This window comes from Shewanella gelidimarina, assembly GCF_023283945.1.
Lineage (GTDB): Bacteria > Pseudomonadota > Gammaproteobacteria > Enterobacterales > Shewanellaceae > Shewanella > Shewanella gelidimarina.
In genome coordinates, this window is the sequence record NZ_JAKIKW010000004.1 from 115,344 (window position 1) to 173,014 (window position 57,671).

Below are 57,671 nucleotides of genomic sequence, written 5' to 3' on the forward strand. Positions count from 1 at the left end.
ATGACCAATAGCACTGTGGATTATGGATATGAGTAGACTTCGCACCTTTCGTAGCCGAATTTTATCGCAAATAGCTTTACCGTTAATTGCGATAATGGCCGTCGTATTCAGTATTAACGGTTGGTTTAATTACCAAGCTGAAGAGAAATACATTTATGATGACCTAGAAAAAAAGGCTGAAAATATTGCCCGCAGGATCCAATTTTTCCTACTTTCTGCTCAAAATGATACCCGCTCGATTGCAGATCTATTGGGTGAAGGGAATACCACATCACTCTTCAACAATGAAGATAAACTCAAACTGTTATTAACCCGTCGATTGGATAGGCATCCTGATTTTTATGGCAGTGCTATTGCTTTTCAAAAGGGATCGATTGGTGAGAGAGAGCTGTTCGCCCCTTATGCTTACCGAGAGAAGGGGAAGATCAATATCATTGATATTGGCATTGATGGTTATGACTACACTGACGGCTCGTGGGAGTGGTGGAGTAAAGCGATAAATAACGTCAATGGCTATTGGTCTAGTCCTTATCTTGACGAAGGTGCCGGTAATGCATTGATGATCAGTTACTCGCAGCCTTTTGGTCCGTCACAACCCTTCGCTGGGGTTATTACCGTCGATCTGGCGTTGAATGCTATTCCACAAATGGTGAATGTGGCAGCAGAACGAATCGTGGTGCTTGACGACCAAGGCCAGCTTATCTATCACGCGAATCAATCGTTGTTGTTGCAAAGAGGAGCAGATAAATGGTTAGCACAATCTACCGATAACGGACCTTTTATTGAATTAATAGAGAGTGGCCTTGCTGGTTATAGCCAGGTGCAAGATAGCTCAGGTGGCACCTTCTTGGCGAGTGTTGGCGTTGTCCCCGCCCTAAATTGGCGGGTTATTATAATGACCCAACAACAACATCTACATAATAATTTTTTACTTGGCTTCTCTTCATTAGCATTAAATCTGCTGCTTATTTCAACGGTGTTATTGCTCACCGGCTACCTGACGGCCAGAAGATTAACGCGTCCAATAGAAGAACTTGAAGCGGGAATCGTTGCTTTTGGCGCTGGAAAAACCAAACGGCTGGATCAACCGAAGGGGGCAGCGAGCGAACTTATTACCTTAACGGATAAGTTCAATGATATGGCGCAGGTGCTAGAGGAACGCGAGCAAGCTTTGCTTGATTCTCGTGGGAACCGCTTTGCCAAATTAATTGATGGTATGAGCGATAAATCTTTTTATTGCTCGATTGAACCTGATGGTCAAATAGCCCAAGTAAGCGCAGGCGTTGAGAAGGTGCTTGGCGTCAGCCCAGAGTTATTCAGGCGTAAGTACCAGAGAATGTTCTCCGATAACCCGATTAATGATCAGAACTGGCATTATATGGATGAGGCATTACAGGGTAAGAATGTGCCGCCTCACCAAATTGAAATGCTTGATACTGAGGGAAAATTACGCCGTTTAGATGTCTTTATGCAGCCGTTACTGTCTGACAGTCAAGAGCTGCTTTCTGTTGAAATGCTATTTAATGATGTGACAGAGACGTTTTCTGCGGCGGCGTGGTCCAATGCGGTACTTGAATCTGCACCAGAAGCGATGCTGATTGTTGATGAGTCCGGGAAGTTGGTGTTTACCAACAGTCGTTGCCAGCTACTATTTGACTATGATGAAGCGCAAATGCTGACGATGTCGGTTGATCAGCTGGTACCAGATTCGATTCGCCCCCATCACGCCGATTTGCGAGCCAAGTTTGTTGCAGAAGGTAGAGATCGAAAAATGGGCCTAGGTATGGGATCAGACTTGATGGCACGGAAAGCTGATGGTAGCGAATTCCCGGTGGAGATCAGCCTTGGTTTGTTGCCTGTCGATGCCGAGGGGCAGCGTCAAGTCGCCGCCACCGTGCGCGATATAACTGAAGAGTTAGAGATTGCTAAACGTATAAAAGATAGCGAAAACCGTTTCCGCGGTTTAGTGACCAATATTCCCGGTGCCGTTTATCGTACTCGTGTCGCAGACATTTGGGTGATGGAATATATTAGCGACAATATTGGCGATATCAGTGGTTATCCAGCCTCTGACTTTATTGAGAACAATAAGCGCAGCTTTACGAGTCTGATTGTTGAGGAGGATCTCGTCACGGCAAATCATGCCATTGAAACAGCCTTAGCCGAGCAAAAAAGCTTTGAAGTGCAATATAGGATCAAACACCGTGATTCAAGTATTCATTGGGTCCATGAAAAGGGTAAAGCGATCTATGACGCTGAGGGGATTGCTCTTTGGTTTGATGGCAGTATTAATGACATCACCAACAGTAAGGTCGCGCAAGAGAAAATAGCGCAATCTCAACAACAGCTAGAAACAATAACCGAATCGATCCCGAGTACCGTTTATCAGCTGCATTGGCGATCGAACAGTGATCGCGAGTTCACCTTTTTATCAAGTGCCTGTATTACTACTTTAGGCTTCCATCGAGATCAAGTGATCGACAATTTCGATTTGGTTGCCGATTGTATTATCACCGATGAACGTTCGCATATTATTGAAGCGTTATCTGGTGCTAGCTTGTCAGGCTTAAACTGGACAGAAGAGTTTCGTTATCGCCATCCGATGGGGGATATTCGTTGGTTACAAGCGGGAGCGCACGGTAATCAATTAGCCGATGGCAGCATCGTCTGGAACGGCTACTTGATGGATATTACTGATCGAAAACAGATAGATAAAGAGTTGGCAAAGCGCGAAGCCCACTTTAGAGCGTTATTTGATAACGCCGGTATCGGTATTGTGAATGTGGATGATCGCGGTGCGATCTTAGATTGTAACGAGCAATTCAGCCATTATATGCAACTGTCATCAGCCGATCTTAAAGGCACCTCGTTCTTTGATTATCATCATAATGACGATCGCGATGCGGCCAAGTCGATGTTTATTGAGTTGATGAAAAATGGCGGCAGTAGCATGACTTCGGAGATCCGTCTGCTGAGCCAATCTGGCAATGTGATGTGGATGGATGTGACATTTACCGGCTTGCAAGATAAACACGGTAAGCTCAACTCTGCCGTGCTGTCGATGTCTGATATCACGTCACTAAAACAGATCTCGGATGAGTTAACACAGGCAAAAGATTCAGCCGATGCCGCTAGCAAAGCCAAGAGTGACTTCTTAGCTAATATGTCTCATGAAATTCGCACCCCAATGAATGCCATTATCGGCATGTCTCAATTGTGTCTGCAAACAGAGTTAGACAATAAGCAGCAAAATTATGTACAGAAAATTGATCGAGCCTCAAAGTCGTTGCTGGGGATCATTAATGACATCTTAGATTTCTCAAAAATTGAGGCGGGTAAGCTTGATATAGAATCAGTGCCATTCCAGCTCGATACCATGCTCGAAGATTTAAGTGACATGTTTTCGGTTAAAGCTGCGGATAAGCAACTGGAGCTCTTGTTTGCTGTTGCGCCTAATATTCCAAGACAGCTCGAAGGTGATCCATTGCGTCTGTCGCAAGTGCTGATCAACTTGATGAATAATGCGGTTAAGTTTACTGAGCAAGGTGAAGTGCTGCTTTCTATTAGCCAGCTAGAGCAGATTGACGACTCGATTACACTGCGGTTTAGCGTACGAGATAATGGCATCGGCCTCACGGAAGAGCAGCGCAATAAGTTGTTTAAATCCTTTAGTCAGGCTGATGCATCGACGACGCGTAAATACGGTGGTACTGGTCTTGGTCTGGCGATCTGTAAACAGCTGGTGGAGCTGATGGGGGGGGAAATCGGCGTCGAAAGTCAGTTCGGTAATGGCAGTACCTTTTTCTTCACCGTTAAGTTTAAAGTGGCTGACAGTAAGCTATTAAAAGTGGGCCAAGAGTTAGAGGGAATGCGTATTTTAGTGGCAGACGATAATGCCACTGCCCGCGATATTTTGCGTACCACGCTTGAAAGTATGGGCTTTGAAGTGGATACCGTAAAGAGTGGTGCTCAAGCTATAGAACGATGCAAGACTACGCAATATCCAGTCGCCCTTATTGATTGGTTAATGCCTGAAATGAACGGCTTAGAAACATCGGCTGCCATCATCGATGGCAGCGATACTCCGCCTAAAATACTTATCGTATCAGCCCACGCCAATACAGAATTTACAGATAATATTAGTAACAGTGGTATCGCTGGCTACATCACTAAACCTATCAGCGCCTCGCGCTTACTTGATGGGATCATGTCATCACTGGGTAAAAATGGTGTCATGCCTGTACGGCGTAAGGGCACCGACATTAGCCAAGTGCTACTGGCACAGCTCAAAGGCAAGCGCATTTTACTCGTTGAAGATAATGACATGAACCAAGAGGTCGCGACTGAATTTCTCGAGCAGGTAGGGATTATCTTATCGATTGCAGATAATGGCCAAATCGCGTTAGAAAAGCTAGCGACGCAGTCATTTGATCTCGTCTTAATGGATTGCCAAATGCCCGTCATGGATGGCTATCAGGCCACGCAGGCATTACGTAAAATTCCTGAACTTGCAGAACTGCCGGTGCTGGCGATGACAGCCAATGCAATGGCGGGTGATAAAGAGATGTGCTTACGCGCAGGAATGAATGCGCATATTGCTAAGCCGATAGAGGTGTCGCTGCTCTATACCACATTGTTGGAGTATTTAGGAGATGGTCAGCAGGAGATATTGGTCAGCGATTTTGATAAAGCGGAAGCAGACGAACAAGTGCTTTTTTGGCCACAACATGCAGAGCTTGATGTTGATAAAGGCTTGCAGCTGGTACAAAACTCCATTCGCCTTTATAGACGTATATTTGAGCGTTTTTATACCGGGCAGATGCATACTGCTGAACAGATTGAATTAGCAATAAGCCAAGGTAAAACTGAGGATGCCATTCGCTATGCACACACTTTAAAAGGGGTGTCGGGTAACTTATGTGCCCCTAGATTAGTTGAAGTGGCTAGAGTCATTGAAAGCAAGTTAATCGCTTCAAGTGAAGCGGATGTTGCTGCTGAATTAGTCGAACTCGAAAAACTGGTCGCCGTTATTTGTGATGCGATATCTGAGTGGATGTCGCAGCTCCCCAATCATGATGCGTTAATTGAGCAGAGCACACCAAGTCAGACCTTATCCGACGTTGAGTTGGCAGCTGCGGCAGCAGTATTACTGAACATGTTGGAAGATGCTGACTCTGATGCCGTTGACAAAATGGACGAAATAAAAGGTCAGGTGACCGCTGATATGTGGCATAAAATCAGCCCCGCACGAGCGATGATCCATAGCTACCAATTTGATGATGCCGCCGAGCTGATTAAGTCATTATTTGACTTGTAGAGCATTAAATTTAGCTTTTTGGTAATCAAATACAGCGCTTTGAAACGCGTGTGGTTTTAAAGCTGACTATACTTGATTCATCGTTTGGGTCTAATAAGGAGAGTAGGTTTAATGGATAAAGCCACCATTTTAGTTGTGGACGACACCCCCGGTAATATCGATATTTTGGTGGGGATCTTAAGTAATGACTACAAGATTAAAGTGGCTATCGACGGCCCTAAAGCACTCGCATTAGCGCAAAAAAATGCCCCTGATCTTATTTTACTCGATGTGATGATGCCAGGGATGAATGGATACGAGGTGTGTGAGCGTTTAAAGACTGACCCGCTGACTTGCCATATACCGGTTATTTTTGTTACCGCTCTGGCTGAAACTGCTGATGAGACCCAAGGGTTTGCGCTGGGCGCAGTTGATTACATCACTAAGCCAGTGAGTGCTCCTGTGGTACAAGCGCGGGTAAAAACCCATCTTGCGCTTTATGATCAAAAACGCCTGCTTGAGCAGGAAGTGAAAGCACGGACAAAAGAGCTAGAAGAGACACGGTTTGAGATTATTAGACGTCTTGGGCGCGCAGCTGAATATAAAGACAATGAAACCGGACTACATGTTATTAGGATGAGCCATTATGCTCGCTTGTTGGCGATACAGTCTGGGTTGCCAGACAAGTACTGCGAGCTTATTTACAATGCCGCTCCAATGCATGATATTGGTAAAATCGGCACCCCTGACTCGATATTGAAAAAGCCGGAAAAACTAGATGAACGTGAGTGGAAAGAGATGCAGTGCCATGCAGAAATTGGCGCTGAAATTATTGGTGAACATAAAGACCCATTGCTTAAAATGGCCAAACGTATCGCCTTGAGTCACCACGAGAAGTGGGATGGCAGTGGCTACCCAAATGGCATCGCAGGGACGGATATTCCCATTGAAGGTCGCATAGTGGCAATTGCCGATGTGTTTGATGCATTAACCTCGATTAGGCCCTACAAAAAGGCTTGGACCGTTGCTGATACAATGGCACTTATCGAGAGTGAGTCTGGCAAACATTTTGACCCTGAGCTGGTCGAGCATTTTAAACAGATTTTGGCAGAGGTCACACAAATTCGCGATGAGCATCATGAAACGTAACGACTTTCTACCATCCATAAAAAAGGCGCCCTAGGCGCCTTTTTTATTACAGTACTCGTTAGTCACTCTCTTCCAAAGAGTATGGCAGGGCGATGACACTGAGTTTTGATGCATCATCACCAGCGATTCTCAACGTGGCGTCCATTGGTGTGTCATTGGCTAACACCGCCGTAAACAATACCTGCTGATCTCGTTGAACACTTTCAATAATGGTACCAGCGCGGCGAAATCCAGCATCCTCTTCTAAGGCTATCTCTAATTGGCTGTCAGCGGTTAATTCAGCTGATATCGTACCTGAGACAATATAGAGTGCGCGTTTGTTGCCACCGCGGTATTTCATTCGAGCGATTGTTTCTTGGCCCATGTAGCAGCCTTTGTTGAAGCTAATACCATTGATCGCTTGCAGGTTGCACATTTGCGGTACAAATTTAGCATTATGCACAGCGCTAATATTCGGGTAGCCGGCTAATATTTCTAGCTCTTGCCATGCCGTCGCATCAAAAGTCACTGCTTCAGTCAGTGTATTGAAGCGCTCTAGACTCGATTGCTCGATTGCAATAATAAAACGGCCAGCATCTTGGATTATCATGCCATTGTCGATAAGCGTTAGTTCATCGTTTAATGCCCCAAATTGCTCGGTTAACCAAGTTGATGCTTGCTCGCCAGCAACGCCTAAAAGTAGCCAGTCTTCGCTCACATCAGTGAGCTCAGCCTTGCTAAATACGGCATACTTTTGCAATTGAGATAGATCTAATGCCAAAGTCTGTTTTGGCATCATCATAAATAGGGTGTCGTCTTTCGCAAAGGTTCTAAAGGTGGCAAGCATTTTCCCTTTAGGATCGCAATGTGCGCCCCAGCGCCATTGATTGTCTTCAAGTGAGCTGATGTCGGTAGTGACTTGACCATGTATAAAGCTGCGGCCTTGTTCGCCCGTTACCGACATTAAACCTAAATGAGATAACTGGGACACAATAAGGGAAGGCTGTTGTCCGTTTAAAGGCCAGTTAGGCTGAGAAGTTGACAGGGTCATGAGCAAGTCCAAGAGTTAAACGAGAAGAGTGATGATTGTAACGCTAATCATAGGCTGCGAAAAGTTGCATACCGCAAGTTTATTAAAACTATAAGGCCGTACAATATCGAATTATACGGCCTTAGATGATCTGCTGAAATTTATTTCAGCTAAATAGGACTGACTTAGTGAAGTAGTCGAGTTCTAATTGTGCCTTCAATCGCTTGCATTTCGATGAGTGCCTCATCAGCTTTATCTGAATCAACCTCCATCACCACGTATCCTATTTCAGCTGTTGTTTGTAGATATTGGGCAGCGATGTTGATGCCTTTCTCTGCAAATGCCAAGTTGATCTGGATAAGGATCCCGGGTCTGTTACGGTGAATATGTAACAACCGCGAGGTACCAGAGTGTGGCGCTAATGAAACTTCAGGGAAGTTGACAGCGGTCATGGTCGAGCCATTATCAGAGTATTTAACCAGTTTTCCAGCGACTTCTATACCGATGTTTTCTTGTGCTTCAGCCGTGCTACCACCCACATGAGGAGTTAATATCACATTATCAAGCCCACGTAATGGGCTGACAAACTCATCATTATTCGACTTTGGCTCGACCGGGAATACATCAATAGCTGCCCCCGAAAGGTGTTCTTCTTTGAGCGCGGCCGCTAACGCATTAATATCAACAACGGTGCCGCGTGAAGCGTTAATCAAGATGCTGCCTTTGCGCATACAAGCCAGTTCAGCGTGAGCGATCATCTCTTTGGTATGCGGTGTCTCTGGTACATGTAAACTGACCACATCGGCAAGTGACAGCAGCTGTTCCATTGAATGTACCTGCTGCGCGTTGCCTAAAGGTAGCTTGTCTTCAATGTCATAAAAGATAACCCGCATGCCCAACGTTTCAGCAAGAATACCTAGCTGGGTACCGATATGGCCATAGCCAATAACACCCAGTGTTTTTCCGCGTGCTTCATAACTGCCTGCAGCACTTTTTAGCCAACCGCCTCGATGAGCCATAGCGTTGCGCTGAGGGATCCCACGCAGCAACATGATGATCTCGCCCAGCACTAATTCAGCTACACTTCGAGTATTAGAGAAGGGTGCATTGAAGACGGGGACCCCCAGTTTTTCAGCAGCAGCCAAGCTTACTTGGTTGGTACCGATACAGAAACAACCAATACCGACCAGTTTATCAGCGTGACTTAATACCGCTTCAGTCAGTTGGGTACGGGAACGAAGACCCACAAAATGTGCATCTTGAATTGAAGAGAGTAGATCCTCTTCGCTCAGTGCTGCTTTGTGGTATTCAACATTGGTATAACCCGCTCGTTCGAATACATCTACCGCAGATTGGTGGACGCCTTCCAACAGCAGGATTTTTATCTTATCCTTGTCCAGCGAGTGTTTCGCCATGATTTATGTACCCTTTTGGTTTATTTGTATTATGTATACTTAAGCTCACCGCTGAGACGACTAAATTCAACCGCTAGGGTGGTTTAGGTATAAACTGTCAAGCTATAAACAAAGTAGCACTTTTTTAACTCTGTGTAGAGGGCTGGATGGCTAAAGTGTTTATTCTAAATTTAGAACAATATCTTATACGGGAGAGATATTTTGAATAAAAGCATTGCATGGCTAGTTATCTTTTTTTTGGTTCTACTGTGGTCTGCAATTGAGCCGAAAGATCAGTTCACTTGGTTGTTAGAAGTTTTACCGGCATTAATTGCACTGCCAATCCTCGCTTTTACGCGTAATAGCTTTCCCCTAACGAGCTTGGCTTATGTTTTGATCCTTATTCATTGTGTGATTTTAATGGTCGGTGGCCACTACACCTATGCCGAAGTCCCTTTGTTTGACTGGATTGCACAATGGACGGGGACTACACGTAATAACTACGATAAAGTCGGCCATCTTGCGCAAGGATTTATTCCCGTTATTTTAGCTAGAGAAGTGTTTATCCGCTTAGGTGTCGTTAAGCTTGGCGCTTGGTGTAACTTTTTGGCTATTTGTTTTGCCTTAGCATTCTCAGCACTTTACGAGCTTATTGAATGGTGGGTCGCTGCGCTTACAGGCGAAGATGCTGAAGCATTTCTCGGTACACAAGGCTATGTTTGGGATACGCAATCTGACATGGCAATGGCATTAGTAGGGGCGATTGCTGCGATAATATTGTTGAGTCAGTACCATAACAAATTGATCGCGATTAAGATGAAACCACAGCTTTAAGGATCCGTTAAGTTCCCTGAATTGTATGTCTACTTTAGTCCTTACACTGTTTCTGATAAATGATTTTCAGCCAGCATACTTTATTACTAGGCCAACTCTATGTAGACTGACTTAGTCTGCTTTGTATTATTTTTTTTGGTTAAAGGTAATTATTACAAAGCATTGAATGGACTAAGTGAAATATCTCAGGGAGAGAAGTGATGAATAATATTGATGAAGTGGTGTTTCTTCATCAGGTGGCTGCACCTTGCCACCTGGCTATGCTTGCAGAATCAATTGGATTGAAGACGCGAGTGATTTCAGACATTGAGCAGCTTGAACCTAGCGCTGATAGCTGTAGTTTCTACCTTATCTCTCAACAAGGTGCTGCGATTGACTGTAATGGCATCCCTTTGGTTGCTTCACTACTGGTTAAGCATGTGCCTGTGGCACTTTATAATGTGAGCAAGGATTCTTTAGATGAAGAGTCTGCGCTGTTATTGGGCATTAGAGGTCTACTGTTTACAGATCAACGAATGGACTTACAGCTCACGGGCTTACGAAAAGTCCTAGCAGATGAGCTATGGTATGACAAAATTTTGATCAGCCGTGTGTTCCGTCAATTAGTGAGTCAAATAGATACCCCACGAGCGTTATCAACCGAAGGTTCTGAATCATTCCAACAATTAACCCGCCGAGAAAAAACCATTATTCAACAGGTTTCCAGCGGTGCCCGCAATAAAGAAATTGCGACAGGATTGTGTATCAGTGAGCACACCGTTAAGGCACATATTTCATCCATTTTTAGAAAAACACATGCACGTAACCGTGTTGAGTTATTACGTTGGGCTGAGCCTTACCAAAACCAATTGAAGTTGCATGCCGTTGGCTAGGGTTGAATCCAGTAAAAATTAACGACCTACGGGTCGTTTTTTTGTGACTGTGGCTGGCTAAATTCAACCAAACTAGTGTTTTTATATGAAATTTATTGGCTAAGTGGAGTTTATGACTAAAATATTGAAATTATTTAGTGAAAATTTAACGATTCATCAGAGCTGGTTTTACATCCTACTGTTTCTTGTTAACTAGTTGATTTAAGTGCTTGTTTAGCAATGAATGTGAGCACTGTTCGTTTTGGTGGTTGGTTTGTCGTTACATTACAGTTAGTTAACTGGTTTAAATGTGACTAAGGCATCTTCTTTTTGTCACTTTTCTCTGTAAGAATCCCCCGTGCACGTTAATAAAAATTAGCGGCAATATTATAAAAATGGGGTTGAATAAATGGATAATGTTAAAAAATTGTCAGTATTAGCACTGTCAATCGCTGCTGCTCTGCCTATGATGGCGAGCGCAGATGTGATTATTAGTGAATATGTAGAAGGCAGTGGTGGTAACAAGAAAGCGATTGAGCTTTATAACGCTGGAGATACGGCGGTAGATTTATCTGGCTACACTTTGATTAGACATGGTAATGGTGCCGCCACGGCTTCGTTAATGGCTACCTTAAGCGGTACATTAGCTGCTAATGGAACCAAAGTAATTGTTCATAACCTTACAGATATTCCTTTAGATGCTGGCATTGATCAGCTTATCAGTACTGGAATGACATTTAATGGTAATGACGCTGTTGATTTAATGAATGGCGCGACTGTAATCGATAGAGTCGGCATTCTTTCTTCTGATGATTTCGCTAAAGATGTCACCCTTCAACGTAGTGATGCTGTTACAGCACCTCAAGCCGTCTGGGTTGAAAGTGAGTGGATTGATAAAGGAACAAACTATTTAGCTGGGCTGGGAGCTCGCAGTGGTGACTTCGATGGTGCAACAGGTCCTGAACCTGAAGTGCCAGCATTCAGTTGTACAGGTGCCACGTTCACTCCTATCTATGATATCCAAGGTACAGGCTTCAAGAGCCCGCTAATTGCCGATGGTAAGTACAAGACTGATGCCGATTACACGGTTGTCGGTGTCGTGACTGCCCGAGCTGATAGCCAAAAAGGTTTCTACCTGCAGGAAATAGATGGCGATGGTTCTCTATTCACTTCTGATGGAATATTTGTTAACACCAATGGATCTGCAGATGAAGCGATTCAACCGGGTGTTAAAGTTTGTGTTCAGGGTAAGATTGAAGAAAGTTATGGTCTGACACGTATCACCGATGTCGGAGATAATTTTGCTACTGACGGAAACGCCGACGTCCCTGCGGCTGAGCCGCTTTATATTGTAGAAGGTGAAAGACTTTCTAATACCCTTGAGCGTTTAGAGGGAATGAAAGTTAAGCTCGATCTTGCTACGGATATGAAGGTCACCAGTATGTATGGCCGCAGTGGCGATCCACTGGGTCTTGTTCTGTCTCATAAAGCACCGTTGATGAAGGCGACCCAAGTTGAAGCCCCTGGTTCTGATGCCGCAGCCGCTATTCAATCGAAAAATAAAGCCAATCAACTGCAAATTCTTCCCAGCATAAAAGCGCCTTCAGGTACCGTTCCGTATCTTGCAGATTTTAATGCTGAGACCGGATATATTCGCATCGGCGACACCATTACCAATCTTGAAGGTATGATCGGTTATGGCTATGGCAAATATCATCTTGTTGCGACAAATCAGATTGCTACAAGTGACATTTTACGCAGTGATACTGATAGATCGGCAACACCTGATATTGCCACTATGGGCGATATCCGCGTTGCCAGCTTCAACGTTCTGAATCTGTTCACCAGTGACAGCGATGTTGGTGGTGCATTGAATGCCACTTGTAAAGATCAGGCCGATGCCGATAAAGCTAAAAAGAGTTGTGGTCGTGGTGCGCATACATTAGAAGATTATCTAAAGCAGCGCACAAAGATTGTTAGTGCGCTAAAAGAGATGAACGCTGATGTAGTTGGTCTGATGGAAATTGAGAATAATGGTTTCGGTGAAACTAGCTCGATTCAGTATCTGGTCAATGCCTTGAACGCTGAGTTACCTGCTATCGATGCTTATAAGTTTATCGAAGCAAACGAAGCTGATAAGTACAAAGGTAAGTTCATTGGTAGCGACGCAATTACTGTCGGGCTGCTGTATCGCCCAAGTAAGGTTAAGCCTGCCGGTGATGCGTTTGTTATCGAGACTCCAGAGCAACATGCTCCTGCTGGAGTTATGAGCCGCGGTGAAGGTAATGATGCTGAAACTAGCCCTAGTTATAACAAGTATCAACGTCACAGCTTAGCTCAGACTTTCCAGATCAATGATGAGAAGTTAACTGTTGTAGTGAACCACTTGAAATCTAAAGGCTCAAGCTGCTTAGAAGATTGGAGTGAATTTGCTGAGAAAAATGATCCAGCCGATCTACAAGGCCACTGTAATGAGTTCCGTGTCTCTGCGGCCAAGGTTATCGGTGAGTCTTTGAAAGACATCGAGGGTGATATCTTGGTGCTAGGTGATATGAATGCTTACGGTATGGAAGATCCTATCGCTGTCTTGACAGATTACGATGCTGCAACTGCCGAACGTGAGATAGTTTCTGCTTCATGGACGACGCTTGAAGGTAAAGTGTATGAGCAAACGGGTAGTAAGATTGACAAAGGTTACGGCTTCATTAACCTTAATACTCAGGCTCATGGTGTTAGTACCTACTCATACAGCTACAGTGGTGAATTGGGTAACTTAGATCATGCGTTAGCTAATGCAAGTGCTGCGGCGAGACTGGTCGACATTCAAGATTGGCATATCAACTCGGTTGAATCTATCTTGTTCCAGTATTCTGCGTATAACCAAGGTGATATCGACATTTCTGATAATGCCTTCCGCTCTTCAGACCATGATCCAGTTATCATCGCCCTGAGCTATCCAGCGCCAGTAGATCCTGTTGTACCCGTTGTGCCACCAAAGAAAGACGATGGTGGTTCATTGGGTTATCTAAGCCTACTAATGCTATCACTATTTGGCTTACGTCGCCGTAAGCACTAATGGCAAACTAACCACGGGTTAGCCTGCTGGTATTAGAAGAACTGATAAGCCACCTTTAATTGAGAAGGTGGCTTTTTTTGCTTAATTAATCAACCGATAGTAGTGGTATTACTCATCTTGAACTACAAATTGATACAAATAGCAGTCTAATGCACTAATTGCTCGTTAACCTGTAAAAAAAGTAGTTTAAAACTTTCTCTTTAGTAGTGTTTTGATCACAACTAGGCCATGGAAAGGATTACTTACCTCTCATTAATCACTATTGTAGTATGTCGCTATTGTTACTATATCTATGTAAATAAGTAGTTTACGTTTCTATTTTGTGCGTATTCAGTTCGTGCGCGAGTGCCTTTGTTGGCTTTATTGTTGTAATCAATGTTTTTATGCCTTAGTAGGGCAAAAATATAACTTTTATGTGCTAAATCGGCGTAATTTGCTTGCAGCAAAATTGTTGCTGTATACACTGCATCCATAGCAAGGTTTTGTTAGTTGAAAATGTATGGAAGTTTTCATCATTTTTGGCTATGCAGCTGTTGTTAATTAGAGTTAGTATTCTCGAAATAGCCAAGCAGTTAACTTAATGGCTGTATAGAGAGGTCGGTATTGCAGTTAACCAATGCTGCTAATGCACAGCCAATCATATTGATGACAAAATATTTACAGTGCGCTAAAGCGAACACTGCCATTAAATGAAAATATTTAGCTGACACTGGATGTCAGATTGACAATCGACTTTAACACTTAGTTAAGCTAGTGCTGATAAAGTTAGATTTCAACAATTTTAGATTCTAACAATTTTAGATTCTAACAATTTTAGTTTTCAACCATTTCAGTTCAGACGACCAGTTACCCTATGGCGCGTGGTTAGGCACATAAGTTGGACGTGAAAACGTATCGGCACCTAAATAATAAGCTCAATCACGCGCCAATTCTATACACCGCTAACCTTACACCCTGCCTAAAATCAATAAAGCGTTACCGCCAGGGTCAACGCGATTAACTCGTTCCTAATTATCTGCGCCTTATACTTATCTTACTGGTTTAAAATTATTCACTTACGCAGTAAACTGTCGACAATAACTACAAAAAATGGATGTAACAAATGTCGATTTGGTTTAGACCCGTAAGCTTAGAAATATGCGCCAAAATGGATTCAGGGATGCATGGCAAAGGCACGCTTATGCAAACGATGGGGATCACTATCTCAGAAATTGGCGATGATTATATGAAAGCGACAATGCCAGCGTCGCCCGCAGTACATAACCCATTAGGCATCGTTCACGGTGGGGCTAATGTTGCACTGGCCGAAACCGTCGCCAGCTATGCGGCAAATTTCGCGGTCGACTTTGAGCTGTATTATTGCGTTGGTCAGGAGATTAATGCCAACCATTTAAAAGCATCACGTAATGGCACATTAACCGCGACAGCAAAGCCTGTACATCTTGGAAAACGCAGTTCGGTATGGGAAGTGTTGATCCACAATAGTGCTGGCGAACTATGTTGCATATCTCGAATGACTGCGGCGGTGGTAAAACGTTAATCTGTTGAACACGCAGTAAAGCACAAATAATTGAGCGGTAAGCTGTTGCATTAGCAAACTATTGCCCATACTCAATGTATTGGTTTTTTTGTAAGCATTGGAGCGAAAATGGATAGCGCAACAATATGGGAATGGGTAGGGTATTTAGCATCGGTGGTGGTTGCCATATCGCTGATGATGTCGAATATCAAAAAGTTACGTTGGTGGAACTTGGTGGGTGCGGCTTTATTCGTCGCTTATGGCTTAGCGATTGATGCATTACCAGTGGCTTTAGTTAACTTTTTTATCGTGCTCATCGATATTTATTATATCGTTAGGCTCTATAAAGCAGACAAAGATACCCCAGAATAAAAAGCATGACAGTGGCTTGATAGTATCAGGCCACGCTTAAACATGATTTGCTTAAAGCGCTTGTTTAAAATCATGGATTACCTCGCCCCTGATTAAAGCTATTACCTATAAGGCATAGCCTCGCAACTGAGTTAATCTTTTCCTCTAAGCTCATCTGGTGCCAAAGATAAAACCACTAGCGCAAAGCTCAATTCAATTTAGCCTCATCCCATCCACATTCTCTCTACCAAACTCCAGCTTTAAATTGGTCGAATAAGTGCACCCTTAGCAGCATCAATCACAGGCTCAATCATACTATTACAGCTTTAATCGTCAAAACAGTTTGAGCTTATCTGATCTAATCGTTTTAATGTTTTCCTGTGAGCGACTACTATTACTCCATCGACACAGAGTTTATATCGCACTTACGCCATCGCCCCCGTTTAAAGGAGAGCAATCATGGCCACTATATTTGATTTAATCGAAACTTGGTTGCAAGCCGATCAAGATTAAGGAGTAATTTATGAGTCAGCATAACAACGTTCTTACTGCACAAAATGGCGCACCTATCAGCGATGATCAAAATTCAGTCTCTGCAGGTGAGCGCGGACCTTTATTGCTGCAAGATTGGCACCTGCTTGAAAAGCTAGCGCACTTTAACCGCGAGCGAATTCCTGAGCGTATTGTGCATGCTAAAGGTACTGGGGTTTACGGTACGTTTACCCTGACAAAGGACTTAAGCGATTTTACGTTGGCAGACCACTTTAACGGTGTAGGTAAGCAAACAGAAACATTTGTACGCTTCTCTACCGTCGGTGGCGAAATGGGCTCGGCTGATGCAGAACGCGATCCGCGTGGCTTTGGGTTACGTTTTTACACGCAGCGCGGTAACCACGATATTGTCGGTAATAATACCCCGACCTTTTTCTTACGTGATGGCATAAAGTTCCCTGACTTTATCCATACCCAAAAACGTAATCCGCAGACCAACCTTAAAGATCCACATGCGATGTGGGATTTCTGGGCACTAAACCCAGAAGCAATGCATCAGGTGACCATTTTAATGTCTGACCGTGGTATTCCGGCTAATTATCGTCAAATGCACGGATTTGGTTCGCACACTTTCTCATTCTGGAATGCTAAAGGTGAGCGTTATTGGGTTAAGTTCCACTTTAAGACTAAGCAGGGCATTGCCAACTTAACAGCAGAGCAGGCTGATATTCTAAAAGGTATCGATCCTGACTCTTCACAGCGCGATATGGTGGCTGCTATTAATGATGGTAACTTCCCTAAGTGGGCTGTTAAAGTGCAGATCATGCCAGAAGTCGAAGCCAACACTTATAAAATTAACCCATTTGACCTGACTAAAGTATGGCCTCATGCAGATTACCCACTAATAGAGGTGGGTGAGTTAGAGCTCAACCGCATGCCACAAAACTACTTTGCCGAAGTTGAGCAAGTTGCATTGGCGCCAAATAATTTAGTACCTGGAGTGGGGGCTTCGCCAGATAAGATGTTGCAAGCCCGCTTGTTTGCTTATGCAGATGCTCAGCGCTACCGTATCGGCACTAATTACAATCAGTTACCTGTTAACTGCCCACATGCAACAACGGCCAATCATCATCAACGTGGTGGCGCAATGGCCGGGACGCAATGTTCATTCTCTGGCAGCCAAACGGGCGGGGATGCAAGCAGTAACTACGGGCCTAATAGTAATGATGGTTTGCAAGACCAAGCACAATTTGCTGAGCCTCCACTGCGTTTAGACGGTGAAGCTGACCGCTATAGCCGTTACGATCAAGATGACTTTAGCCAAGCGGGAGATTTATACCGTTTACTACCTGAAGATGAAAAAGCAAGATTGATTGCTAACATCGTCGGTTCATTGAGTGTAGTGAATGAAGTCACCCAAGCTACAATGGTCGCCCACTTTAGCGCCGCTGACAGCGATTATGGCCAGCGTGTAAAGCAAGCACTAGGACGGTAAAAGCCGGGAAGGCCGGAAAAGCCGAATGAAGTTGAGACGGTAAAAGCCGGAAGAGCTAAGACGGTAAAAAAGCCGGAAAGGCCGACAAAAACAAAAGCCTGTGGAGCATGGCTCCACAGGCTTTTTTATTCTTAATTGCACCGTCTCAGCTTGAACCGTCTCAGCTTGAACCGTCTTAGCTTGCACCATCTCAGCTGGCATCGTCTTAGCTTGCACCGTCTCAGCTGGGATTGTCTTAGCCAGGATCGTCTCAGCTTGACTCGTCTCAGCTGGAACCATCTCAGTTTGCATCGTCTTAGCTTGCACCATCTCAGCTTGAACCGTCTTAGCTTGCATCGTCTCAGCTTGAACCATCTCAGTTGGAATCGTCTCAGCTTGACTCGTCTCAGCTTGAACCGTCTTAGCTTGGCCCGTCTCAGCTCGAACCATCTCAGCTTGCATCGTCTCAGCTTGACTCGTCTCAGCTTGACTCGTCTCAGCTTGACTCGTCTCAGCTTGACTCGTCTCAGCTTGACTCGTCTCAGCTTGACTCGTCTCAGCTTGACTCGTCTCAGCTTGCATCGTCTCAGCTCGAACCATCTCAGCTTGCATCGTCTTAGCTTGACTCGTTCTCAGCTTGGTCCGTCTCAGCTTGGTCCGTCTCAGCTTGGTCCGTCTCAGCTTGGTCCGTCTCAGCTCGAACCATCTCAGCTTGAACCGTCTTAGCTTGCATCGTCTTAGCTTGCACCGTTTGAGCTCGAACCGAGCTTAGATCAGCAATGTCGCCACACCCAGTATGGCGAAGAGTACGGCGCAGCCGCGATGGATCCAATGCAGAGGCAGTTTTTCAGCGCTAAAGTGACCAGCGATGACCACTGGAACATTGGCAATCAACATTCCAAGCGTAGTGCCCATCACCACCATGGCAAGTGCATCATATTTAGCGGAAAGTACCACGGTGGCTATTTGAGTTTTATCGCCCATTTCGGCAATAAAAAATAGGAAAAAAGTGGCTAAGAAAGGCCCCATCGCGTAAAAACGGCTCTCCTCTTCATCGATTTTATCGGGAATAAGCACCCACAGCGCAATCGCAAAAAACGATCCTGCAACTAAGTAGCGCGCAACATCAGGGTTAATATAACCGATGGCCCATTGACCTAACCAAGCAGCGGCAAAGTGGTTTGCAAGTGTGGATAGAAAAATGCCAAGAATAATGGCGCTTTTATTTTTGAAACGTACGGCTAAAACCAGCGCGAGTAGTTGAGTCTTATCACCGATTTCGGCGATAGCAACAGTAAAGGTAGAGGCGAGAAAGGCTTCCAAAAGTATTCCTATATCGGGGAGGAAAAACTCCAAGCACAATACACCCCTCCCAAATATGAGTGGCATTGTGCTCAGGTCTTGCTGGGTTAACGACATAAGTCATTAACTATCATACCAATTACATTTAGTATCTGTTCATTCAGTGGGAATTCAAAGCACTGAAGGCAAGTTGGGAACTTGAAGCTAATAGTTATTCTATATCAAGAGTTTCCGGCGTAGCATACAGTGCTTTGAAACCCACCCTAGGGAAGCTCTCGCGCATTCCACTTCTGCTTTGCATTGGCTCACAAGGGGATAACCATTCTGTCGTCAATGCGCTTTGAATTGAAAAGCTTGAGCGCTTCTGAATTGACTAAATACTTAATGTAATTGTTATAAGTACCACGGCGTATGGCCAATTATGTTGATACTCAATCTATGCACACTTGTTGCAAACATTGATCTCTACTCCCCCGAAGCAGAGGCGAGCATTATAGTGACTAGTTGACCAATATCAATGCTACGAAAGCTATCAACGGCTCAAAATTGAGCAAAAAAAGTCAAACGTAAACTAACTGTTACTAAGGCTTTACAAGCTTATTGTCGATTCGTACTAAGTTGGTTTTATGCTGCGCCGATGTCTTGCCCACGCGGTTAGTAGCTGTTAATGTCGCTAACAGTCATTTTTTAGAGAAAGAGTCGTAATGAAACAATCTTATCGATATTGCCCTCGATTTATACAGCCTCAGTGGCAAAGTTGATAAGGTGAATATCCGTATTATTTAACTAAGCCGTTGGGGCCAATTGGAATCGCTAAGGTTGATGATGACCAGATTCGATTGGGGGCTGTTAATAGTATTGTTAACTTGCGAAAAGATCTCTCCCTCAAAGTCGTTCTAAATCTGACCTACCAAAAATAAATTATAAAATCTAACAGGACAATTTTGTGAACTCAAAAATACTTGGCTCTATCGCCATTGTAGCTGGAACGGCAATTGGTGGTGGTATGCTGGCATTGCCACTGGCTACCGCTTCTTTAGGTACTATCCCGGCACTGTTTTTATTAGTGCTAATTTGGGGGGTATCTATCTATACCTCTTTATTAATGCTCGAAATTAACTTACGTGCAGGCGTGGGTCTAAATGTACATGCCATTACGGGTAAAACCTTAGGTAAAGTCGGTCAACTTATTCAAGGTGGCTCATTTCTAAGTTTATTATTTGCGTTAACCATGGTTTATCTAATGGGTGGCTCATCGCTACTTGAGTCTAAGATGGATTTGGTTGGCATGAAAATGGACAATCAACTTGCTGTATTGATGTTTACCGCTATTTTTGGTGGTTTCATTGCGGTGGGTGTACGCTGGATTGATAAAGTTTCGCGTGTGCTATTCACCTCCATGATCGCCTTGTTAGTGATAGTGGTTGCCTATCTACTCCCTGAAGTCGATATGAGCCTGATGATGAATAATTCAACTACAGGCATGGTTGGCGGCAGTGATTTAACTAACTTGTGGTTAGCGGCTATTCCGATTGTGTTTACCTCTTTTGGTTTCCACGTTTGTATTGCGACCATAGTGCGCTATTTAGATGGTGATGCGATGTCACTGCGTAAAGTGCTTATTATTGGTTCTACTATTCCATTGGTTTGCTACATTTTGTGGTTAATGGTGACGTTAGGCACGTTGGGTGGCAAAACAGTTTACGGTTTTGAAGGCTCACTACCCTTGCTTGTTACTGCACTTCAAGGGGTCGCTGATTCTGCTATTTTGCAGCAGTTTATTGACCTATTTGCCAACCTCGCATTGGTGACGTCTTTCCTCGGCGTGACCATGAGTTTGTTTGATTATGTGGCAGAGCTAACGCGTGCAAAAGATAATGCATTCGGCCGTGCTCAAACCTGGCTCATCACTTTTATCCCACCACTCTTGTGTGCGCTTTATTACCCTGATGGCTTCTTTAAAGTGCTCGGGTTTGCCGCTATTCCATTGGTTGTGATGATTATTTTCTTACCTATCGTGATGGCTCTTGGTCAACGTAAGCAAAACTTAGGCGGTTATCAAGTCAGTGGCGGAACAGCTGCAATGGGCATTGCAGGCTTGCTAGGTGCAGGAATTATTGCCGCGCAGTTGTGGGTTGCTTTATAAAGCGTTGCCAACATTCAGTAATCGCTTTGTAACAGATTAATTTAGAGTCTGTTTCTTGGCTAACATCTTGTGCTAAAGTCGAGCATCAATATTTGCATATTGGGCTCGGCTTTTTTGTATCTAGCCGCCCCATAAATCGATATTACAGCAAGTAAAAATAACAATAATCCTAAAATATCTAAAAAATGGACTTAACAAAATGAAGAAATGGCTTTTGACAGTCGCTATGGCGACCTCTTTTGGTGCAGTAGCTGACGAAGGTATGTGGCAACCCTACCAACTTCCTGCCATGGCAGATGAGCTAAAGGCAAAGGGACTTGAAATTGATGTTAACTCGATTTCAAAACTAACCGAATTCCCAATGAATGCCGTGATCAGCCTTGGCGGCTGTACGGCATCATTTGTGTCGCCAAAAGGCCTTGTAGTGACTAACCATCACTGTGCTTACGGCTCAATTCAATACAACTCAACGCCTGAAAAGAACTTGCTGCGTGATGGATTTTTAGCTAAGTCTTTCGGCGAAGAGCTTGCGGCAACACCGGGCTCACGCATTTTTGTCACTGAAGATGTTAGCAGCGTGACGGATAAAATAAAATCGGGACTTGAGAGCAAAACAGGAAACGAATTTTATCAAGGCATTGAGCAAAGAGAGAAAGGCTTAGTTGCTGAGTGTGAGAAAGAAGATGGCTACCGCTGTCAGGTATACAGCTTTCACGGCGGCCTTGAGTATTACTTGGTTAAGCAGTTAGAAATTCGCGATGTGCGTTTAGTATATAACCCAGCAGCAAGTGTCGGTAAGTATGGCGGTGATATCGATAACTGGATGTGGCCACGCCATACTGGTGATTTCTCTTTCTACCGCGCTTATGTATCTAAAGACGGTAAGCCAGCAGACTTTAGCCAAGACAACGTACCGTACGAGCCAAAGAGCTTCTTGAAAGTATCAGCAAAAGGCGTCAGCGACGGTGATTTTGTGATGGTGGCAGGTTACCCAGGCCGTACCAACCGTTACCGCACAGCCAATGAAGTGGAAAACACCTTTGAATGGGCGTATCCAGAAGGCAAAATGCTGCGCGAACGCTTTATCGACATTATTAAAGAAACCGCACCAGAGGGCAGTGATGAGCGTATTAAGTACGAAAGCTTAATCGCCGGTCTTGCTAATTACGCGAAAAACTTTACGTCAATGATCGAGTTCTACGGTAAGTCGACCATGCTTGCAGACCGCAAAGGGCGTGAAGCAGAGCTAACCACTTGGATGAACCAAGATAGTAAGCGTAAAGCCAAGTATGGTGAAACCCTTGCCAAGCTTGATAAGTTGATTGCCGAAGGTAATGAGCATCAAGCTCGCGACATTATCTTAGGTTATATCGGTTACACCACTATGGTGCCAACGGCACGTAAATTGTACCGTTTAGCCAATGAAAAAGGTCTAGACGATATGGCGCGTGAACCTGGTTATCAGGAACGCGACATGATCCGCTTTAAATCAAGCATGGAGCGTATCGACCGTCGTTACGCGGCAAGTGTTGATAAGGCCGTACTGTTTGATTTACTCAGTCGTTACGCGGCTCTGCCTGCTGATGAGCGAGTGAAGGCACTGGATAACGCGTTTGGTATTGGCAAGAAGTTTGATGCCAAGAAGCTACAAAAGACGCTGGATAAGATGTACGCCAAAACCGATCTTGATAAGCAAGATGTGCGTTTAACGTGGATGGACAAATCAGTAACAGACTTCAACAAATCTAACGACCCTTTCATCAAGTTTGCTGTTGCCATGTACGACACTGACATGAAGGAAGAGAAGAAAGACAAGGAGTATGCGGGTGAGCTAATGAAGGTTCGTCCTATGTATATGGACGCCATCATCGCTTATAACCGTGAACAAGGTAAGCCTGTTTACGCCGATGCCAACTCAAGTCTACGTGTTACCGTTGGTCATGTTAAAGGTTACTCACCTGAAGATGGTATGCGCGCAGAACCATTTACTCGTCTCGAAGGTATTTTGGCGAAAGACACGGGTGCAGATCCATTTGATGCGCCGTCTAAGCAACTTGAGCTGATTAAGAATAAGCAGTACGGCGATTACTATGTGAAGTCGTTAGATTCTGTGCCCGTTAACTTCCTATCGACGCTGGATACTACTGGTGGTAACTCAGGTTCACCAACCTTAAACGGTCGTGCTGAACTCGTGGGGCTGCTGTTTGACGGTGTGTACGAAAGTATCATTGGTGATTGGGGTTACGATCCTGAGACTAACCGTTCTATTCAGGTTGATAGCCGTTATATGCTTTGGGTGATGAAGTACCTAGATCATGCAGATAACTTGCTTGAAGAGATGGAAATTGTGCATTAATGATTTGAATAATCATTAATGGTTGTTTGAATAGCAAAAGCCGAAACACTTAGGTGTTTCGGCTTTTTTGTTTCTTTTCTTGGTTGATTTGATATGTGAATTTACTCGTTAGGCGAACATTAATTTATAGCCGCAACCTAGCGGTAGAAGTAAGTCCCGAGATATCAAGCTGCGCTTGACTAACGTCGTGGCGCTTCGCCCATTCTGTTGTAAAGAGTCGAGCAAGAAGGACTGCCCGTCTGATGTGAATGGATTCACAAATGCCGCGGTGGCATGGTCAATGATGTTCCCGACATCATATAGACATTTCCCATATCCATATGGGTCAGATGCCAAGGAATGGCCTGTCCCGTGAAAGCTATGCCCTCATCTGATAGGCAGGATGCCTGAATGTCTTGAAGTGCATGGATGCACGGGAAAGATCGTCTGGACTTACGCCATTTATTCCAACGCACTTCGGCAACTCCGATGGGGAATGGGTGTTATTTGTTAGCTAGAAAGTATGCGCTGAAATTTGTGTCTTTAGATTGAAAATCTCAAATGCCGGATGATTGCGCTTTTTCAACCCTGTGTAGATACGGCCGTGACCGTCCATGACATGGACGTCATGGCCGAGCCTCCATGGATGGACTTGCAGCGTGTCACGGCAGTGTCTGCACCTGCGCAGGCCGCAGGCCATCGGAACCACAGATGGTTGAAGATTACTCAGTTTCGGCAACTTCAATGGGGGCTGTAAGTAGTATTGGATAGTGACTTTGTATCTTTAAATTAAAGACTCAAATGCTGGATGATTGCGCTTTTTTTGCCCAATGTAGATACGGCTGAATCCGTCGAAAACAGGGTGCTTTCGTTGAGCCCACAAGACTATTTCTGTTCCTGGCAGAATTTGGCATTCGCTCCATCCATGGAGGTCAGATGTGCTTGCGGCGAGCCTCAGTAGCGTCTTCACATACGCCGACCGCAGGTCATTGGAACAACAGATGGTTGATTAAAACCCAATGTAAACTTTTAACTGCTGAACTACCCCGACGGGTAGCACAACCAAATGTACCGCTAGGATACATTTGGATACAGAGTCCAAATTACAAGTCGAATATAGTGGCTTCACAGTCATTCGACAGATGTAAAAAAGGATTTGAAAATGAAAAAATTATGCTTCGCTATCACGGCAATTTTGGTCTCTAGCCACGCCTTAGCAGACGGTAATACCTATATTCGTAACGGTAATATTTATAGCCATCAAGGGCAGTATTTTGTGGGAGCAGGTGCTGCGACTGGAAGTGAATTTTATAAAGGCCAAGATCATAAAACCGGCTATTACCTTAATGGTGGTTACCATGGCGAAGACCTTAACGCCGATCTTGCTGGTATTAACTACCGCTTTTTAGGTGATAACGATAGCAAAATCAACTTCAGTGCCTTTGTTGTGGCAAACCCTGGTTTTGATTCAAGTGACGCCGATATTTTAACGGGTATGAAGGATCGTAAAATAAGCGGTGATTTAGGTTTAAACGCCGATGTTCACCTTGGTAAAGGCACATTGTCGAGTAAGTTCCAGCATGATGTCACAGGTGTATATGATGGCTACCAAGCTGACGTAACCTATTATCTGCCGATGAACCTCGGTTTTGGTGATTTAGTGCCTTACGCTGGCGTTCATTATTTCAGTAAAGACTATGTCGATTATTACGCGGGTGTTTCCAAATCGGATGCGACCACCGAGCGTCCTACTTATGAAGCTAGTGGTGCATTTGCTTATAAAGCGGGTTATGCGCTTGTGGTGCCTATTACTGCAAATCTTGATATCACTCAGGCTACTGGCTATTCGCACTTAACAGCGGATATGGCTGACTCACCCCTTATCGATAGCAGTAACCAGTGGGTTACGACGTTAGGCGTGAGCTATAGCTTCTAATTAATTTGGATAGAAAGTAATGAAATCATTAAAAAGCATATGCGCGATAGCGGGGTTAGCATTTTTGCTAACAGCTTGCGCCACACCTTACGATACAGAGAAAAGCTTTTGGTCTTTCGGTAAGGGGTTTGAGACCGTGCAGATTGCACCTGATAGCTGGCAGATTAGCTTTGTCGGTAACACCAATACTGATAGGGCGCTGACAAGAAAGTACGTCATGCTTAAATCTGCAGAACTGTGTCAACAGGCTGGGTTCCCCTATTTTACCTTCACTAACGAGCAGACCAATCGCGATTCTGTTGGTCAATTCGGTGTCGGTACAACCAGCAGTAATGATCTACTTTGGGGCAGTTCTACTATTGATAAAGAAACCTCAACTGTCGTAGAAGTTACTGGCCTAAATAGTAAAGATTCTAACACTGGCTCACGAGTGTATGACACCAATTATATTATTGGCCATGTCAGTATTGAAGGTTAGTTATCTAAATTTTGGCGCCGCTTATTATTTATAGCGCCTTTAATAAAAAGCACCTTCAAAAGTTCTATAGCGGATCATTGATATTACCATTAGAAAATCCTAATGGTCAGCCTGGAACAATTGGAGATTATTAAGGCGCAGACTTGATGGAAACGAAGCGCAACGCCTGAGAGCTTCCGCGCTGTTTGCGGTGTGCTCCCTTGCCCTGCCAGATCGATTTTGATTTTAGGGCTTGTAGGCCCACGTTCGTAATACGTATAACCAAGTGTCACTTTAAATTACAGAGGATTAAAGACGTTACAGCACTTGGATGAAAGCCATAAAAATAGTTACAGTGTGATTATCTTAATGCCAATGCGTTATATATAGGTGCTGTTATAAGGGTGCATTACACATGGTTATGTAGGTATTACTGCACCAGCATTTGGCGAGTGCATTATAGGTATACCCAAAAATCGATTCATCATACAAGTGAAAAAAGACCTATTCGAATTTCGAATGTTAACTATTTTGTTATATGCGCAATATATAAATACAATTTTAATAAATAGACGCTTTAATGGGGGTGGATGCCTGATGCAAATTTAGCGCTATATTATTTTCATATTAAAGTTATGCACTTATATTATTTGAATTCAAGATTTGAGAAAAACACCATGAATATAATTAGTATGGCGATGGATGCTAGTAGTCTTAAACATAAGGGAAAGACAAAATTCAGAGTTAAGTTTATTATTCGAGCTTTATTGCATTACCCTTACATGAAAAAAATGAATAACAATTTCTATCATGATGAACGAAAAGAGCTTTGTAAAAACCAACCCGATTTCCTGACTAAATTTTTAAAGCCTTACTTACGTATTGGCTTTAGTAAAAAAGAAATCATTGATATTTTAATTAACCACTATGACTGGTTTGAACGAAAGTTTTCAGCTGGCGCTCGTCATCAAATATATAATGATCGATTGACACTTCACAAGCTAGATATTGACGGTGAATGTTATCTAATTAATCTGTCATTTCACCTTAACCCAACAATGGAAGGGGAACTTACCCTTTCACTTACAGATTCCAATTATAAAAGGCGTTATGTCCTTTCATTTACCGTTATTGATAATGATATTTATATTGGCTGCATACAAGGTGGGGCTCATGATAATGGTTTTAGCCGATTATTTACCAAGGCGATTTATGGATTACGTCCTAAATCATTTATGGTTGAAACATTACGGCTACTCGCCATTAATCTCGGAATAAGAGATATTTATGCCGTAAAGGAGTCAGGGCATATATATACTGCTAGACGTTACGGTATAAAAAGAAGAACCAAGATAATTAATCTTAATTATGACCGTTTGTGGGAAGAGCATAATGGTGAATCCCATGATGATTTCTTCTACAAACTACCGATTAATTCTGCTCGTAAATCAATGGAAGATATCAAGCGGCCAAAACGAAAAATGTATCGTGAACGCTATACGTGGTTGGATGGCTACAGCCAATCACTTAAGAATACACTTGAAGAATACATAGACAGGCACGATTAATGGCACAAGGGCTAATATCACCCCTCCGCCAACCTAGCTGCACATGATGTAACGAGAACATGAATCATAAAGACCTTGTTCAGCGGCTTATATTCCAGTGGGGTTCTTCCCCCTGGTATTGAGGTTTTTTAAGCTGAGTGTTTATATTACTTTCAGCTTATAGTGGAAATGATTTCCTTAAACTCAAAAACCATAAGCAGATTATAATTTTTAGGATTAAAATATAGAGATCTTTATAAGCTCAAAAGTATTTTTATTTACTTAAGTTTTCTATTAACAATCAGAAGTTATCGATATAGTATCGAAGTAAACTATATGTGCCTATTCCAGCAGTTGATAACGCTGGAAAACATCAATGTTGCCAATAATTTTAAAGGAAAGAGTAAGCTCTACAGTTTATCCAAAGATAAAAAGTAATAGTGGCTTAATATTTATTTAAATTGCAGCGACATACGTGCGCCACCTAATTCTGGAGCACGGCCAATGGATAGCTGCGATCCCATCCACACCCCAATACGGCTCACAATGGCCAAACCCATGCCGTGACCGGCATTATCTCGGCTCTGCTGACCGCGTACAAAAGGTTTAATAACTTGCTCCATCTCTAACGTATCAATGCCTTGGCCATCATCATCCACATGTATCCACACTGAACCATGTTCAACCGCGACTAAAACTCTGATTTTTGACTGACCAAAACGTTCGGCATTACTGAGTAAGTTACTCAATTGCATCGACAAGTATTTAGGATCTGTGTTGACGATTAACGGCTGTAAATTAGGGATAAACTCGAGTAAGTGGCTGCCGTCAGCTTGGGTTGCCAGTTTGCTTTGTAACCAAGCATTTAACTCTATGGGTTGCAGTTCTGGCTGTATATTGGCTTGATCAAGGCGAGCGTAACTGAGTAGCGTCATCACCAACTCTTCCATGGTGTCAAGATCCTGATTAAGCCGCCGGAAGTACTTAACTCGTAGCTGCTCGCTTTTAGTTTCCTCTAGCGCTTCAATGCCGAATCTAAGTCGGGCAATCGGGGTTTTCAGGTCGTGGGATACGGCTCGACTGAGCAGTTTATTATCATCAACTAACTGTTGAATTCGATCGGCCATGCGGTTAAATTCAGTCTCAATCGAGGCAATGTAAGAGGTCTTATTCACTGCCATCCGTTGTTGTAACTCTCCCATACCAAAGGCTTTAGTCACTTTGCTCAAATTGAGCAATTGCCGGATTAAAGGCGATACCCACACCAGCATAATCACGACGACCCCGCCGTAAAAGAGCATGGTATAAAGTTCGTTAAGATCTGAATTGGCATCCTCTGGCGTTGTCAGGTTGGTGTTAATGTTGAGTACTTGGCCCGTTTTGGGCATCAGGTAATGCAGCGAGATCCCTTCATCGGACTCTAGCATCAGCGATGCGTCGGTATCAAACTGTAGTTTAAGCGGTGTGGGCAAGGAAAATTCAGTTTCAGCGATGAGCGATAATTGCTCTGAATTATGTCGGTTCCAGCTATCGATAAAGGGTGTATTACTGGCGGTTTCATCATCTAAACTCCGCGACAGAGCTACGCCCAAAAGCGTTAATGCCGCGAGGTGCTCAGTGGTGCTGGAATTTTCAGTTCCTGGATTTTGCAGTGCGGCAAATTCACTAATCGACCAGCCTAGGCAGGTAATCGTGGCCAATACGGAAAGTACTAATGAGATGATTAACTTTCTCATGACGTTAAACCTATCATGAGTCCGTTTCTCCCTCATCACGGCAAAATAGGTAGCCTTTACCGCGGATGGTTTTAATTTTATAGGGTTGATTCTGAGCTTCGAGGAGCTTTTTTCGTAATCGTGACACGCGGATATCGACTGAGCGATCTAGGCCGTCGTATTCAAAGCCGCGTAGCTCAGAGACGAGTTCCATACGGCTAACAACTTGGCCTACCTTTAAAGCCAATAGCCAAAATACATCAAATTCATTGGCATTTAACTCTAACGATTCTTGGCCTATCGTAACGGACTTCGCCGTAGCATTAAGTACCAAAGATTCAAACACCAGTTGCTGTTTTATCTTGTCATCATTAGATCGGCGTAATAATGCTTTAATGCGTGCCAGTAAGACTTGCGGGCGAATTGGCTTAGTGAGGTAGTCATCAGCGCCAACATCTAGCCCTTGAATTTCATCGCCATCTTCAACACAGGCTGTCATAAAAAGGATCGGGCCAGAATAAAAGGCTCTTGCTTCTTTGCATACATCGAATCCATTTTTAACCGGCAGCATCACATCTAATAACACTAAATCTGGTTGCTCATCGGCGATCATCTCTAAGGCATAGTCACCTTGGCTGGCCACGGTGATCCCGTAACCGTGTTCAAGCAGGTAGTCACTAATCCATTCTGCCAGTGACGCATCGTCCTCGACGATTAAGATATGTTTTTTAACTGACATTCTTAGAATAATCTCCAACCAGACTGACTTTGTTTAGGCGCTTTATAGACCCAGGTAACAACGACTTTTACTTCTGCCAGAGCTTTAGCGTCATCGCGGCTGACAAGGCTAAAAGTTGTGGTTTTATCACCTTCAAAACTATATGGATATTCTTGTACGGCGGTTCCAGTCCAGCAGGTGAGCTGACGCTGACTTTTAGATAATACTAAACAGTAGTGACCCACCTCAGGGGTTTTCCAGCGGAACAGCACATCTTGGTAGCAAGTTTGGCCTTTATGCAGTGCAACACAGCGCTCCGGCGTCGCGGTAAAGACGATTGACGACTCCTCACTCCAAGCTATTGTTGGGTTAAAGAGTAATAGGAGCGCTAAGCACAGATAGAAATTATTCATGTGTCCCCTAAAATACATAACTGATTGAGGCGTTAAAAAACGACACATAATCAGCCTGATTAAAGGGGCTTTCAGTGACTTCATCTGGCAGCACATTGACGCGGTACATCGCGCGGAATACAAAACTTTCGCTAATGGGGTAAGCGACGCCGACTTCCAAGCCATAGCTAAACGAACTGCCTGGATGGTACTCGGGAAATAGCTCAGTAGCTTCATCGCTACCGATACCAAAAAGATTGCGATTCAAAGTGGATGACGAGTATTCGATGCTGCCTAATGCATGAAAGTTCCAGTTTCGAACTTGCCAAGACTTACCCAGTCGGGCTGTGCTTTGGATCCCTTGATCATTCAAATAGTCACTGACTATTCGGTACTGAAATACGTAATTGCCATCCCAATAACGTGTAGCTCGAAATCCCGCGCCAACATAGAGAGACTCTTCAGACAATAAATAAGCGTTACGGCCCGCTTCATTGAGAGTGGAGGGGTCGACATCTTCTGGCCGTGCCCAAGTACTTTTGAGATTCGCGGCTAAAAAATCGAGTGACCAATTATCAGAGTTCCAGAAATTAAATCCTAAATTAATGCCATCTTGAGATTGATGTACCATCTCAACAAATAGCCCTTTGTACTGGTACATACCGCTAATCAACAATGATGGCTGTACAGCTTGATAATCTGTTTGGCGAATATCGACTTTATTAACGCCGTAAACGCTAGCCCCGAGCTCAAAGTAACCCCCGTTAGCAAGGCGATTATCGACTCCACCGGTGACACTGCTGGCAATATCAGATGCTGAAGCCATTACAGGAATAAAAATCATTATTAAGAGCAGTGTCCGAAGGAAACACTGCCGTATATCACGACAAATATTAATCATGAGATGGCGTCACATATTAGATAAGTTGTTGGGGTTTTAGTTAGCAAAACGAAGCTCCACTCCATTGTGACATCATGTTTCATTACGTCCTTAATTTCCGATTCGTGGAGGGACTTTCATCCTGCATTTATCACCATGAATGGCATCTGCTAGATTTTTGTTCTGCTAATGCAGATTGGACTCAGCCGTATATGCCAAAAATAGAACGCTCTATCACGTTAAATGGCTGAGAAATATTATACAAAGCTATAACCATGAAGCGCAAGGCTGCGCACATAAAAGTCTCAAAACATTAAAGCTGGCAGCACGTTGGGTGTATGTGCACAGCGATTGTTGCAGCGGCAAGTCTGGGAGGCCATTGACGATGGATGAGTGTTGGAGAATTTACTCTTTAATATTAGTGCTACTTTGCTACTTTGCTAATATAGCTTTTAGCTGAGACAACTCAGCTTCTGTTAATTGGCGCATTTTGCCTTCCGCCAAATCAGCTAAACTCAAACTCTGTATCGAAACACGTTTAAGGTCGATAACCTTATACCCGAGTGCCTGTGACATACGGCGTATTTGCCTATTTAGCCCTTGGGTGAGTACTATTTGATAACTATCGTCAGTTAAACGACTCATGTTACAGGGCAGGGTTGTAACGTCCTTGTAGCTAACTCCAGCGGCCATCTGTAATAGAAATTCATCACTGAAATGTCGGTCCACTGTAACGTGATAGGTCTTGCAGTGACCAAAATGGGGGTGCATCAATTGGTGGGCAAGTTCACCATCGTTGGTTAACATCAATAGGCCGCGAGAATCTTTGTCGAGCCGACCCACCGGGTACAGTCGTGGTGATTCAGGCAGTAAATGCAGCAAACTATTGTGTAAGTCAGCGAGCAGACGGCTATCGGTGCCGACGGCCTTATGGAACAACCAATAGGCTTTGGCTTCAACGGCGGCGATGAGCTTACCATTGACTAAGAGTTGCTCTTGGCAACGCTGGCCGTCGGGTGTATCGAGTAACGTCACTGTATCAATGTGGTTCGCGAGGCGGTTATCAATCATTACATGGCCATCTCTGATTAAGCGAGTCGCGGCGCGGCGTGAACAGCAACCCGTTAAGGCGAGGTATTTAGCGAGTCTCATGGTTGAATTTATTGCTCTCCAGTAAGATAACGTTGTGATAGTTCTAAGTAGTTTTTAATCGCTATTTTTCGGATAGCCCATGCAAAAGATAAACACCACAGCATAACAACACTCGTTTGAAGCCACATGGTGATAGCGACCCAACAACGGCCAGCTTCAGCGTGTTCACAAGGGACAAAATCGAGTGTATTCCAATCGAGTTGAACCACGAGGCTGGATGCGGTTATAAAGCCCAAAATACTCAACCAAAAAATGGGTCCCTTGCAAATCGAGCGTTGGCTGAATCTATCGGTAATACAGAGGAAGTACATCAACACAGTACCGAGTAAAAAACTGGTCGACGCCAGGCGATGCATATCAAGGTAGTTAATCGGGAACATTCCCATTAATAACACGGACACGCCGACCCACCCGCCGATTAAGGATAAGTAGTGACTAAAAAAACCTTGTTTGAGTAAGTAGAGTCCGAACATCGCGAGCATGATACAAATACCAGTCATCATCAAGGCGATGTTGAACACAAATGCGAGTTTGGCATGGTTGTAGTCGCCTAGAACATCAGCGCGACGATTAAAAACGGCATCACCAATGATTTGATATTCAGCCCAAGCTGAAATGGACACACCGATTGCAGCGATGAGGGCACCAAAAAAAATAGTCAGTACGACTAATCGGTGCAAGTCATACTGCATCGATTGATACTTAATCTTATCTTCCATACTTGTGCGCCATTAACGAGTTACTCTGCGGCTAAGCAGTGGGCAGGCATTATGACAAAAAGCAGTGTAATCATGCACTCATTTTTAATGAGAATATTCTCCATTTTGGTCTGGGGGCTGTTGACCTTTCACGGTTGTTTTTTCCGCAGTTTATTGGCTATTTTAACAAGGCGGAGGCTATGTCGTTTAGTCATTCTCCACGAGTAGCCTACAACACCGTAAAAATAGCCAAGAAGCGCGGCCCTTAGGGTTCGTTTCAATGCTTTTAGTCTTTTATGACTAGAATGCGTTACGAGCTTTCGCTTAGACTGCTAAATCATCGCTCAAGCCTTGTACTAAAATCATTATTCCTTACGGTAAAGAATCGAACAAAAACTAAGCTAGAAGGATCAACAGCCCTAATACCAACCTGCCTGATTAATTCCTCATACGCAAGCTGTTCGACGGATTCATGGGGGAGCAATAATGTGTTTTTTTGCAGCATCATCCGCACCCAATAGCATTGTTGATAACAGAACATAAATGGTCAATGTTGCTGGAGCCTGCTGGCAGTTATTGGTGAGTTAAATAAAAAAAGCACCCGAAAGTGCTCTTTTAAATTGGCCGGAGTATGAATCACGGCTTAGGTCATTAATGCGATTTAGGCTCGCTTGCGAAATACCACAATAAGTACGGCAACAACAGCGAGGATCATGCAGTACCACGCGTGGGTAACCACTTCAAATGGCGATAGACTAAAGGTGGATGCGACTAAGAGTGCTTGCGCGCCATAGGGGATCAAACCTTGGATAATACATGAGAAAATATCTAAAATACTGGCTGCACGTTTTGGGGTCACACCGTGCTTTTCTGCCAAATCTTTAGCAATATCACCAGTGACTACAATCGACACTGTATTGTTAGCAACACACGTGTTGGTTGCAGCGACAATACCTGCCATACCGAGCTCTGAAGCGCGGCATGATGCTTCGCCTTTGGCTTTTGAAAAACGTGTAATTAGTTTTTCAATCTGCTTGCTAACAAACGATAGGCCACCTTGTTGCTGCATAAGTGCTGCTAAGCCACCGACCAGCATAGAGAGAATAAAAATCTCCTGCATGTTGCCAAAACCGGCGTAAATATCTTGTCCAAACTGGATGACACCGTAATCCATGGTCAATAAACCAGTGACACCGGCCAGTAAAATACCGATGGTAAGGACGACAAATACGTTCAAGCCAGCGACGGCTAAAAACAAAATCGTTAGGTAAGGGATCACCTTAGTGAAGTCAATCTCTTGCGCTGCTACGTCAGCTTGGCCTTGACCAACTAGGGTAAACACAATCAAAGTGATGATCGCGGCTGGAATAGCGAAGATAAGGTTTTCTTTAAACTTGTCTTTCATCTCACAGCCTTGAGTGCGAGTCGCTGCGATGGTGGTATCTGAAATGATGGATAAGTTATCGCCAAATAGCGCGCCTGAAATGACTGCGCCAGCCATAATCGCTAAATCAATCTGTGCTTCGTTTGCCACGCCAAGCGCGATAGGTGCCACTGCGGCGATAGTGCCCATTGATGTGCCCATCGCGGTGGCAATGAAAGCGGCAATCACAAAGAAACCAGGTAGCAATAAGCTAGAAGGGACCAATGACAAACCGAGTGCAACCGTTGCGTCTACGCCACCGGTTGCTTTTGCTACTGCCGCAAATGCCCCTGCAAGCAGGTAGATCATACACATCGCAATGATGTTGGAGTGACCAATACCGGCTAAAAAAGTTTCGATCGATTGGTTAAGCCTTTGCTTAGAAATGATAATGGCAAAGATAATCGCAGGTAGAATAGCGACCACACTGGGCAATTGATAAAAAGCAAAATCGACACCTTGGTTCTGGAAGTAAAGCCCAGCACCAATAAACAGTGTTAGAAATAGAAAAAGTGGTGTTAGCGCAAGAAACGATGGCGCTATTACGTCAGTTGTTGCAGCTTTAGGAACGTTGTTGGAATTCGTCAATGTTATCTCTCTTCTATTAAATCAGTCATCGAACCATTGTCCCCATTGCCCTCCTAGCTGGAACAAACTGTGTTTTAAATGATTAAAATCACAGAATGGTACATCTCAATAGCTGAGAGGATATGAGATCGAGAGCCGCCTGTCAATTTAGACGTCTAGATGTTTTTACCGCTAAAGAGGTCGTTTAGTGAAAATTGTGAGCTTGGTTGGATTCGTCACTGCTATTTCAGTAAAAGCTTAACTTGCCAAGGTTGTGGCATAAATACAAATATTTTAGCGTAACAAAGAGGATTTTCTAATATTTAGGATGCTAGAATAACCGCCTTATTATCCGCTTAACCTTGAGGGCCACTGATGCAATTAATGCATATTGATAAACGAACCTATCGTAAGAATACCAATATTGTGATCAGCAGTTTTATCGCGAGTTTAGCGATACTTTCGCTGGTATTTGGGGCATTGTTGATTCATTTCCTTGGTGCAACAGCCGCAACTCCTGATGGCTCGACTGGCAATTTTCACCTGAACGTTATTGGTGTGATGATGGCGATAGTGCTCTGCAGTGGAGTATTACATTCACAAAAGCAAAAGCCCTATATGCGCGAAGTGTATTATGTTTGGCGCTTAAAGCAGCTCAATAACCAAATTTATCGCAAGCTGGCTAAAATTAAACTGGCAGCAGATTCTAATGATAGAAATGCTTTTATCATCTTGAGTTTTTATTTTTCCAGCCTAAAGCAAGTTTATAGCTTGGATGACAACACGTTAACCATTTCGACAGTCGAAAAAGATATTGCCCAGCTGAATGCCAGAATCGCTGAGCTGGATATAAGTGTCTCTCCAGAGCAGTTTGAACCTGAATTACTCGACAGTATCTAACCTGCAACCATTTCTTTATCGTTTTATATTCGCGATCTAGAAGTTTAAAATATATTTAGACTTCTAGATGGCTATTTGTTATGTTCATATTTCATTCAAATGGAATAGGATTTAGCGGGTATGAAACTCGAATCTTTAGCACTGCACCATGGTTATAAATCGGAAGCGACAACCAAAGCCGCTGCAGTCCCTATTTATCAAACCACCTCTTATACCTTTGATGACACTCAACACGGCGCCGATCTATTTGATCTTAAAGTGCCGGGTAATATTTATACTCGCATCATGAACCCAACCACCGATGTGCTAGAACAACGCCTAGCTGCAATTGAGGGCGGCATTGCTGCATTAGCGCTGGCTTCTGGCATGGCGGCAATCACTTATGCAATTCAAGCACTGACCGAAGTAGGCGACAACATTGTCAGCACCAGCCAACTTTATGGTGGTACCTATAATTTATTTGCCCACACCTTGCCAAGACAAGGTGTAGAGGTACGGATGGCGGGTTTCGATGAGTTCGACACATTAGATGCACTGATTGATGATAAAACCAAAGCATTATTTTGTGAGTCAATTGGCAACCCTGCCGGCAATATCGTCGATCTGCAACGGCTAGCTGAGATTGCCCACAAACATGGCGTGCCGCTCATTGTCGATAATACGGTCGCGACTCCCGTGTTATGCAAACCCTTTGAACATGGCGCCGACATCGTTATTCACTCGCTAACCAAATATATTGGTGGTCATGGCACCACAATAGGTGGGGCAATTGTTGATAGTGGTAAGTTTGATTGGGCGGCGCACCCAAAACGTTTTGCACTGCTCAATGAGCCGGATCCGTCATACCATGGTGTGGTCTATACCCAAGCTTTTGGTCCCGCAGCCTTCATTGGCCGCTGTCGCGTGGTGCCGCTACGTAATACGGGGGCAGCGTTATCACCGCAAAGCGCTTTCTTATTACTACAAGGTTTAGAAACTCTGGCACTGAGAATGGAACGCCATTGCGACAACGCATTAGCCTTAGCGCAGTATTTAGAAGCGCACCCTAAGGTGAAGTGGGTGAATTACGCTGCGCTGCCAAACAGTCCATTTCAGGAGAACTGCCATAAAATTACTGGCGGAAAAGCCTCAGGGATCATCAGTTTTGGTATTAAAGCTGATGACGGTAAGGTGGCTGGTGGGCACTTTATTGATGCATTGCAGATGATTTTAAGACTGGTCAATATTGGCGATGCCAAATCACTAGCATGCCATCCCGCATCGACGACCCATAGACAGCTAGATGCTAACGAGCTAGCAAAAGCTGGGGTGTCAGAAGATCTGGTGCGGATCTCTGTGGGGATTGAACATATTGACGATATTATTGCGGATGTAGAGCAAGCACTCGCACATGCGTGTTAATCCGGTCATTGATTGAATAAAAGGTTAGCAAGTTTGCTAGCCTTCTTTGTTTCAACTAACACCATTAAATTGTTAGTTTGCAGTATTGATAACTGCAAGCTGACACTTTAAGTTTGTCATTATATCGGAATTGGCTTATTTTTTGATATTATCAACTAACAGTGTGATAAGGTGCTGAAATAGATAAAGCTTGTCAAATCAACAAGCTATACAAATGTTTTTCATGTGTTACTCTGAAAAATAATTACCCTTAAAAAGTCAGTTTTACAGAGATGTATATGCATATGAAAATTGCGGCCTTTAGCTTCCTTATCTCTATCTCCATGGCTTTATTTTCTACAGCGCAAGCCAATGACGTTCTGACCCAATTAGAAGTATTGGTTAGCAAAGACTCACCTGTGGGAGGACTTAAGTTACTTGATAGTTTTGACATTGAGGCTAATCAGCTGACACCCAATGATCATGCCCGCTTGTATTTTCTTTATGGTAAGTTGTATGAGAAAACTCGTCAGTTAGATTTAGCGATCGCAAGCTATGACAAAGGGATTACTTTTGTTGAATCGTTAACCGTTAGCGATATTTTGATCGATAGTTATTTATCACGCTCTTTTGCCGTCTATTTACAGACAAATGATCCCACTGTTTATTGTATCGACCGCCGTAAGGCGCTGGCTTTTGCTAGACAAAATGATAACGCACCATTGTTGGTCAAAACACTCACACAAAATGCCTTCTGTTATTATACTGCAGCTACAGTGCACCAGGGGGTTGCGTTACTCGACGAAGCCATGACGATAATTGATAAAAGTGGCAAGCTTAATGCTCATAGTAAGGCATTGATTTATAATGCAACTGGTAGTTTATACCGCACCGTTGGACTACATGGACGTGCGTATGATAATTTTGATAAAGCCTATCAAACGTGGCAAACAATAGACGATAAAGAAGACATGTTTAACATGCAGCACAACATGGTTAGCTCTGCTATCAAGTTGAGTGATTGGGATAAAGCCAAGGTGAATATTGCCGCGCAATTAGCATTAGCAGAAGCCGCACCAGAATTTAAAGATTTCTATTTCTTTGCTTATCTCAATGCTGGACGAGTCGCACTCGGTTCCTTTGATTACCCCTTAGCCGTTACCTATCTAGAAAAAGCCATTTCGCTTAAAGGTACCACGCAAGAACGTTATTTTGTTAGCAGTAGCCATCTGTTTTTAGCGCTGGCTTATATGCGAACCGGTGAGGCTGTAAAAGCAGCCAATATGGCGCGAATTTTCCAACAAGATAAACGTTTTCCTGCCAAGATGAGCAGTATGTTACTGACTGCTGACGCCATTATCGCATTCGACAAGAAAAATTATTTGCTGGCGGTGAATACCCTTTTAAAAGTGATAGATGAAGAGCGAGAGCACAATAAGAACATCATCGATAACAAAGTTATCGACTCTGCACTTGACCACAACTCTAAATTGGCTGAGTTTGAAAACGAACTACTTGCCAATAAGTTAGCAATTAATGAATTGAATCTCAAAGCTGTGATAGATAAAGAGCGCATTAATGAGCTTAAAATTAGCTTTTTTGTGTTTGTGGCAGCAGTGCTATTGGCGGCAGTCTTCTTTTTAATGCATTCGCGAAAAGTCTTTAAGTATCGTGCTCAAACTGACTTCTTAACGGGTATCGCTAATCGCGAATATACCTTTAAAAGTGGCGAAAAAATGATTGAAAAGTCGATTAAAAAACAACAGTCGGCATCGGTTATTATTTTTGATATTGATAACTTTAAGAGTATTAATGATCGCTTTGGCCACCATGTTGGCGACTTGGCTATTCAAGCCGTGACTAAACGGGCTGAACGTTGGTTAAAAAAGCACGATTTAGTCGGACGAATTGGCGGTGAAGAGTTTATTATTGTGCTGTCTAATACTTCAGAGGAAGAAGCTTTTTCAATATCGGAACGCATCCGAAGTGCTATTGCGTCGCAGCTGTTTGAGTTTGATGATGTCAGCATTGAAATGACGATAAGCCTAGGTATTGCGGTACTCAATGAGCAAGCCACTAGCTTGACAGCATTGCTTAAAGAGGCTGATAAAGCGCTCTATAAAGCTAAATTTTCCGGTAAGAACAAAGTCTATCTTGCACGGCTATGTGCCTAGTTTTCAGGATTAAAACCTAATGACCGTAGCGGCTTGCTGCGGTCAATTTAATCCAAAGTAAGTTGTTATCGACTTCGTCATTTTCTTGTTAATGCAGAAGTATGTACTGTCAAATATGTTAACCCCCTCCTCTAGATCACCAATATTAAAACTCTTCACTGGCTATCAACTTGTATTTAACCAATTTTTTGCTATGTTTTCTATTTAGCGAGTGCAGTTTTTAAGCGACCATATCGGATCATAATATCCAGAGCCGCTAGCGAAGTACGCTAAAGCTGAATATAAAAATAACCAAGGTTGGAGATTTTATGAAAAAAGCGCTAGCAGTATTGCCCCTCGCAACGTTGGTTTTTATGCCGACAAGCTTCGCGGTTGAGGTATTCAAAGACAATAAAAATGCATTAGAGATTGGTGGTTTCGTTGATGCACGAGTGATTAATACACAAGATGTTACAGAGGTTGTGAATGGCAGCTCAAGAATTAATTTCGGCTTTACCCGTGAAATGTCTAATGATTGGAAAAGCTATGTCAAGCTGGAGTGGGGCGTAAATCCCTTTGGTAATGCAACGATCTCCTATAGTAGTGAAAGTAACTTTGAGACCAAAAGTGGTGACTTTTTAAATAACCGTTTAGGCTATGTTGGCGTCAGTCACAATGACTATGGCTCGGTCTCAATTGGTAAGCAATGGGGCGCATGGTACGACGTTGTTTACAACACCAACTATGGTTTTGTATGGGACGGTAATGCATCCGGTACTTATACTTATAACAAATCCGACGGTGCCATTAATGGTGTCGGTCGTGGTGACAAAGTGATTCAGTATCGTAATAGCTGGGGGGACTTAGGGATTGCGGTGCAAATGCAGTTAAAAAGCAGTACCACAGATATTGAAGATGATGGCAGTAATAACCCGAATCGATTGGTGATGACAGAATACGATAATACTTATGGTATTGGTTTGACCTACCAAGCGACAGAGATGTTAGTGCTCACCGCTGGCGGCAACATCGGTGAACCAGAAGGCACTACGGCCAGTGGTCGGGTTATTTCTGAGACCGACTATATCTATGGCTTTGGTTTAACCTGGGGCAGTTGGGATGAGCATGGCTTATATGCGGCAATGAACCTCAACCAAAATGAATTCCACGATACAGATAACTTAGGCCGCTTCCTGCAAGAGTCGGTAGGTTTAGAAACACTGATCTCCTATTATTTAGACAATAATATCAAACTGCTTGCCTCGTACAACGTCTTAGAGGCCGGTGATGACTATGAGACAGAACATCCTGGTGATGTCTTTAAACGTCAATTTGCCGTTGCTGGCGTGCACTATGTTTGGGATAACAGTGTGGTGCTCTACTTGGAAGGCCGTGTTGATTTTAGTGATTTCAGTAGTGATAACCCTGAAAATGAAGCGATGCAAGCAAAATCAGAAGATGATGGTGTCGCGATTGGTATTCGCTATACCTTGTAAGTGCTCAAGTGCTCAAGTGCTCAAGTGCTCAAGTGATTAAGGCCCCTCAAACTGCAATACAGTTTGAGCGGCCTTTTGGATTAGCTGCCGTTATTTCAATCGATAGGTGACTTCTACTCTATCTTGAATAGTGACTTGGCCTTGTTGGTAGCTTTTGGGCACATTATAACTGTCATTTTCTGCGCTCATTCTCATCATAACAGGCTGGACTTGACGTTGGTCGAAATAGCGAATTTGCCACACACCATCGAGTTCTTCGCCAAAGCCTTGGGCTAACTCTGCCGCTTTTTGTTGCGCATCTTTAATCGCTGCAAGCCTCGCTTGTTTAAGGTATTGCGCCTCTTTGCTTGATTTGAGCGCGATATGATTAATACGGTTAATCCCCTGTTCAAGCGCAGTATCTAGAATACTGTTGAGGTCGGTTAGATCGACAACTGTCACGGTTACGCGGCGGCTCGCACTGTATCCAATCAATTTGTTAGGCTGATCTTTTTCATAGTGATATTGAGGTTGTAGATTGATATTGGCACTTTGGATTAGTTTACTGCTAACGCCTGCTTTTTCTAAACGTTCAATAAATTTCGCCACGGCGATATCCGACTCGGCTTTGGCCGCTTTTGCTGTTTCCGCTTTAATCACGACTTCCACGTTTATTTCTGCCATGTCTGCTTCGGCGAGGATATTACTCGTGCCTATGGTTTCAAGATGCGCAAAGCTAATATCGGCGGCAAGCGCAGGGGCGGTAATGCTGGCCGATAGGATTAAAGCTGAAATAAGTGCTGCAAGAGATGATTTATTCATAGTAACTCCAAAAGTAAGTCTACAATTCGCCAAGATAAAACGGGGTTGGCTTCTAATAGCTATAAACGTGAGCTTTTGGGAAAAGGGTTATATTTTTTAATAATTTATTATTCACTGCTATTTTTGGGTGAAAAACAAAGCGGGGTTAATTAAAGCCGTCTTTGAAGATAACCTCAGCAGGAGACTTGGTTTTCTGCCAACCTTTCTGTTTTAGTTCTGGTTCGGCCAGAAACTCATCGACATAGCCTATACAGAGATAACCTATCAGTTCAGCGCTTTCGGGGGCATTTAACGCTTGCTTGACCTTTAATGGATCTAAAATACTGACCCAGCCGACACCAATATTGAGCGAACGCGCCATTAACCACAGGTTTTGAATGGCACAAACAACACTAAACTTACCCATCTCTGGCATGCTTGTTTGCCCTAGAACGGCAGTTTCACTGGGTTGATAAAATACCGCCAAGTTGACTGGAGCCTCTAAGATCCCTTCGAGTTTGAGCGCATCATACTGAGCGCGTTTATCCCCAGTAAATTGCTGACTGCCAAGGGCATTGGCTGTAACAAACGTTTGTTGCACTGCTTGCTTAATGTTTGAGTCGCGAATAACCACAAATTGCCAAGGCTGCGAGTAACCTACTGACGGTGCAAGCATGGCGGCATTTAGCAGCGTATCAATAGTCGTATCAGAGACGGGTTTATCGTTAAAACGATTACCTCTAACATCGCGCCTAAGGCGGATAATATCGGCTAGGGTTTGACTCTCATTGTCACTAAATATTCGGCTCATGTTGCTATCTATACTCATATTATCAAAAACGAAAACGTGCCCTTGTCGGGCACGCTTAAGATTATACCCAGATTAATATTCAGCGTGTTAGCGATTGTGTATCAGGTGCTAATAGCCGCTAATTAATGGTCATTGAAATGAAGTAGCCGATAAATGTTGCTGTGCCGACGCCAATAAAACCGGGCACAATAAAGCTATGATTCAACACATATTTGCCAATATGGGTGGTGCCAGTTCTATCAAAACTAATTGCCGCCAAATCGCTTGGGTAGAACGGGAAGAAGAAATAAGCATAGCAAGCGGGTAATACCCCGATAAGTACTGGTGCCGGGATCCCCAAAGAGAAACCGAGTGGCAGCATTATGGTTAAGGTCGCAGCTTGGCTCTTCAAGAAGATGGACGCGACAAACATCGCAATGGCGAATGACCAAGGATGAGCATGGACGATGTCACTCACTGACTCAATTAGATAGCTCTTGTGATAGCTAATAATAGTGTCGCTAAGCCATGCAATACCAAAGATAATGATCACTGCAGTCATACCCGCGATGAAGACATTACTGCTGACTATCTTTTTAGGATCAACCTTAGTGACCAGTAGAATAATCGCGCCAACGGAAAGCATCATAAACTGGATGGCGACTGACATCTTCACGCCTTCAGGCAATAACTCTTTGCTAAACATTGCCAAGCCAATGACGGCTAATATGCCGAGCAGAAAGATACTTAACCCTTTTTTGGCGATGCTATTACTTTTGGCGATATTATCGGTTTCAATATCAGGATCAATGAGACTATTCTTAAACTCTTCATCCAACAATCGAGCTTGAAACTCTTCATCCTTATCGAGATCTTTCCCACGCTTTAAGCTCCAAGCTGAGGCGACCAGTACACCGATTAATGTTGAAGGTATGGTGACTAACAACACATCCATCAGACTAATATCAAGATTGTTTTCCATTGAGGTGGCAATAACAACAGCGGCAGCGGCGGCAATGGGGCTGGCTGTGATCCCCATTTGCGAAGCAACGGTTGCGATAGCGAGTGGACGCTCAGGTCGAATGCCTTTCTTGTATGCGACATCGTAGATCACAGGCAGTAATGGATAGACGGAATGCCCCGTTCCCACAAGCACAGTTAAGGAGTATGTGCATAAAGGACCTAGGAACACGATTTGGTTTGGGTGTTTACGCAGTAGCTTTTCGGCATAGCGAACGAGTAGCTTAAGGCCACCGGTCGCTTCTAATGTGGCAGACGCGGCAACCACGGCAAGAATGATCAACATGACGTTGATTGGCGGTGAACCTGGCGCAACGCCAAATACAAAGGCAAGAATGGAGACGCCCAAGCCACCTAAAAGGCCAAAGGCAACACCGCCGTGACGGATCCCGACAAAGATGATGGCCAACAATAACAGCATATGCACAAAAAACATGGTGTGTCCCTTTTAGTAGTGAGCTGAAGCCAGTGTTTTACGTAAATGATGGTGGGTATTCGATAAGCAAATAACCCAGTGATGACTGACTTATACCGTATGTTATGGAATGCTTAAATAGTCTGTGTTCAGCAAGGTGATACAACGCATTGGATCATGGCTGTTATTGATAAGAAACGTGAACTAACTTAATGGCAATATTTTAATCACATTTCTGCAGGGATTGAATGCAGTGAGTGTTTTTTCCGATTGGGATGCTGCAATAAAATAAGAAAAAATACTGCTGTCTATTTTATATACGGACTTTTAAGTGTAGAATCGCGCCTTATTATAATTTTAAGAGGAAATTACTCACTGTGTTAATGACGCCACCTTAACGTTTTGCCCTCCCTATAGCTTTCATTGCTAACTAAGCATCACGCTTATTTCTTTGCGCTTGTTAATTCGTTGTCGATTACTACGGCAGTTTTCCGCGCCAAAATTTTATCAAAAAAGCACGCATATCACTCCAGTCTAATCTCTGGTGCGAACTGCCGTGCGTAAACTGAGAGTTCAATGTTTAAAAACTTCAAAATTGATTGGTTATCTAATATCCGTGGCGATCTGCTGGCGGGTATCGTTGTGGCGTTAGCCCTCATTCCAGAGGCTATCGCATTTTCGATTATTGCGGGTGTCGACCCCAAAGTCGGCTTGTATGCCTCATTTAGTATTTCAGTGGTAATAGCATTCACGGGTGGCCGTTCAGGTATGATCTCCGCGGCAACGGGAGCAATGGCACTGCTGATGATAACCCTCGTTAAGGATCATGGTTTGCAATACTTGTTGGTAGCAACAGTATTGACGGGATTACTACAGATTTTAGCGGGATATTTAAAACTCGGTAATTTGATGCGATTCGTGTCGCGTTCGGTAGTGACTGGGTTTGTAAATGCATTGGCTATACTGATTTTTATGGCCCAATTACCCGAGCTCACCAACGTAACTTGGCACGTCTATGCGATGACATTAGCCGGTCTTGGAATCATATATCTATTCCCTTATTTGCCTGTTATTGGCAAATTAATCCCCTCTCCTTTGATCTGTATTGTCGGGTTAACAGCATTTGCTATGATGTTTAATGTCGATGTGCGTACCGTGGGTGATATGGGAGACTTGCCTGATACCTTACCGATATTCTTATGGCCTGATGTGCCGTTAAACTTCGAAACATTACTGATTGTATTGCCTTATTCCATAGGACTCGCGGTCGTTGGACTATTAGAATCAATGATGACGGCGACGATTGTCGACGATCTTACCGATACCAATAGTGATAAAAACCGTGAGTGTAAGGGCCAAGGAATTGCCAATGTGTTTACGGGTTTTCTTGGTGGTATGGCGGGTTGTGCCATGATTGGTCAATCGATGATTAATATAAAGTCCGGCGGACGTGGACGTCTATCGAGCTTAGCGGCGGGGGGATTCTTGCTCATCATGGTGGTCTTTCTTGGGCCCTGGTTAAAACAGATCCCTATGGCAGCTTTGGTCGCGGTAATGATTATGGTGGCCATAGGTACGTTCTCGTGGCAGTCCATTATGGATATGAAAAAACATCCACTGTCGACCAATATTGTGATGCTGGCAACGGTTGCTATGGTGGTAGCCACTCATAATCTGGCTATCGGTGTATTTGTTGGAGTGCTACTTGCTTCTCTATTCTTTGCCAACAAGATTAGCCGCATGATGGTGGTTAGGAATAATATCGGTGAAAGTGACAGTTGTGAATATCGGGTGATTGGCCAAGTGTTCTTTGCGTCATCAGATAAATTTACTGGTTCATTTGATTTTAAAGAAGTATTAGAGTCAGTCACTATCGATTTATCGGCGGCCCACTTTTGGGATGTGACGGCGGTATCGGCATTGGATAAAGTGGTGATTAAATTTCGCCGAGAGGGTACGCATGTCAATCTTATTGGTATGAATCAAGCGACTCGCACCATTGTTGATAAATTTGGGGTACACGATAAGCCCGAAGAAGTTGAAAGACTACTGGCTGGACACTAAGAGGATGACACAGATGAAGAATATAGTTGCGTGTATTGATGGTTCTAAATTGACTCTAGCCACCTGTGAAGCCAGTGCTTGGGTTGCACAAAAAGTGAAAGCACCGTTAACGTTATTGCATGTGCTCGACAAAGCAACCAGACCTGTGGTGAGCGAATTGTCGGGCCAAATTGGCTTTGGTAGCCAAGAAGACTTACTCAATGAACTGGTAGAGCTTGATGAGCTACGCAGTAAAGTGGCGCTTAAGCATGGTAAGCAGTTACTGGTAGATGCAGAGGAGTTAGCGCAAGTGCGAGGCGTGAGTGATATCCATAAATTACAACGCCATGGCAGTTTACTCGACACATTAATGGATCTAGAAGATGAGTTGAGGTTGTTAGTGCTGGGGAGGTCGGGTGAAGATCATAGCACCGCTAAAACAATAGGCTCACAGCTCGAAAGTGTGATTAGAACGATTAAGGCCCATACCCTTGTGGTCAGCGAAAGCTTCGAAGTGCCAAGCTCCTATATGGTTGCCTTTGATGGCAGTGCAACCAGTGACAAGCTGATTGAAAAGGCTATCAAGACGCCTTTGCTTGTCGGCTTGGAGTGTCATTTGGTGATGGTTAATAGCTCTGGTGACAAGAGCGCGGCTTTCCAACATGCATCGCAGCAGCTTACTGAAGCTGGGATCATGGTGACAGAGCGAGTGTTAACTGGAGATGTCGATAGCGCATTACTTGATTACCAAGAGCAACAACAGCTTGGAATGATAGTGATGGGAGCCTATGGTCACACAAAGTTACGCCAGTACTTTCTCGGCAGTAACACCACGCAAGTGCTGATAAAAAGCAGCGTCCCCTTGTTGTTAATCCGCTAGTTATACTGAGATAGAGGAGCCGATAACCTGCTCCTCTATTTTTTTAGCCGCACCACAGCGGCAGCCATATTTAAAAGTAAGTTAAACACGAGTTAACTGACAAACCCCGCCGCAATTGGTTAGAATAACCTAGATTTTTTAAACTCCAGAGTGACCACTATGCACGTACATATTTTAGGGATCTGTGGCACCTTCATGGGCGGCCTCGCGTTGCTGGCTCGAGCTGAAGGGCACAAGGTAACGGGCAGCGATGCTAATGTTTACCCGCCAATGAGCACTCAACTAGAAGAGCAAGGTATTGAGCTGATCCAAGGTTTCGATCCTGCTCAATTGGGTAAAAATGAAGACGATGCGCCCGATCTTGTGGTGATCGGCAATGCCATGAGCCGAGGTAACCCTTGCGTTGAAGCGGTGCTTAACCGCGGGCTTAAGTATACCTCTGGCCCACAATTTCTAGCAGAACACATCTTGGCTGAACGCTGGGTATTAGCGGTCGCTGGCACTCATGGTAAGACTTCTACCTCGAGTATGTTAGCGTGGATCCTCGAAGATTGCGGCTATGAGCCGGGATTTTTGATTGGTGGTGTACCCCAAAACTTCGGGGTCTCGGCTCGCCTTGGCGGTTCGCCGTTTTTTGTGGTTGAAGCTGATGAGTACGACAGCGCCTTTTTTGATAAACGGTCTAAGTTTGTCCATTATCAACCGCGCACTCTGGTGATCAACAACTTAGAGTTCGATCACGCCGATATATTTGATGATCTTAAAGCGATCCAACGCCAGTTTAATCACGTAATACGGACGGTTCCTGGTGAAGGAAAAGTGATCTGGCCGGCTGATGCGATAAGTGTGCAGCAAGTCATCGCGTTAGGTTGCTGGAGTGAACAAGAGACATATCATTTAAATGCCGTTACTAACGGCTGGCATGCTAATAACCTTAGCGATGATGCCCATCAATTTGAAGTCTTCTTCAATGGTGAGTTGCAAGGGGTTGTCGATTGGCAACTCATTGGCCAGCACAATATCGAAAATGCGGTGATGGCGATTGCCGCAGCGAGGCACGTTGGGGTTAAGCCTGATACCGCCATTGAAGCGTTAGCCAAGTTTGCACCTCCTAAGCGCCGTATGGAGTTGCTTGGTACTATAAGCGGTATCGACGTTTATGATGACTTTGCGCATCACCCAACGGCCATAGCAACGTCTCTAGCGGGTATGCGAGCCAAAGTGGGCCAGCGTAAGGTGACGGTGATTTTAGAGCCGCGTTCGAACACCATGAAGAGCGGAGTGCACAAGGACACCTTGGCAAACTCATTGGCTTTGGCTAGCAATATCTTTTTATATCAAGCGGGCAATATTGACTGGGACATTAGCACTGCAATGGCCACAGCCTCGGTGCCAGTTGCTGTGTTGTATGATATTGATGAGATTATAGAGCAGGTCGTCACTCAGGCGAGCAGTGGAGATACTATTATCATTATGAGTAATGGCGGCTTCGGCGGATTACATCAAAAGCTGCTGGCACAATTAAACACTAAAACAGGTAAATAACTAGCCATGAGTGTGACATACCATAAAGCAGACAAGTCTATTAGCCTGGCTTGGACTGGCGCCTCGGGCGCGCCATATGGCCTGAGATTATTAGAAGCCCTGCTGAGAAGTGATTATCAAGTGTTCTTGATGATCTCATCAGCCGCGAGAGTGGTATTGGCCACAGAGCAAGGCCTGCAGTTAAGCGCCAATAGCGATAAAGCGCAAGCACAGTTATTAGCGCAGTTTGGCGACGTGGCTGGCGAGCTGATTGTATTAGGTAAAGAGGAGTGGTTTTCACCGCCCGCTTCGGGTTCTGCGGCGCCAAAACAGATGGTCATCTGTCCGTGCAGTACAGGGACATTAGCATCGGTTGCAACGGGTATGAGTAATAATTTACTCGAACGAGCGGCTGATGTTGTAATAAAAGAGCGCGGCCAATTAATCTTGGTGCCTAGGGAAACTCCGTTTAGTGCCATACACTTAGAGCATATGTTGTCGCTCTCTCGCTTAGGCGTGACCATTATGCCTGCTGCGCCAGGCTTTTATCATAATCCCAAATCGGTTGAAGATCTGGTAGACTTTATGGTCGCCCGAATTCTTGACCATTTGGGCGTTGACCATGCATTAACGAATCGCTGGGGTTATGACAAGCATAATACCAACGACATCGACTATTGAGAGTTTTATGAAACACACCATTGAAGTGATGATCTCTGCAGAAGAGATCGATCAAAAATTGGATATTTTGGCTGAGCAAATTAATACGCATTATGCCGAAAGTGACCGCCTGTTAATGGTAGGTCTACTTAAGGGTTCTGTTGTGTTTATGGCAGATCTTTGTCGACGCATTAAAGGCCACGTAGAGATCGATTTTATGTCGGTATCAAGTTATGGCAATGCGATGACAAGCAGTCGCGACGTAAAAATCCTTAAAGACGTACAGTCCGAGATCCAGGGGCGTGATGTACTGATTGTTGAAGATCTTATTGATTCTGGTAATACCCTAAACAAGGTGCGTGAGATCCTTATGATCCGTGAGCCAAAAAGTTTAGCGCTATGTACCTTACTTGATAAGCCTCAACGTCGTGAAGTTGATGTACCTGTCGACTTTATCGGTTTTACCATCCCTGATGAGTTTATCGTTGGATATGGCATCGACTATGCAGAGCAGTATCGTAACTTACCTTACATCGCGAAAGTGATTCCGCTAGAAGATTAATATTGTTTTTGTAGCTTATATGTCGGGTTTTGATGCTTATTGGCGTTAAACTGATTATTGAGCTAGAAGCGCAATTGATACTAATGACTCTCGCTATTGCGGGAGTTTTTTTTACTTAATACAGAGTGATTGGAATAACCATGGCAAATACAGAAGCCGCCTTAGTTATCGACTCCTTAAAAAAAACCTATAAAGGCGGAGTTGAGGCAGTAAAGGGCATAAGCTTAACAGTGAATAAGGGCGATTTTTTTGCGCTACTTGGGCCCAACGGAGCAGGCAAATCAACGACGATTGGTATTATTAGTTCTTTGGTGCAAAAGAGTTCGGGAAAAGTGTCTGTATTTGGACATGATATTGATAACGAGCTTGAACTCGCCAAACTCAGTATTGGCCTAGTGCCTCAAGAGTTTAATTTTAATCAGTTTGAAACGGTACTGCAAATTGTTGTCAACCAAGCGGGTTACTACGGCGTTAAGAAAGAGGTGGCAATAGAACGTGCTGAAAAACACCTTAGTCAACTTGACCTGTGGGAAAAACGCAATAGTCCAGCGCGTGAACTCTCTGGCGGCATGAAGCGCCGGTTGATGATCGCTCGCGCGTTAATGCATGAGCCACAGTTGTTGATTTTAGATGAACCAACAGCGGGTGTAGATATTGAATTGCGTCGCTCTATGTGGACCTTTCTCACCGAGCTAAATGAGCAGGGCGTGACGATTATTCTCACGACTCACTATTTAGAAGAAGCCGAAATGCTTTGCCGTAATATCGGTATTATCGACAAAGGTGTGCTGGTGGAATGCACGAGCATGAAGTCGTTGCTTAGCCGTTTGAATATGGAAACTTTTATTCTTGATTTGGGTTGCGACCTGAATGACAATCCCGCGCTTGAGCAGACCGAATGTCGCTTAACAGATCCACATACCTTAGAGGTTGATGTGGCAAAAGAGCAGAGTCTTAATGATGTTTTTGTACAGTTGAGTGCGCTTAATATTCAAGTGCTGTCGATGCGTAATAAGGCCAATCGCTTAGAAGAACTGTTCGTTGAGTTAGTCGAAAAAGGTAAAGTGTCTGGGGGCGAAAAATGAATATGAGAGCGCTGTATTTTACAGCTTTTAAAAGTATCTTAACCAAAGAGATAAACCGTTTTACCCGTATTTGGATCCAAACGTTGGTGCCTCCTGCGATCAGTATGACCCTGTATTTTCTGATATTTGGGAATTTAGTAGGTAAACGTATTGGGGAGATGGGCGGTGTATCTTACATGGAATTTATCGCGCCAGGTTTAATCATGATGGCAGTGATTACCAGCTCCTATTCTAATGTGGCATCCTCCTTCTTTAGCGCTAAGTTTCAGCGTAACTTGGAGGAGCTTATTGTGGCACCTGTGCCGCATTATGTGATTATCGCAGGCTATGTCGGTGGCGGTGTTGTCCGTGGCTTGTTTGTGGGCGCTATAGTGACGTTAGTGGCGATGTTCTTTGTCGATATCACCATACAACATGCTGGATTGGTGGCGATTACGGTATTCTTAACGGCGGTTTTATTTGCCTTAGGTGGACTCATTAATGCCATTTTTGCCAAGAGTTACGACGATATTAGTATTGTTCCTACCTTTGTTTTGACCCCATTGACCTATCTCGGTGGCGTGTTTTATTCGCTCTCGTTACTGCCTGACTTTTGGCAGGGCGTTTCGGCGCTTAATCCCGTGGTCTATATGATTAACGTATTCCGCTTTGGGTTCTTAGGCTATGCCGACATCAGTGTGCCTTTGTCCGTTGCTGTCATGGTTGGTTTCTGCGTCGGCTTATGGAGTTTAGCTTATTACCTTATCTCGCGCGGAATCGGCTTGAGAAGCTAATTGATAACGTTATGACTAATCAAAGCCAACATTTTAATTGTTGGCTTTTTTTATGGACTTACTTTTGCCTACGGCTAAGCGCTAACTCTGCTCGATAAATTCGACGATATCGAATCAATACGCAATGGTATTGAGTGTATAACGACACGAGTGCGCCGCTATCCGTTTCGATATAGTTAGCTTTTTATGGACTTATTTTTATCGACTTATTTTTGTGTACGACTAGGCGTTAACTCTGCTCGATAAAAGCGACGATTTCGAATAACTGCGCAATGGTATTGAGATTTAGTTTACTGGTACAGCAATGACCGTTAAGACTCGCGTATTGTTGAACAGACTGACGCAGTTCATCTAGTGTCAGTTGCGGAGAAGCCAAGCGGATCTTGATAGGGCTGTCCTCGGCAATCAGATAGCTGTTACCGCTATAATCGATAATAAAGCTCCCTGTTAACACCCCAAGCATGTCTGTTTGTTCTAGCCAGTCATGCATCGTTTCAAGTCGTAGCAGTTCACTGCTGTTTTGTTGTAATAGTACAATAGGCCAGTTAACTTGCGCTAATGTGATTGTCATTAGTGTTCCTGTTTCAGAAGCCAAGGGTATTGTGTTTGGCAGGCGTAATCGTCATAAGCTTTTATTTTGTCTTTGATGCTATCAGCGACGCCAAAAGCATAACCTTTAATGTAAACCAACACATAAAAGGCGCGTTGTTGACCGTTATCATAGGGCTTTAGCAGAGAGTTTAAGCGTATATTTAAACTTATATTATCAATCTTATGACCACCGCTCATCGCCAACTTTGAGCAGATTAACAGTTCGGTAATCTCTCGTTGTTGAAGCACTTTATTTGCCGTGGCGACAAAACCATGCATCCCCATTCCACCGCGACTAGCGATAACCTTTTGTAAGGTGATGTAGGCAAGGCTTGCCCCGAATAACAGTCCAAATATGAATAGGGCGATATAACTGAGTTTGCGCATGGTGTTACCGAGTGTTTGGTACTGGACTAATAGAATATTACTCCAGCGTTGTCCAAAATGTGCTGTTGATATCTATTTTTGTGGCGTTTATCTGCAAGCAATATCGGTTTATACCCAAGCCGTTACTGTGATTCTGTTGTTTCTTGGGTGATTTGATCTTTGCGATTATCCAAGAGAATAATCGTCGCGGTATTGCTGACGATGAGGTTATCGAAGTGCAAATTCATCTCTTGAATTGACTCGACATATTCTGGATCGGTGCTTTCCTTTTTTTGCCAATATCGATTACGTTCTAGCTTTTGTAACTCGCTGGCTCTTAATATTTCAAAATAGCTATTCTCTTGCTTCAAGCGATACATTTCACTCTCTAATAGCTGCAATAAACGTTCTTTTGAAATCGCTTCTTTCTGCAATAATACTTGCAGAGGATCGAGTGTGGTGAGGGGCTTGTCTGAGTCAGTTTCAGTGGTAATGCCAAGCTGATATTCAATTTTATGCTGACGGAATTCTTTTGGGCAGGAGTGCTGGCTAAAGATGATTTTGTCATCTTTAATGCACTTAAAAATACTGTTTGCTTGTGCGTATCCGCTGAGGATTAAGCAAAGTATTGATAATATGACTTTCGCCATTGGGCTAAACATCCTTTTTCGACTCAAGCGTTATTATTTATCGTTAATCACAATAAGCGTGTGTTTTCCGTACTTTGCTTACAACACATGTTGTGCATTGGTGTGTATTATGTGACGAACATACTATGGCTTAACTCAGGCAATAACACCAGTTTTTTGACGCTAGATTAATGTGGAACAATGTGTGGCATGAAGGGCGCTACAGGTAGCTAAAGTGGTTTTTGGGGCTAATGTTCAAAATATTGACGTACTAAAGACAACGCTAGTCATGCTTGAACGGATTGACAGGAATAAGTTTTCTTATGTTCGGTGGTTTAACTGGCTCAAAAAGAAGGGTTGAGCCAGCTACAGCTCGCCGCTAGTTAAGTCTAACGACGAGGTTATCAATTAAACGTGTGTCGCCCATATAAGCGGCGACCAAAATAACCAATTCATTGTCGCTACTCAGCGCTTTGTTGAAGGATTTAGCATGACGAATATCGAGGTAGTCGTTTCTAAAGCCTGCAGAGGCAATAACTTGCTGCGCGGCTTTTATAACCTCATTAATCTGCTTGCCTGAGCAAAGCTCATTCGCCATCTTGTCTAAGGTTTGCTTGAGCACCGCCGCTTGCTGCTTTTGTGCTGACGTTAAATAGCCGTTACGCGAGCTCATCGCAAGACCTGAGGCTTCGCGTATGGTTTCTACGCCTACAATCTCAATCGGCATAGACAGGTCTTCGACCATGGTCTTTATCACGAGTAATTGCTGAAAGTCTTTTTGCCCAAAAACAGCAATATCGGGTTGAACGATATTAAACAGTTTACACACAATGGTTGCTACACCGCGAAAGTGACCAGGGCGACTTTCACCGCACAATTGATCAGAGATTAACGGGACTTCAACAAAAGTTTGAACGTCCATTCCCTTAGGGTAGATAATGGCTGGCGTTGGCGTGAACAGCAGTTCTGCACCCGCTGCAATCAAGGCCTGTTGATCATCTATTAAGGTTTTTGGATACGCGTCTAAATCTTCATTTTGGCCAAATTGCATTGGATTGACAAAGATAGAAGCGATCACATGATCTGCGCGAGATCTCGCTTCTTTAACTAAGGTAATATGCCCAAGGTGCAAGTTGCCCATTGTCGGGACAAAGGCAACGGTTTCGCCTTTGATACGCCATGCGCGGACTTGCTCGCGAATAACGTTAATCGATTCTGTGGTGATCATGATACTCGTGCTCTAACACTGACTAATATGAATACTGAAATAAGCTGATAGCCGAACCACTTAGCTAAAAGTATGTTCTTCAGCTGGAAAAACACCTTGTGTGACTTCGTCAATATAAGCACGAACAGCGCTGCGGATCTCGCCCGTTTGCTTGAGATAGTTTTTCGAAAAGCGTGGAATGTAACCACTTGAAATACCTAAAACATCATGCATAACTAAAATTTGACCATCAGTATCTGCGCCTGCACCTATGCCGATAACGGGGATAGTTAATGCGTCAGTAATAGCTTTAGCTAACGGTGCGGGAATACACTCAACAACGAGGAGTTGTGCCCCTGCCGCTTCAAGCGCTTTGGCTTCATCAAGAATACGCTGCGCATTATCGGCATCACGACCTTGAATTTTAAAGCCACCAAATACATGGACAGATTGCGGTGTTAAGCCCAAATGGCCACACACAGGAATGCCGCGTTCGGTTAGCATCTTGACACTTTCGAGTAGCCAGTGGCCACCTTCAACTTTTACCATATTGGCGCCAGCTTGCATCAGCGTGGTCGCGTTAATCATGGTCTGTTCAGGTGTCGCGTAACTCATAAAGGGCATATCGGCAATAAGCAAAGCACGTTCAACGCCACGACGAACACAGCGAGTATGGTAGGCAATATCGTCAACCGTCACCGGGAGTGTGTCGTTATGTCCTTGAAGTACCATGCCCATTGAATCACCGACTAATAGTACGTCAACACCTTCGCTATCGAATGCGTTCGCAAAACTGGCGTCATAAGCCGTTAATGCAGTGAATTTTTTGCCTTCGGTCTTGAAGGTTCTCAGTGTGGAACTCGTAATTTTGGACATAGTGGTAATTTTAAAACCTAATTTGTTGAGTTGTTATATGCCAAGTTGGGCTGAACTTCAATGATCTCGGAATCAAACTTCTGTACTAACGTGGGTATTCTATCAAAAAATTAACTTAAAAATGACTTATAGGGATAGGTTTTGCATTTGTTCTATTAAGTCAGTGAACGCTTTTAGCGTTTTCAGCGTTTTAATTCAGAGATGGTGTTCCCTGTTGAGGTCATCAACAGCGGCAGTGCAGGTATGCTCATCGAGTGTGGGTTCGAAGCATTTGATGGCATGGCTATTACTGGGCCAGCTGCAGTTCTGCGGTTAAACAATCGGTGATCAAACTGCCCAGCGGCGTTTTGTCTGGCAATATGAGTGTTGGAGTCAAATCAAATAATGGCACTAATACAAAGCTACGTTGTTTCATTCCATAATGGGGAACGGTTAGTCGAGGTAGATTGATGTGCTCATTACCGTATAGCAGTAGATCTAAATCCAAGGTCCTAGGCCCCCAGCGCAGTGTTCTGAGTCGGCCTTGTTCATTTTCAATTTGTTGTAATGCATCTAACAGATCAATGGGGGCGAGACCTGTTTTAAAGCCAGCAACCGCATTAACGTAATCGGGTTGCTCAACGTCGCCCATAGGCACTGAGCGATAGTAAGGAGAGATGCTAAATGAATTGTCTTCGGCAATGCTCAACAATGCTTGGCAAGCATTGTTGAGTTGTTCGATGGGCTGGCTTAAGTTAGCCCCCAGTGCAACATAGACCTGAATCATTACTCTGTAGGTTTAGCTGCTGCTTGGTCTGAAGGCTTAGAACGACGACGTTGAGAAGTACGATTACGGCCGCCTTTATTGCTCGACTTAGCAATAACATTACGCTGATCTTCAGTACCTTCGACAAAGCTCTTCCACCATGCCGCATTCTTGGCAACGGAACCACCTTCGGCTTCACCCCGTAATAAGAGTAAATCATAAGCTGCTCTAAATTTAGGATGTTCAATAAATTTAAAGGCTTTGGTGCCTTTGTTACGCTCAAAACGTAGCTGTAGTTGCCATATATCTTTAGTCACTGTGCTAAAGCGACGTGGGATACTAATGGTGCGACATTGTTGCTCCATTATATCGCCCATGGCAGCGGTATAGGCATCGTAGAGGCTTAGGCCACTTTCGAGTGCAATATCGTCGGCACGTTGGGTTAACGGATACCAGAGCAGCGCTGCATAGAAGAAAGCAGGAGTGACTGGTTTTTCTTGCTCAATACGCAAGTCAGTATTTTCCATCATCTCTTGCAATAATTTGGCGACGGGCCCATGAGGCGCTTCATCCAGTAGTGCGTCTACTAACGGGAATAGCGGCGCAAATAAACCGAAATCTCGCATCATGTTGTAGTTCTGGGCTGCTTTTCCTGCGAAGAATAACTTTAACACTTCTTCGTACATACGCGCCGCAGGGATATCTTTTAGCAAAGGCGCTAAGTCTTTTATTGGATCTGCTGCTGCAGATTCAATCGTCATATCGAGCTTGGTGGCAAAGCGCACAGCGCGAAGCATACGTACCGGATCTTCGCGATAGCGAGTATCAGGGTCGCCAATAAGACGGATTGTGCGTGATTCTAAATCTTGTAATCCACCGCCGTAGCTATGGATAGAGAAATCGCTAATATCGTAGTAGAGCGCATTGACGGTAAAATCACGACGTTCAGCATCTTCGTCGATAGTGCCGTAAACATTGTCACGCAATAGTCGACCCGATTCATTGGTCTTAGAGATCTTCTCTTCGCTATCAACGTGATGTCCACGCAGTGTAGCGACTTCGATAACATCACGACCAAACACAATGTGCGCCAGACGGAAGCGTCTACCCACGAGGCGACAGTTACGGAATAATCGCTTAATTTCTTCTGGCGTGGCATTGGTTACCACATCAAAATCCTTAGGTTGCATATCCAATAGAATGTCGCGTACTCCGCCACCGACCAAGTAAGCTTTAAAGCCTGACTTATGAAGTCTGTAGAGTACTTTGATCGCATTGTCGCTGATCTGTCTACGAGAAATTGAGTGCGCTTTTCTAGGCACAACTTCTAAACTCAGACCGACCTGAGTATTTTCTTCAGCTTTTGAACTATCATCAAATAACTGCTTACAGAATTGGCTAATACGGCGAAAAATGGGACACCTCTGATTTGGATATTTACTAAGGTAAAAACAAGTGGGCTATGATAACCCAATTAAAGCTCAATGAGTATACGATTCAGTTTACGTAACAAGGAGTATTTCAGATTGCCTTGGTACCTTACTTAAATCAAACTGACTGATAGCCTGTTCTAGCATCTTGCTGGCTTGTCTTTCTGGGGTCACTTCTGTTTGGCCCAAAAAGCGCAATGCCGCATTAATACTGGCTTGCGGCTTTGCAACATCAATTGCTGCCGCATGATTTTGTTTGGATAACTTTCGGCCTTTTTCTGCACATGCTAACGGCAGATGAAGCCAATTTGGACTTGGATGCTTTAACAGTTTAAACAGACTTTCTTGACGGCAAGTGGGCTCGAGCAGATCTGAGCCTCTCACCACCTCGGTGATCTGTTGGTGAATATCGTCAAGCACCACAGCTAACTGGTAGGCGTAGAGGCCGTCACTGCGTTTAATAATGAAATCTTCAGCAGCAAATTGACTATCGACTTTAACCACACCTTTTATCTGATCTAAAAATTGTGCCACGCCATAGTGGTTGCGAATACGGATAGCGCCCACTTTATGCGGCTGCGCAAGTCTTCCGCAACGGCCATCATAACTGCCCCCCATGGCTTTTATCTGTTTGCGGCTACATTGACAATAAT

Annotated in this window: 46 protein-coding genes (1 of these 46 only partly in view); 24 read left to right on the plus strand and 22 right to left on the minus strand. The window is 43.9% G+C overall.

Going from position 1 to position 57,671, the window contains the following annotated elements; all coding sequences use genetic code 11:
• Window positions 1–22 precede the first annotated feature (22 nt).
• Window positions 23–5,317, plus strand: coding sequence for a PAS domain S-box protein (locus L2729_RS05465; RefSeq protein ID WP_248987343.1), 5,295 nt, complete (start codon window positions 23–25; stop codon window positions 5,315–5,317).
• Window positions 5,318–5,428: 111 nt separating this feature from the next.
• Window positions 5,429–6,445: a response regulator gene (locus tag L2729_RS05470; RefSeq protein WP_248987344.1), complete on the plus strand. Its 1,017-nt coding sequence runs from the start codon at window positions 5,429–5,431 to the stop codon at window positions 6,443–6,445.
• A gap of 58 nt (window positions 6,446–6,503) precedes the next feature.
• On the opposite strand, the gene ygfZ is transcribed toward L2729_RS05470, so the two are convergent.
• On the minus strand, window positions 6,504–7,475 hold the full coding sequence (gene ygfZ / locus L2729_RS05475) for a tRNA-modifying protein YgfZ (RefSeq protein ID WP_248987345.1): 972 nt from the start codon (window positions 7,473–7,475) through the stop codon (window positions 6,504–6,506).
• A 164-nt stretch (window positions 7,476–7,639) separates the two neighbouring features.
• Window positions 7,640–8,869 carry a phosphoglycerate dehydrogenase gene (gene serA, locus L2729_RS05480; RefSeq protein WP_248987346.1) on the minus strand — a complete coding sequence of 410 codons (1,230 nt, stop codon included), beginning with the start codon at window positions 8,867–8,869 and terminating at the stop codon, window positions 7,640–7,642.
• A gap of 201 nt (window positions 8,870–9,070) precedes the next feature.
• Here serA and L2729_RS05485 point away from each other — a divergent pair, with 201 nt between their 5' ends.
• From L2729_RS05485 to katB, 6 genes are all read left to right on the plus strand, one after another.
• Window positions 9,071–9,682 (plus strand): DUF2238 domain-containing protein, encoded by a 612-nt coding sequence (locus tag L2729_RS05485; RefSeq protein WP_248987347.1) that lies wholly within the window; start codon window positions 9,071–9,073, stop codon window positions 9,680–9,682.
• 200 nt (window positions 9,683–9,882) lie between these two features.
• Window positions 9,883–10,554 carry a helix-turn-helix transcriptional regulator gene (locus tag L2729_RS05490; protein WP_248987348.1) on the plus strand — a complete coding sequence of 224 codons (672 nt, stop codon included), beginning with the start codon at window positions 9,883–9,885 and terminating at the stop codon, window positions 10,552–10,554.
• Between the two features lie 388 nt (window positions 10,555–10,942).
• Window positions 10,943–13,609 (plus strand): extracellular exonuclease ExeM, encoded by a 2,667-nt coding sequence (gene exeM, locus L2729_RS05495; RefSeq protein WP_248987349.1) that lies wholly within the window; start codon window positions 10,943–10,945, stop codon window positions 13,607–13,609.
• 1,102 nt (window positions 13,610–14,711) lie between these two features.
• Complete coding sequence (locus L2729_RS05500; protein ID WP_248987350.1) at window positions 14,712–15,149, plus strand: PaaI family thioesterase; 438 nt, start codon at window positions 14,712–14,714, stop codon at window positions 15,147–15,149.
• A gap of 108 nt (window positions 15,150–15,257) precedes the next feature.
• Window positions 15,258–15,500, plus strand: a complete 243-nt coding sequence (locus L2729_RS05505; protein WP_248987351.1) for a YgjV family protein — start codon at window positions 15,258–15,260, stop codon at window positions 15,498–15,500.
• Window positions 15,501–16,002: 502 nt separating this feature from the next.
• Entirely contained in the window at window positions 16,003–17,466 is a 1,464-nt protein-coding gene (gene katB, locus L2729_RS05510; RefSeq protein ID WP_248987352.1) for a catalase KatB, read from the plus strand.
• A gap of 131 nt (window positions 17,467–17,597) precedes the next feature.
• Here the strand turns inward: katB and L2729_RS05515 are convergent, their stop codons facing one another.
• Together L2729_RS05515 and L2729_RS05520 are read right to left on the minus strand one after the other, a co-directional pair.
• Window positions 17,598–18,050 (minus strand): pentapeptide repeat-containing protein, encoded by a 453-nt coding sequence (locus tag L2729_RS05515; protein WP_428848226.1) that lies wholly within the window; start codon window positions 18,048–18,050, stop codon window positions 17,598–17,600.
• Window positions 18,051–18,213: 163 nt separating this feature from the next.
• Complete coding sequence (locus L2729_RS05520; protein WP_248987354.1) at window positions 18,214–18,768, minus strand: TMEM165/GDT1 family protein; 555 nt, start codon at window positions 18,766–18,768, stop codon at window positions 18,214–18,216.
• A 925-nt stretch (window positions 18,769–19,693) separates the two neighbouring features.
• On the opposite strand from L2729_RS05520, the gene L2729_RS05525 reads away from it, so the two are divergent.
• The 5 genes from L2729_RS05525 to L2729_RS05545 all read left to right on the plus strand — a co-directional run bounded on the left by L2729_RS05525 (window position 19,694) and on the right by L2729_RS05545 (window position 27,189).
• Window positions 19,694–20,893: an amino acid permease gene (locus tag L2729_RS05525; RefSeq protein WP_248987355.1), complete on the plus strand. Its 1,200-nt coding sequence runs from the start codon at window positions 19,694–19,696 to the stop codon at window positions 20,891–20,893.
• 199 nt (window positions 20,894–21,092) lie between these two features.
• Window positions 21,093–23,249: a S46 family peptidase gene (locus tag L2729_RS05530; RefSeq protein ID WP_248987356.1), complete on the plus strand. Its 2,157-nt coding sequence runs from the start codon at window positions 21,093–21,095 to the stop codon at window positions 23,247–23,249.
• A 1,141-nt stretch (window positions 23,250–24,390) separates the two neighbouring features.
• Window positions 24,391–25,164, plus strand: a complete 774-nt coding sequence (ompV, locus tag L2729_RS05535) for an outer membrane protein OmpV (RefSeq protein ID WP_248987357.1) — start codon at window positions 24,391–24,393, stop codon at window positions 25,162–25,164.
• Window positions 25,165–25,183: 19 nt separating this feature from the next.
• Entirely contained in the window at window positions 25,184–25,642 is a 459-nt protein-coding gene (locus L2729_RS05540) for a CC0125/CC1285 family lipoprotein (RefSeq protein WP_248987358.1), read from the plus strand.
• A 569-nt stretch (window positions 25,643–26,211) separates the two neighbouring features.
• Window positions 26,212–27,189 carry a VirK/YbjX family protein gene (locus L2729_RS05545; RefSeq protein ID WP_248987359.1) on the plus strand — a complete coding sequence of 326 codons (978 nt, stop codon included), beginning with the start codon at window positions 26,212–26,214 and terminating at the stop codon, window positions 27,187–27,189.
• A gap of 431 nt (window positions 27,190–27,620) precedes the next feature.
• Here L2729_RS05545 and L2729_RS05550 read toward each other — a convergent pair whose 3' ends face one another.
• The 7 genes from L2729_RS05550 to L2729_RS05580 form a co-directional block, all read right to left on the minus strand.
• Entirely contained in the window at window positions 27,621–28,904 is a 1,284-nt protein-coding gene (locus tag L2729_RS05550; protein ID WP_248987360.1) for an ATP-binding protein, read from the minus strand.
• Window positions 28,905–28,917: 13 nt separating this feature from the next.
• Window positions 28,918–29,622: a response regulator gene (locus tag L2729_RS05555; RefSeq protein ID WP_248987361.1), complete on the minus strand. Its 705-nt coding sequence runs from the start codon at window positions 29,620–29,622 to the stop codon at window positions 28,918–28,920.
• A 2-nt stretch (window positions 29,623–29,624) separates the two neighbouring features.
• On the minus strand, window positions 29,625–30,014 hold the full coding sequence (locus L2729_RS05560) for a DUF3019 domain-containing protein (protein WP_248987362.1): 390 nt from the start codon (window positions 30,012–30,014) through the stop codon (window positions 29,625–29,627).
• Between the two features lie 7 nt (window positions 30,015–30,021).
• Complete coding sequence (locus tag L2729_RS05565) at window positions 30,022–30,837, minus strand: MipA/OmpV family protein (RefSeq protein WP_248987363.1); 816 nt, start codon at window positions 30,835–30,837, stop codon at window positions 30,022–30,024.
• A 468-nt stretch (window positions 30,838–31,305) separates the two neighbouring features.
• Entirely contained in the window at window positions 31,306–32,025 is a 720-nt protein-coding gene (locus tag L2729_RS05570; RefSeq protein WP_248987364.1) for an RNA pseudouridine synthase, read from the minus strand.
• 8 nt (window positions 32,026–32,033) lie between these two features.
• The gene (locus L2729_RS05575) at window positions 32,034–32,744 is read right to left on the minus strand and encodes a DUF998 domain-containing protein (RefSeq protein WP_248987365.1); all 711 of its coding nucleotides are present in this window, start codon (window positions 32,742–32,744) and stop codon (window positions 32,034–32,036) included.
• A 640-nt stretch (window positions 32,745–33,384) separates the two neighbouring features.
• On the minus strand, window positions 33,385–34,734 hold the full coding sequence (locus L2729_RS05580) for a Na+/H+ antiporter NhaC family protein (RefSeq protein ID WP_248987366.1): 1,350 nt from the start codon (window positions 34,732–34,734) through the stop codon (window positions 33,385–33,387).
• A 354-nt stretch (window positions 34,735–35,088) separates the two neighbouring features.
• Here L2729_RS05580 and L2729_RS05585 point away from each other — a divergent pair, with 354 nt between their 5' ends.
• The 4 genes from L2729_RS05585 to L2729_RS05600 all read left to right on the plus strand — a co-directional run bounded on the left by L2729_RS05585 (window position 35,089) and on the right by L2729_RS05600 (window position 40,642).
• Window positions 35,089–35,613, plus strand: a complete 525-nt coding sequence (locus L2729_RS05585; protein ID WP_248987367.1) for a DUF3087 domain-containing protein — start codon at window positions 35,089–35,091, stop codon at window positions 35,611–35,613.
• Between the two features lie 120 nt (window positions 35,614–35,733).
• Entirely contained in the window at window positions 35,734–37,014 is a 1,281-nt protein-coding gene (locus L2729_RS05590; protein WP_248987368.1) for an O-acetylhomoserine aminocarboxypropyltransferase/cysteine synthase family protein, read from the plus strand.
• 278 nt (window positions 37,015–37,292) lie between these two features.
• On the plus strand, window positions 37,293–39,167 hold the full coding sequence (locus L2729_RS05595; RefSeq protein WP_248987369.1) for a GGDEF domain-containing protein: 1,875 nt from the start codon (window positions 37,293–37,295) through the stop codon (window positions 39,165–39,167).
• A 308-nt stretch (window positions 39,168–39,475) separates the two neighbouring features.
• A complete protein-coding gene (locus L2729_RS05600; protein ID WP_248987370.1) occupies window positions 39,476–40,642 on the plus strand; it encodes a porin in 1,167 nt (388 codons plus the stop codon).
• A gap of 90 nt (window positions 40,643–40,732) precedes the next feature.
• On the opposite strand, the gene L2729_RS05605 is transcribed toward L2729_RS05600, so the two are convergent.
• From L2729_RS05605 to L2729_RS05615, 3 genes are all read right to left on the minus strand, one after another.
• Complete coding sequence (locus L2729_RS05605) at window positions 40,733–41,443, minus strand: oxidative stress defense protein (protein ID WP_248987371.1); 711 nt, start codon at window positions 41,441–41,443, stop codon at window positions 40,733–40,735.
• Window positions 41,444–41,588: 145 nt separating this feature from the next.
• Entirely contained in the window at window positions 41,589–42,233 is a 645-nt protein-coding gene (gene bluB / locus L2729_RS05610) for a 5,6-dimethylbenzimidazole synthase (protein ID WP_248987372.1), read from the minus strand.
• A 118-nt stretch (window positions 42,234–42,351) separates the two neighbouring features.
• Window positions 42,352–43,668: an anaerobic C4-dicarboxylate transporter gene (locus L2729_RS05615; RefSeq protein ID WP_248987373.1), complete on the minus strand. Its 1,317-nt coding sequence runs from the start codon at window positions 43,666–43,668 to the stop codon at window positions 42,352–42,354.
• 555 nt (window positions 43,669–44,223) lie between these two features.
• Here L2729_RS05615 and L2729_RS05620 point away from each other — a divergent pair.
• The 7 genes from L2729_RS05620 to L2729_RS05650 all read left to right on the plus strand — a co-directional run bounded on the left by L2729_RS05620 (window position 44,224) and on the right by L2729_RS05650 (window position 51,174).
• The gene (locus tag L2729_RS05620; RefSeq protein WP_248987374.1) at window positions 44,224–45,711 is read left to right on the plus strand and encodes a SulP family inorganic anion transporter; all 1,488 of its coding nucleotides are present in this window, start codon (window positions 44,224–44,226) and stop codon (window positions 45,709–45,711) included.
• A gap of 13 nt (window positions 45,712–45,724) precedes the next feature.
• Window positions 45,725–46,570, plus strand: a complete 846-nt coding sequence (locus L2729_RS05625; protein WP_248987375.1) for a universal stress protein — start codon at window positions 45,725–45,727, stop codon at window positions 46,568–46,570.
• Between the two features lie 159 nt (window positions 46,571–46,729).
• Window positions 46,730–48,115 carry a UDP-N-acetylmuramate:L-alanyl-gamma-D-glutamyl-meso-diaminopimelate ligase gene (gene mpl / locus L2729_RS05630; protein WP_248987376.1) on the plus strand — a complete coding sequence of 462 codons (1,386 nt, stop codon included), beginning with the start codon at window positions 46,730–46,732 and terminating at the stop codon, window positions 48,113–48,115.
• 6 nt (window positions 48,116–48,121) lie between these two features.
• On the plus strand, window positions 48,122–48,775 hold the full coding sequence (locus L2729_RS05635; RefSeq protein WP_198553509.1) for a flavin prenyltransferase UbiX: 654 nt from the start codon (window positions 48,122–48,124) through the stop codon (window positions 48,773–48,775).
• Between the two features lie 7 nt (window positions 48,776–48,782).
• Window positions 48,783–49,316 (plus strand): hypoxanthine phosphoribosyltransferase, encoded by a 534-nt coding sequence (hpt, locus tag L2729_RS05640; RefSeq protein WP_248987377.1) that lies wholly within the window; start codon window positions 48,783–48,785, stop codon window positions 49,314–49,316.
• Window positions 49,317–49,456: 140 nt separating this feature from the next.
• Entirely contained in the window at window positions 49,457–50,401 is a 945-nt protein-coding gene (locus tag L2729_RS05645; RefSeq protein WP_248987378.1) for an ABC transporter ATP-binding protein, read from the plus strand.
• A 2-nt stretch (window positions 50,402–50,403) separates the two neighbouring features.
• Complete coding sequence (locus L2729_RS05650; protein ID WP_248987462.1) at window positions 50,404–51,174, plus strand: ABC transporter permease; 771 nt, start codon at window positions 50,404–50,406, stop codon at window positions 51,172–51,174.
• Between the two features lie 229 nt (window positions 51,175–51,403).
• Here L2729_RS05650 and L2729_RS05655 read toward each other — a convergent pair whose 3' ends face one another.
• The 8 genes from L2729_RS05655 to gluQRS form a co-directional block, all read right to left on the minus strand.
• Window positions 51,404–51,745 carry a DUF4144 domain-containing protein gene (locus tag L2729_RS05655; protein ID WP_248987379.1) on the minus strand — a complete coding sequence of 114 codons (342 nt, stop codon included), beginning with the start codon at window positions 51,743–51,745 and terminating at the stop codon, window positions 51,404–51,406.
• Complete coding sequence (locus tag L2729_RS05660) at window positions 51,745–52,152, minus strand: hypothetical protein (protein ID WP_248987380.1); 408 nt, start codon at window positions 52,150–52,152, stop codon at window positions 51,745–51,747. Before L2729_RS05660 ends, L2729_RS05655 begins: the two co-directional genes overlap by 1 nt.
• Window positions 52,153–52,274: 122 nt before the next feature.
• On the minus strand, window positions 52,275–52,781 hold the full coding sequence (locus L2729_RS05665; protein ID WP_248987381.1) for a DUF4124 domain-containing protein: 507 nt from the start codon (window positions 52,779–52,781) through the stop codon (window positions 52,275–52,277).
• A gap of 358 nt (window positions 52,782–53,139) precedes the next feature.
• A complete protein-coding gene (gene panC, locus L2729_RS05670; RefSeq protein ID WP_248987382.1) occupies window positions 53,140–53,988 on the minus strand; it encodes a pantoate--beta-alanine ligase in 849 nt (282 codons plus the stop codon).
• A 60-nt stretch (window positions 53,989–54,048) separates the two neighbouring features.
• Window positions 54,049–54,843, minus strand: coding sequence for a 3-methyl-2-oxobutanoate hydroxymethyltransferase (gene panB / locus L2729_RS05675; protein ID WP_248987383.1), 795 nt, complete (start codon window positions 54,841–54,843; stop codon window positions 54,049–54,051).
• Between the two features lie 286 nt (window positions 54,844–55,129).
• Window positions 55,130–55,609 carry a 2-amino-4-hydroxy-6-hydroxymethyldihydropteridine diphosphokinase gene (folK, locus tag L2729_RS05680; protein WP_248987384.1) on the minus strand — a complete coding sequence of 160 codons (480 nt, stop codon included), beginning with the start codon at window positions 55,607–55,609 and terminating at the stop codon, window positions 55,130–55,132.
• Complete coding sequence (gene pcnB, locus L2729_RS05685) at window positions 55,609–56,910, minus strand: polynucleotide adenylyltransferase PcnB (RefSeq protein ID WP_248987385.1); 1,302 nt, start codon at window positions 56,908–56,910, stop codon at window positions 55,609–55,611. The genes folK and pcnB overlap by 1 nt, the downstream gene beginning before the upstream one ends.
• Window positions 56,911–57,090: 180 nt before the next feature.
• Window positions 57,091–57,671, minus strand: partial view of a tRNA glutamyl-Q(34) synthetase GluQRS gene (gluQRS, locus tag L2729_RS05690; RefSeq protein WP_248987386.1) — the 3' portion only. Its footprint extends 298 nt past the window's final position; 581 of the gene's 879 nt are visible here — the last part of the coding sequence; its start codon lies beyond the right edge, outside the window; it ends in the stop codon at window positions 57,091–57,093.

Coding starts and splice junctions, on each gene's coding strand:
- panC (WP_248987382.1), bottom strand. CDS start 53,988: ATGATCACCACAGAATCGATTAACGTTATTCGCGAGCAAGTCCGCGCA.
- L2729_RS05470 (WP_248987344.1), top strand. CDS start 5,429: ATGGATAAAGCCACCATTTTAGTTGTGGACGACACCCCCGGTAATATC.
- L2729_RS05605 (WP_248987371.1), bottom strand. CDS start 41,443: ATGAATAAATCATCTCTTGCAGCACTTATTTCAGCTTTAATCCTATCG.
- exeM (WP_248987349.1), top strand. CDS start 10,943: ATGGATAATGTTAAAAAATTGTCAGTATTAGCACTGTCAATCGCTGCT.
- serA (WP_248987346.1), bottom strand. CDS start 8,869: ATGGCGAAACACTCGCTGGACAAGGATAAGATAAAAATCCTGCTGTTG.
- L2729_RS05660 (WP_248987380.1), bottom strand. CDS start 52,152: ATGCGCAAACTCAGTTATATCGCCCTATTCATATTTGGACTGTTATTC.
- L2729_RS05550 (WP_248987360.1), bottom strand. CDS start 28,904: ATGAGAAAGTTAATCATCTCATTAGTACTTTCCGTATTGGCCACGATT.
- L2729_RS05625 (WP_248987375.1), top strand. CDS start 45,725: ATGAAGAATATAGTTGCGTGTATTGATGGTTCTAAATTGACTCTAGCC.
- ygfZ (WP_248987345.1), bottom strand. CDS start 7,475: ATGACCCTGTCAACTTCTCAGCCTAACTGGCCTTTAAACGGACAACAG.
- panB (WP_248987383.1), bottom strand. CDS start 54,843: ATGTCCAAAATTACGAGTTCCACACTGAGAACCTTCAAGACCGAAGGC.
- L2729_RS05530 (WP_248987356.1), top strand. CDS start 21,093: ATGAAGAAATGGCTTTTGACAGTCGCTATGGCGACCTCTTTTGGTGCA.
- ompV (WP_248987357.1), top strand. CDS start 24,391: ATGAAAAAATTATGCTTCGCTATCACGGCAATTTTGGTCTCTAGCCAC.
- L2729_RS05540 (WP_248987358.1), top strand. CDS start 25,184: ATGAAATCATTAAAAAGCATATGCGCGATAGCGGGGTTAGCATTTTTG.
- L2729_RS05565 (WP_248987363.1), bottom strand. CDS start 30,837: ATGATTTTTATTCCTGTAATGGCTTCAGCATCTGATATTGCCAGCAGT.
- L2729_RS05560 (WP_248987362.1), bottom strand. CDS start 30,014: ATGAATAATTTCTATCTGTGCTTAGCGCTCCTATTACTCTTTAACCCA.
- L2729_RS05620 (WP_248987374.1), top strand. CDS start 44,224: ATGTTTAAAAACTTCAAAATTGATTGGTTATCTAATATCCGTGGCGAT.
- L2729_RS05570 (WP_248987364.1), bottom strand. CDS start 32,025: ATGAGACTCGCTAAATACCTCGCCTTAACGGGTTGCTGTTCACGCCGC.
- L2729_RS05645 (WP_248987378.1), top strand. CDS start 49,457: ATGGCAAATACAGAAGCCGCCTTAGTTATCGACTCCTTAAAAAAAACC.
- L2729_RS05585 (WP_248987367.1), top strand. CDS start 35,089: ATGCAATTAATGCATATTGATAAACGAACCTATCGTAAGAATACCAAT.
- L2729_RS05575 (WP_248987365.1), bottom strand. CDS start 32,744: ATGGAAGATAAGATTAAGTATCAATCGATGCAGTATGACTTGCACCGA.
- L2729_RS05500 (WP_248987350.1), top strand. CDS start 14,712: ATGTCGATTTGGTTTAGACCCGTAAGCTTAGAAATATGCGCCAAAATG.
- L2729_RS05650 (WP_248987462.1), top strand. CDS start 50,404: ATGAGAGCGCTGTATTTTACAGCTTTTAAAAGTATCTTAACCAAAGAG.
- L2729_RS05490 (WP_248987348.1), top strand. CDS start 9,883: ATGAATAATATTGATGAAGTGGTGTTTCTTCATCAGGTGGCTGCACCT.
- L2729_RS05590 (WP_248987368.1), top strand. CDS start 35,734: ATGAAACTCGAATCTTTAGCACTGCACCATGGTTATAAATCGGAAGCG.
- L2729_RS05665 (WP_248987381.1), bottom strand. CDS start 52,781: ATGGCGAAAGTCATATTATCAATACTTTGCTTAATCCTCAGCGGATAC.
- mpl (WP_248987376.1), top strand. CDS start 46,730: ATGCACGTACATATTTTAGGGATCTGTGGCACCTTCATGGGCGGCCTC.
- bluB (WP_248987372.1), bottom strand. CDS start 42,233: ATGAGCCGAATATTTAGTGACAATGAGAGTCAAACCCTAGCCGATATT.
- L2729_RS05465 (WP_248987343.1), top strand. CDS start 23: ATGGATATGAGTAGACTTCGCACCTTTCGTAGCCGAATTTTATCGCAA.
- L2729_RS05595 (WP_248987369.1), top strand. CDS start 37,293: ATGCATATGAAAATTGCGGCCTTTAGCTTCCTTATCTCTATCTCCATG.
- katB (WP_248987352.1), top strand. CDS start 16,003: ATGAGTCAGCATAACAACGTTCTTACTGCACAAAATGGCGCACCTATC.
- hpt (WP_248987377.1), top strand. CDS start 48,783: ATGAAACACACCATTGAAGTGATGATCTCTGCAGAAGAGATCGATCAA.
- L2729_RS05505 (WP_248987351.1), top strand. CDS start 15,258: ATGGATAGCGCAACAATATGGGAATGGGTAGGGTATTTAGCATCGGTG.
- L2729_RS05600 (WP_248987370.1), top strand. CDS start 39,476: ATGAAAAAAGCGCTAGCAGTATTGCCCCTCGCAACGTTGGTTTTTATG.
- folK (WP_248987384.1), bottom strand. CDS start 55,609: ATGATTCAGGTCTATGTTGCACTGGGGGCTAACTTAAGCCAGCCCATC.
- L2729_RS05655 (WP_248987379.1), bottom strand. CDS start 51,745: ATGACAATCACATTAGCGCAAGTTAACTGGCCTATTGTACTATTACAA.
- L2729_RS05555 (WP_248987361.1), bottom strand. CDS start 29,622: ATGTCAGTTAAAAAACATATCTTAATCGTCGAGGACGATGCGTCACTG.
- L2729_RS05545 (WP_248987359.1), top strand. CDS start 26,212: ATGCCTGATGCAAATTTAGCGCTATATTATTTTCATATTAAAGTTATG.
- L2729_RS05635 (WP_198553509.1), top strand. CDS start 48,122: ATGAGTGTGACATACCATAAAGCAGACAAGTCTATTAGCCTGGCTTGG.
- L2729_RS05615 (WP_248987373.1), bottom strand. CDS start 43,668: ATGTTTTTTGTGCATATGCTGTTATTGTTGGCCATCATCTTTGTCGGG.